Genomic DNA, 57,671 nt, shown 5'->3' with positions numbered 1-57,671 from the left:
GGCGATGGTCATACTTGACCTCGTTCGATGATCACACCCACCGCTTTTGCTTGAGGAACCGCACCAGGCTTCGCTAGGTGGATTTTAACCCAAGGAACAGAGAACTGAGTCATAATAAGCTCTGCGACTTCTTCAGCAACACGCTCTACTAGTAGAAAACGGCCATTCGCAATGTGATCAAGTACTGCTGTGCTCACTTTCGAATAATCCAAAGCATCAACCACATCATCACTCTTGCCTGCTGGGCGGTTGTCATGAGCCATTTCAATATCAAGCACCAGTTTCTGTTTGATCTCTTGTTCCCAATCGTAAACACCGATCGTTGTAATTACTTCTAGCTTCTCAATGAAAACTTTATCCAGTGCCATGACTTGTCCTTTTAGAGGTCGGATACCCAAATTTGGGAAAAAAACGTATTATTTGCGTAATTCGAGATATGATATCAATTACTCTTGGATTGAGCATTATTTTCCCATCGTTAGGCGTATAACCGTTAAAGGACAGACATGACCCCATTGGCACTTATCATGATCATTGCTGCCTATTTGCTAGGTTCAATCTCTAGTGCGGTCTTGATATGCCGAGTCTTAAGGCTTCCAGATCCCAGAACGGTGGGCTCCAACAACCCAGGTGCGACCAATGTATTACGTGTCGGTGGCAAAGGCGCAGCAGCAGCAGTATTACTCTGTGACATGTTAAAAGGCACCATTCCAGTCTGGCTTGGTTACTTTCTCGGTATCGACTCAATCATCTTAGGTGTCGTTGCGATTGCAGCTTGCCTTGGCCATATGTACCCGATCTTTTTCCACTTTAAAGGTGGTAAAGGCGTCGCAACGGCACTCGGTGCTATCGCGCCAATTGGATTCGACTTAACCGGAATGATCATGGCAACTTGGCTAGTAGTCGCACTTTTGTTTCGATACTCGTCTCTGGCTGCATTGGTGACCGTGCTGCTTGCCCCTTTCTACGCTTGGTTAGTCAAACCTCAATACACCTTACCCGTGGCCATGCTATGTTGCTTGATCGTGCTGCGCCATCACCAGAACATCCGCCGCCTACTGGACGGCAGTGAACCAAAACTCGGACAAAAAAAATCGGCTTAACCTAAATTTAAAGTTAAGCCGATAGTTTTAACGGGTAGGAAGCCTACAGCAGGTGCTTACCTAAAAACTCTTTCAACATGGTGTTTACAAACTCAGGCTGCTCTAGCGAGCTAATATGTCCTGCGCCAGGGATCACCACTAATTCACTACCCGAAATACAATCATGCATCAGGTAAGATTCAAGTACTGGGCGTGGTTTGTCTTCTTGGCCGACAGCAACCAATACAGGTAGCGCAAAGTTCTCAATCGTTTCAATCATGTCACGACGTCCAAACACCATACGACCAATTCGAGCGACTTGTTCTGCTTGCTCGCCCTGTAATGCCGATAGCTGTTGAGTAAAGCCTTCAACCAAAGCTGGCGTGTTAGTTTGTGCATCATTAGCAAAGAACAGTGGCACAACCGCTTCAACAATCGGTTGAGGAACCATCTTAGTTTGAGAAATGGTGTCTAGCATGCTGAAGTACTTCGCGTGTGCGACTTCTGGCTCTAAGCCAACGAAAGTGTCCATCAGCACCAAAGATTTGATACGTGACGGTGCTAGCTCCGCAAGCTCGGTGCCCCACATACCACCAACCGATAAACCCACCATAGAAAACTCTTCGATGTTTAAATGGTCAAGTAGTGCCAGAACATGTTGAGCGTAGTCTTTTAGGTTGCCCATTGCGCTCGGTGCCGCTTGAGACTCACCATGAGACCAAAGCTCAGGCACAATACAACGGTACTGAGATTTTAATGCTTCAACCTGTGGTTTCCACATCGCACTATCCCAAAGGTAGCTGTGTCCTAGAACAACAACTGGGCCTTCGCCTTCATCTAGGTACGCCATCGATTGATTATCTATAGTGAACTTGTTCATCTTCTTCCCTAATCTCTATCAGCAATAATTTATCGACATATAGTCGGTAAGCTAAGATATAAAAACGGCCGCACTAGGCGACCGTTTATCGAAACATTTTGATGTCTTACGCAATTGGCTCTAATTGGTCAATCGGCCAACGCGGTGTGGCTTGAACTGAAAGGTCTGCAGTCTCACCATTTTTCAGGCGCTGCATACCGGCATAAGCGATCATCGCACCGTTATCAGTACAGAACTCAGTGCGCGGGTAGTAAACCTCGCCGCCAATTTTCTTAGCAAGTGCTTCAAGTTCAACACGCAGTTGTTTGTTTGCACTTACGCCACCAGCAATCACTATACGTTTCATGCCCGTCTGTTCCAAGGCACGCTTACACTTGATTACCAAGGTACCACAAACCGCCTCTTGGAATGCATACGCGATGTCGGCACGAGTTTGTTCGCTATCGTCGTTGTCACGAATCGTGTTCGCAGCAAAGGTTTTTAGACCAGAAAAGCTCATATCCAAGCCCGGACGATCCGTCATTGGACGCGGAAACTTAAAGCGGCCAGGCGTGCCTTTTTCTGCCAATCGAGATAGCAACGGACCACCAGGGTAATCTAAGCCCATTAGCTTCGCCGTTTTATCAAACGCTTCACCCGCCGCATCATCAATCGACTCACCAAGGATCTTGTATTCACCTATGCCTTTCACTTCTACCATCATGGTGTGACCACCAGAAACAAGCAGAGCGACAAATGGGAATGGAGGCGGGTTGTCTTCTAGCATTGGAGCAAGAAGGTGACCTTCCATGTGGTGAACTGGCACAGCTGGCACGCCCCAAGCGTAAGCAATGCTGCGACCAATCGTTGCACCAACAAGCAGCGCACCAACAAGGCCAGGGCCAGCAGTGTAAGCGACACCATCGATGTCTTTAGAGGTTAGGTTTGCCTCTTTAAGAGCCGCTTTGATTAGCGGAATTGTTTTCTTCACGTGATCACGTGATGCCAGCTCAGGTACTACACCACCATAATCGGCGTGCAGCTTTACTTGGCTGTATAATTGATGAGAAAGCAGGCCCTGCTCATCATCATAAATTGCGATTCCTGTTTCATCACAAGAGGTTTCAATACCAATAATGCGCATAATTTTCTCGGCACGCTTTCGTCTAAAATGGGAAATTAGCGCAATATTACCCTGCCTAAGCTCTTCAAACAAATATTGTACAGACTATAATCGACAAAGTGCTTTACAAAGCCACTCTGATCGGATTAAAATTCCGCACCATTTTTGATCAAGCTGGTTAGAGACCACACTTAATCGAAAGTTGTCTACGGATAATTTTTCTGATTTGGTCATCAGTAGCCAGCGATAATGAATAACCCCTGAGGTGAAAGGCATATGCCAATAGTTAAAGTACGTGAAAACGAACCGTTCGACGTTGCACTACGTCGTTTCAAGCGCTCTTGTGAAAAAGCAGGTATCCTTTCTGAAGTTCGCCGTCGCGAGCACTACGAAAAACCAACTACAGTTCGCAAACGCGCTAAAGCAGCAGCTCAAAAGCGTCACGCTAAGAAGCTAGCTCGCGAAAACGCACGTCGCGTTCGCCTGTACTAATAACTTAATCCATAAGGACTGAGTTATGGCTCTTATTGAACAACTCAAAGAAGAGCAAAAATTAGCGATGAAAGCCAAGGACAAACCGCGCCTTGGCACTATCCGTTTAGCTCTTGCTGCTGTAAAGCAACGTGAAGTCGACGAACAGATTACTCTGAGCGATGACGACATTCTTGCTGTACTAGTAAAAATGGTTAAACAACGTCGCGATTCTGTTGCTCAATATGAATCAGCTGGTCGTCAAGACCTTGCTGAGGTGGAACAAGCAGAAATTGCTGTACTTGAAGGCTTTATGCCTCAACCGCTTACTGAAGAAGAAGTAATCGCACTACTTGATAGCGCAATTGCAGAAGCTCAACCTGCGGGCATGCAAGACATGGGTAAAGTAATGGCTATCTTGAAACCACAAATTCAAGGGCGTGCAGATATGGGTAAAGTTAGTGGTTTAGTTCGTTCTAAACTCGCTTAATCCCAAATCAAATTGCAACAAGCCGTGCAATCCTTCGGAACGCACGGCTTGTTTGTATCTGTAACCCATTCAAACTATTATTATCCACACTATCAGTTAGTGCATTTTTCTAAGGTTTTATGGCAGGACACATCCCGCGTAGTTTCATCGATGATCTCCTAGCGCGTCTCGACATTGTCGACATCATAGACGCACGCGTGAAACTTAAGAAAAAAGGCAAAAACTACGGCGCTTGTTGTCCGTTTCATAACGAAAAGACTCCCTCTTTTAGCGTAAGCCAAGAGAAACAGTTTTATCACTGTTTTGGTTGTGGCGTACACGGCAATGCCATCGACTTCATTATGGAGTTCGAACGTCTTGAATTCGTTGAAGCTATTGAAGAGCTCGCCTCTTTCTTAGGGCTCGATGTTCCAAGAGAACAACGTAGCGGTGAGATCTCTACCGCACCAAGAGCCAACACTGAACAAAAACGTAACCTCTATGATTTGATGGGCGGCATTAGCCAGTTCTATCGTTCTCAGCTAAAAATAGCAGCCAATAAACCTGCGATTGAGTACCTTAAAAATCGTGGTCTATCGGGCGAAATCGTCCAGAAGTTTGGCATTGGTTACGTGGCAGATGAGTGGGACTTAGTTCGTAAGAACTTTGGCCAACAAAAAGAAGCCCAAGACATGCTCGTGACCGGCGGCATGTTGATCGAGAATGATAAAGGCAACCGATACGACCGATTCCGTGGCCGTGTCATGTTCCCGATTCGTGATCGTCGTGGTCGTGTAATTGGTTTTGGTGGTCGTGTCTTAGAAGACGGCACACCAAAATACCTCAACTCACCAGAGACGCCTATCTTCCATAAAGGTAAAGAACTGTATGGCCTTTATGAAGTATTGCAGGCATACCGTGAACCGCCTCAAGTCCTTGTGGTTGAAGGTTACATGGATGTCGTAGCGCTTGCGCAATATGGTGTAGATTACTCGGTGGCTTCACTAGGCACCTCAACAACCGGTGACCACATCCAGATGCTGTTTAGACAAACCAGCACTGTGGTTTGTTGTTACGATGGTGACCGAGCTGGTAAAGAGGCCGCATGGCGCGCTCTAGAAAACGCACTTGAGTACCTGAAAACAGGTAACACACTCAAGTTTCTGTTCTTGCCCGATGGTGAAGACCCAGATAGCTATATTAGAGAACATGGTAAGGCCGCTTTTGAGCAGCTCGTCCAAAATGCAACGCCACTGTCGACCTATTTGTTCGACAACCTGATAGAAATACACAAACTTAACTTGGGAACAACCGAAGGAAAATCGGCACTGCGTGCTCACGCAAGCGCCTTAATTAATAAAATTCCTGACAGTTATTTCCAAGAATTGCTCGAAAAGTTATTGGATGAACGAACTGGATTTGATAACCAACTGAGGCGTGCTCGTGTTCATACACAGAACCCGACACCTCAACCGCATAAAGAGCTCAAGCGAACTCCAATGCGTGAAGTTATCGCTTTGCTTATCCAAAATCCGAGCTATGCTGATATGGTACCGGATTTATCAAGTGTCAAAGGCTTACCATTGCCAGGACTAAGTTTATTCGTCGAAGTACTTGATAAATGCCACGCGCATCCCCATATCAACACCGGCCAGTTATTAGAGCACTGGCGAGATAATAAACATGAGGCTCTTCTGTCTCGTCTCGCGAGCTGGGAAATCCCCCTCGACGAAGACAATCAAGAAGACATATTTTTAGACTCATTGGACAAAATACTTGCCCAGTGCGTTGAAAAACAAATTGAAAACCTGCAGGCCAAAGCAAGAAGTGTCGGTTTATCAGCCGAAGAAAAAAGGGAGCTACTAGCTTTAATGCTAGATCTAAAAGCGTAACCCTGTTTGATTAGTCAGCATTTAATTAATTTGTTAACATAATTGGTTTGCATTTGAGAATGCAACGTCCTTCACCAGACCTGAAGTTGGATATCATCTATGGATCAAAATCCGCAGTCACAGCTTAAATTACTTGTTATTAAAGGCAAGGAACAAGGCTATCTGACCTACGCCGAAGTAAACGACCACCTACCTGCAGAAATCGTGGATTCTGAACAGGTAGAAGACATCATTCAAATGATTAACGACATGGGCATCAAAGTAGTTGAAACTGCACCTGATGCTGATGATCTAGCGCTTAATGATGACGATGCCAATATAGATGAAGACGCTGCCGAAGCTGCAGCTGCTGCGCTTTCAAGCGTAGAAAGCGAGATTGGCCGTACTACTGACCCAGTTCGCATGTACATGCGTGAAATGGGTACAGTTGAACTACTGACTCGTGAAGGCGAAATCGACATTGCGAAGCGCATTGAAGATGGTATCAATACCGTTCAACTTTCTGTTGCTGAGTACCCAGGTACTATTCCATACATCTTGGAACAGTTTGACCGTGTACAAGCAGAAGAGATTCGCTTAACAGACCTAATCAACGGCTTCGTTGACCCAGATGACGATGGCACCGCTGCACCAACAGCAACTCACATCGGTTCAGAACTTGCTGAAACTGATCTGGATGACGAAGACGCAGAAGACGTTGATGATGAAGCTGAAGAGGAAGAAGAAGATACAGGTATCGACCCTGAGCTTGCTCTTGAGAAGTTCACAGCGCTTCGTACTAGCTACCAAAACCGTCAGCTAGCGATCAACGAATACGGTCATGAAAGCCCGAAAGCAATGCTTGCAACAACAATGATGCAAGACGTATTCAAAGAGTTCCGCCTAACACCAAAACAGTTTGATTACCTAGTAAACGAACTGCGTAACTCTATGGATCGTGTACGTACTCAAGAACGCCTAATCATGCGTCAAACGGTTGAGTACGGCAAAATGCCGAAGAAATCTTTCATTGCTCTATTTACTGGCAACGAATCAAGCGAAGCATGGTTAGATGAAGTTCTTGCTTCTGATAAGCCATACGCAGAAAAGATCAAACGTCACGAAGGTGATATTCGTCGTTCAATCCAGAAACTGGACATGATCGAGAAAGAGACCTCTCTGACAGTTCAAAGCATCAAAGACATCAGCCGTCGTATGTCTATCGGTGAAGCGAAAGCTCGTCGTGCGAAGAAAGAGATGGTTGAAGCGAACTTGCGTCTAGTAATCTCGATTGCTAAGAAGTACACAAACCGTGGTCTACAATTCCTGGATCTAATCCAAGAAGGTAACATCGGTCTGATGAAAGCGGTTGATAAGTTTGAATACCGTCGTGGTTACAAGTTCTCGACTTACGCTACATGGTGGATCCGTCAAGCAATCACTCGTTCGATTGCCGACCAAGCTCGTACTATCCGTATTCCGGTTCACATGATCGAAACGATCAACAAACTAAACCGTATCTCTCGTCAAATGCTACAAGAGATGGGTCGTGAGCCACTTCCGGAAGAGCTAGCTGAGCGCATGCAAATGCCTGAAGACAAGATCCGTAAAGTACTGAAAATTGCTAAAGAGCCAATCTCTATGGAGACACCAATCGGTGACGACGAAGATTCGCATCTAGGTGATTTCATCGAGGATACAACGTTAGAACTACCTCTAGACTCTGCAACGGCAACTAGCCTACGCGGTGCAACTAAAGACGTTCTTGCTGGCCTAACACCTCGTGAAGCTAAAGTACTGCGTATGCGTTTCGGTATCGACATGAACACTGACCATACTCTTGAAGAAGTTGGTAAGCAGTTCGACGTAACTCGTGAACGTATCCGTCAGATCGAAGCAAAAGCACTACGTAAACTTCGTCACCCAAGCCGTTCAGAAACTCTGCGCAGCTTCCTAGACGAGTAATCACACACATTGATGTGATTAGATTTTAAGCATAATTAAGAAAAGGTGAGCTATGGCTCACCTTTTTTGTACCTGTGTGATTTAAGTGGCTAAGATGTAAGCGGAATTGTCCCTCATAGTGTCTAGACACCACTGAATGCTTCCCCTATAATCTATGCCCTACGGCCCCTTAGCTCAGTGGTTAGAGCGCACGACTCATAATCGTTCGGTCCCCAGTTCAAATCTGGGAGGGGCCACCAAATTAGAAAAGCCAGAACAGTTCACGCTGCTCTGGCTTTTTGCTTTTTTAAGCTCGCTATTCTTTATGCCCTACTCATTTCAATATATCCCTGAATAAGTGAACTCCACAGTTCACAATGCCAATTGCCTCTCTGTGACTAAGCTTACTTTTCTTTTATAAAAAAATCGGCAATATGGTTGTACATAAATCGCTCAATCATTCAGGGAAGAAACATGAAAGACGAAACACTCTCGATCCACTTCGGCTACGAAACCGATCCAACCACGAAATCCGTTGCTACCCCTATCTACCAAACTGTCGCCTATGAATTTGATGATGCTCAGCATGGCGCAGATCTGTTCAACCTAGAAGTACCAGGTAATATCTACACCCGCATTATGAACCCAACCAACGATGTGTTGGAAAAACGTATGGCTGCGCTAGAAGGCGGTATCGCAGGCTTGGTTGTCAGTGCGGGCAGCGCGGCAATCAACTACGCGATTCAGACATTGGCACAAATCGGTGACAACATCGTCTCAACACCTCAGCTTTACGGTGGTACTTACACCTTGTTTGCTCACATGCTGCCAAACCAAGGGGTTGAAGTTCGTTTTGCCAAAGACGACAAGCCAGAAAGCCTAGCCGAGTTAATCGATGAAAAAACCAAAGCGGTTTACTGTGAGAGTATCGGTAACCCTGCGGGTAATATCATCGATATAGAGCGTGTCGCCGAACTTGCCCACGCACAAGGTGTCCCTGTGATCGTCGATAATACCGTCGCGACTCCAGTGCTGTGTAAGCCTATTGAGTTTGGTGCTGATATCGTGGTTCACTCACTAACCAAGTACGTGGGTGGTCACGGTACAACCTTGGGTGGTGTGATTGTCGATTCAGGCAAGTTCCCTTGGGCTGAGCACAAAGACCGCTTCCCGGTATTTAATCAACCTGAGCCCTCTTATCACGGTGTGGTGTATACCGAAGCCTTTGGTGAGGCAGCGTTCATTGGTCGTGCCCGAACAGTGCCATTACGGAATACTGGTGCGGCCTTGTCACCAATGAATGCCTTCATGCTAATGCAAGGCTTGGAGACGCTATCGCTACGTATGGAGCGCCACACGGAGAACGCGTTGAAAGTAGCTGAATACTTAAGCCAACATGAGAAAGTCAGCTGGGTAAGCTACGCAGGTCTACCAAGTTCAGAATTTTACCCACTTGCTGAAAAATACATGCAGGGTAAGCCATCGGCGATTTTATCTTTTGGCCTAAAAGATGGTTATGAAGCAGGTGTTCGCTTCTATGACGCACTACAAATCTTCAAGCGCTTGGTAAACATTGGCGATGCAAAATCTCTGGCTTGTCACCCAGCTTCGACAACGCACCGTCAGCTAAGCGAAGCTGAACAGAAACAAGCTGGAGTATCACCAGAGATGATTCGCCTATCAGTAGGGATTGAACACATCGAAGATATCCTTGCAGACCTAGAGCAAGCTCTTAACGCTTGAGACTTATAGCGACACCAGAAGACAAGTGTGCAAGGTAACAGCTACAAAAAAGCCCATCACATAAGATGGGCTTTATTCTTATCTAACTTTTGTAGACTGCCAGAGAGTTACTCAACCGTTACCGCTTTCGCTAGGTTACGAGGTTGGTCAACGTCGGTACCTTTGATTAGCGCGACATGGTAAGAAAGCAACTGCATTGGAACCGTGTAGTAAATAGGTGCCGTTACTTCACTCACGTGAGGCATCTTGATGATCTTCATGTTCTCATCGCTCTCAAAACCTGCGTCTTCGTCTGCGAATACGTACAGTAGACCACCGCGCGCACGTACTTCTTCTACGTTCGATTTCAGCTTCTCTAACAGGTCGTTACTTGGTGCAATAACCACTACTGGCATATCTGCATCAATCAGAGCTAGAGGACCGTGCTTAAGCTCACCTGCAGCGTATGCTTCAGCGTGGATGTAAGAGATCTCTTTCAGTTTTAGAGATGCTTCCATTGCGATTGGGTAGTACTCGCCACGGCCTAGGAATAGTGTGTGGTGCTTATCAGCAAAGTCAGTCGCTAGTGCTTCGATCTCTTTATCAAATGCCAGTGCTTTCTCGATGTCTGTTGGCAGTTGGTGAAGTGCTTGAACGATTTCCGTCTCTTTCGCTTCATCGATACGACCTTGTAGGCGACCAATAGACGTTACCATCATCAGCATTGCTGCAAGCTGCGTAGTAAACGCTTTTGTTGAAGCAACACCGATCTCTGTACCCGCGCGAGTCATGAACGCAAAATCAGATTCACGAACCAATGAAGAGCCCGCTACGTTACAGATTGTCATCGCTGACATGTAACCTTTCTCTTTAGCAAGGCGAAGGGCTGCTAGCGTATCTGCCGTCTCACCAGATTGAGATAACGTAACAAGCAGGCTGTTTGGACGAACCACAAAGTCACGGTAACGGAACTCAGAAGCGATCTCTACGTCACAGCTTACGCCAGCTAGCGATTCAAACCAGTAGCGTGCCGCCATACCTGAGTTGTATGAAGTACCACATGCGATGATCTGAACGTGTTCAACTTTGCTTAGGATCTCTTCCGCTTTAACGCCGATTGCATTGGTGATCACAGACGTATCTGAGATACGACCTTCCATTGTATTGATCAGTGCAGTTGGTTGTTCAAAGATCTCTTTCTGCATGAAGTGACGGTATTTACCTTTGTCACCCGCATCGTGCTCTGCGTTAGATTCAACGATTTCACGTTCAATACGCTCACCGTTTGCATCGAATACGTTAACTTCACGACGAGTCACTTCTGCAACATCGCCCTCTTCTAGGTACATAAAGCGACGTGTCACACTAAGTAGCGCTAGTTGGTCAGATGCTAGGAAGTTTTCACCAACACCAAAGCCGATTACGATTGGGCTACCAGAACGAGCAACAACAATACGTGAAGGATCTTTACGATCAACCGCTACTGTACCGTATGCGCCATCCAGCTGTTTTGCTGTTTTCTGCAGTGCTTCAACTAGAGAGTCTGAAGTACGAAGCTCCCACTCAACCAAGTGTGCGATAACTTCAGTATCTGTTTGTGAAGTAAACTCGTAGCCGCGCTCTTTTAGCATAGTACGCAGTGCTTCGTGGTTTTCGATAATACCATTGTGTACTACCGCGATATCACCAGACATGTGTGGGTGTGCATTCGCTTCAGATGGCTCACCGTGTGTTGCCCAACGAGTATGCGCAATACCAGTACCACCAACAACTTGTTGCTGTTCTACCGCGTCAGCTAGCTCTTGTACTTTGCCTAAGCGACGTACACGAGTCAGATTTGATTCGGTATCAACCACAGCGACACCCGCTGAGTCGTAGCCACGGTATTCTAGACGGCGAAGGCCTTCTACTAAAATCTCTGCTACATCACGCTGTGCTACTGCACCAACAATTCCACACATAGTTTGACTCCATCAATTTCGTTTATTCCTATTGGCAGCAAGCAAAGGCCATATCTTTAATAAGATTAATTATAGGAAGTTAAATGCATAATAGTTAAAAATTAGTTTTACGCTGGATCCGTTAAGATCACTCGAACATCGTGCGACTCGATAATTGCCTGAGATTCTTTGCTCAAGTCTGTATCTGTAATGAGGATGTCGACGTGATCCCATGCCAGCTCTAGATTAGGGATCTTTCGTCCCACTTTTTCAGACTCAACCATCACGATCACTTCTCGTGATACTTCAGCCATCACTTTACTTAGACCAACCAATTCATTGAACGTGGTTGTGCCTCTGTCGAGGTCGATACCATCAGCCCCAATAAACAGTTGATCAAAATCGTATGCGCGAAGTACTGATTCTGCGACTTTGCCTTGGAAGGAATCTGAGTGGGTATCCCAAGTGCCGCCGGTCATTAGTAACGTCGGCTCACTTTCAAGCTCATTAAGTGCGTTAGCCACGTGCAATGAGTTGGTCATAACAACCAAACCACGCTTAGTATTGAGCTGCTGAATTAGGGCGCCCGTTGTGCTGCCACTATCAATCACGATGCGGTTATGATCGCGAATTAAATCTGCAGCAGCTTTGGCCAAAGAAACCTTTCGAGTCGAAACTTTTTGACCCAATTCTTCGTTAACCACCTCTTTCGGTAGCGAAATCGCACCACCATAACGGCGTAAAAGCTGACCGTTTTTCTCTAAAGACGCTAAGTCCTTTCTAATAGTGACCTCTGAGGTTTCGAACTTAGCGGACAATTCATCAACACTAACCTCCCCTTTTTCGTTCACTAGGTTAGAAATTGCATGTCTTCTGAGCTGAGTGTTTCGTTTCGACATTTAAAAAAAGACCAGTAAGTTTCGATATGAAACATATTATAGTTACAACGAAACTATTTAGTCCATTTATTTTGATCCAAAAAATTAATAAATAGCGATAAAACCTTGTCCTAAGACAATTGTTAAGCAGTGATATTGAATTGATTAGGTGGTAGAATCCGCACCCGAAAAGAAAAAAAATTACAAAACTGACCGTTATTTTTTTGCAACTTTCACCTGATATATTGGTGTAAGTCACAGAAACCCGATGTTGAATCAAAATCTTTTGGTCATAAAATGACTAAAATTGATGAAAGACTTACAACTCTGAAGGGCATATTGGAAGTCTCGCGATTTTACTCAGCAGGCACAAAATGTTGATGTAGCGGACCAATCTTCAGAACTTAAATAAATTTCAAATTGTAACAATACTTACCGGAGAGTACCTTCCATGAAAAAGACCAAAATCGTTTGTACGATTGGCCCTAAAACTGAATCTGTAGAGAAGCTAACTGAGCTAGTAAACGCAGGCATGAACGTTATGCGTCTTAACTTCTCTCACGGTGACTACCAAGAGCACGGCACTCGTATTGCGAACTTCCGCGAAGTAATGGACAAAGTAGGTAAGCAACTGGCTATCCTTCTTGATACTAAAGGTCCAGAGATCCGTACTATCAAGCTAGAAGGCGGCAACGACGTAGATCTAGTAGCTGGTCAAGAATTCACTTTCACAACTGACACTTCAGTTGTAGGTAACAAAGAGACTGTAGCGGTAACTTACGCTGGTTTCGCAGCTGACCTAAACGTTGGTAACACTATCCTAGTAGATGACGGCCTAATCGAAATGGAAGTTATCTCTACTACTGAAACTGAAGTTAAGTGTAAAGTTCTTAACAACGGTGCACTAGGCGAAAACAAAGGTGTTAACCTTCCTGGCGTTTCTGTTCAACTTCCAGCTCTATCTGAAAAAGATAAGAACGACCTTAAGTTTGGTTGTGAGCAAGGCGTTGACTTCGTAGCAGCTTCTTTCATCCGTAAAGCATCTGACGTTAAAGAGATCCGTGAGATCCTAGACGCGAACGGCGGCAGCGACATCCACATCATCTCTAAAATTGAGAACCAAGAAGGTGTAGATAACTTCGACGAAATCCTAGAGCTTTCTGACGGTATCATGGTTGCTCGTGGTGACCTAGGTGTTGAAATCCCAGCTGAAGAAGTAATCTTCGCTCAGAAGATGATGATCGAGAAGTGTAACCGTGCACGTAAGATGGTTATCACAGCAACTCAAATGCTTGATTCTATGATCAACAACCCACGTCCAACTCGTGCAGAAGCGGGTGACGTTGCGAACGCAATCATGGATGGTACTGACGCAGTAATGCTTTCTGGCGAAACTGCTAAAGGTAAGTACCCAGTTGAGGCTGTTACTATCATGGCTCAAATCGCGAACCGTACAGATTCAGCTCTTAAAGCAGAGCTAGGTTCTCGTCTAGACAGCCCACGTCTACGCATCACTGAAGCAGTATGTAAAGGCGCAGTAGACACAGCTGAGAAGCTAGCTGCTCCTCTAATCATCGTTGCTACTGAAGGCGGTAAGTCTGCACGTTCAGTACGTAAGTACTTCCCAACTGCAAACATCATTGCACTAACAACGAACCAAAAGACAGCTGCTCAGCTTGTTCTTACTAAAGGTGTCCGTCCAGTTCTTGTTGATTCTATCGACAGCACTGACGCATTCTACCAAATGGGTAAAGAGTACGCTCTTAACGCTGAATTCGGTAGCAAAGGCGACATCGTTGTTATGGTTTCAGGTGCTCTAGTAGCTTCTGGTACAACAAACACGGCATCTGTTCACGTTCTATAAGAATGAACCGATTCGCATAAAATATAAAAGAGGGCTTCGGCCCTCTTTTTTTATGAAACAAAATCTTGCCTAACTTTTCAGTACGCTGTATTATCAAACTCAATAGAACCACGTACTGTTAAATTCCAATGGACTCTTTCTAAGAGACGGATAAGCAGACTAGAAATCAAATATACATGAGGTTTGTAATGTCTAGTCCTACTCTCACTGACAAAGTATCAAAGATGATTCGCCAGGATATTCTCAATGGTGAGTTAGCCCCGGGCCAAAAGCTCGTTGTTGCTGATCTAAAGAACAGATACAACGTTGGCGCATCTCCAATTCGCGAAGCTCTAGTGCAGTTATCTTGGAGCAAATACGTAAAGCTCGAGCCACAAAAGGGCTGTTGGGTAGCACCAGTATCAAAGAAAGAACTGAATGATCTTTATGAGAGCTTACGTTTCGTTTCATCAGTACTGTTGAAAAAAGCGATTTCTGCAGGTGATGAAACCTGGGAACTGGATGTACTGACCTCTTATCACAAGCTGTCTCGAGTACAGCATGTGTCTGAAGAGTTTGACTGTGTGGAATGGGAAGAGCGTCACCAACAGTTCCACGTTGCGCTACTTGAAGGCGCTGACTCAGAGAACATGTTTGGCTTCTTTGAAGATTTGATCAACCAATTAAAGCGTTACCGCTTCTTAGCGATGTCAGCACAGAGTGCGTCAGAAGAGCTGTTCAACATTGATGAGCACGAAATGATCATGAAGCTAGTACTGTCGAAGAACGTAGAGCAAGCAACTGAATTGCTTGATCAACACCTGCTAGGTTCAATGAAACGAATTGAAGAAGTTATCGAAGCGGCATAAAGCAGCGATAGGTTTCAAACCAAAAAAAAACGGAGCTATAGCTCCGTTTTTTTGTTTTCAGCATCAAGGCTGGACTACCACCCAAAAAACTCTTTGTGATGAGTATTGAGTAGCAAGACCATAGGTAAGAAATACAAAGCACTCAGTTTAAAACCAAGAATGACCAATGTACCTATGGTTAATCTCACTAAAAAATCGACAAACATACCACGCCTCTTTTAACCAGACTGTATGATCCCCAAACTCTTGCTCCTGCTAACCTAATTCTACTGCTGCCTTTCAACTCATTGAAAAGGCTAGCTAACCAGCTGAATTAAGTTAACGGTGTCATCCCTTTACTATCTGGTAAACACTCTATTTATTACACCGCTTAACATGATGTAATCTGAAGCAACGTAGTTTACTTATTGTTCATTTTAGCTCAAATTTTCACCATCATTAGACTTTAGTCTAACTGTACAAAAATTGTGACATAGCTCGCTCAAAAGTGAGATTCCTAAAATCTACATTGAAAATACTTAACCACTCTCTCAAGTGAAAGGCACCTAAAGAAATACAGTTGCGGTAAACAAAAAGAACTAGGAATAAAGAAAGGTATAAAGCTACGCGACATCCGCATAGCTAGGACAGATAGAAACGGTATTACGCCCAGATGATTTCGACTCATAAAGCCCGACATCTGCACATTTGTATGAACGGGTGCTGTTGCTCGTCAAGTCTGTGAAACCGACACTGACAGTTACCTTGGTGCCTGCAGACAGTTCAATCTCAATGCGTAGTCGGTCCAATACACGCTTCGCTTCTGGCAAAGAAGTGTGTGGCATTAACAGTGCGAACTCTTCACCACCAACACGCGCCACAAAATCGCTACTTCGAAGGCTGTCTTGTAGAAGCTTGGCCACTCTGGCAATCACACGGTCACCCTCATCATGACCAAGCTCATCATTAATTCGTTTAAAGTTATCGATATCGACTAAAGCTAAACAAGTCGTCGCTTCATTTGGGTAACGCTCAACCAAGCGAGAATAGTAAGCTAACTGCTCTTCAAACTTTCGACGATTCCAGAGATTGCTCAAAGCATCTCGCTCACTCAAAAAGCGCAGACGCACCTCGAGCTCTTTCCTTACTGATATATCCACCAGCGAGGTAATGTAGTAGCTCACTTTACCTGAGTTACTCTTGACCGCATGGACACGCATGATGGCAGTAAAAGGAATACGCAGCTTGTTCTTACACAATACCTCGCCTTCCCACACTTCTTCATTATCTAAGTGTCGCCAGATGGATTCACTGGTGATCTGCTGATCTGTATTTTCCAGCAGAAGCTGCAGTGCATTATGACCGATAACCTGCGGTTCGCTGTATCCGGTCATATTTTCAAACTCATTGTTGATCATCATGGTGCGATGCTGTTTGTCCGTGATCATCACAGCCGACATACCATTCAAGGCTGCACGCGCAAGTTTACTCTCTAAACTACGACGTCGGTAATGTGTCACGAGATACGCAAACGGAAAAGCAAAAAGTAATACCGTGAAAAGTACGATGATCTCTTCGTGGGCAAGATCGTTAAGGTCTCGTTCAGCTCGAGCAAGAAGTTGCTTCTCATTAAGCTGAATCACAAAGTACATTTTTTGATTATTGGCTAGCAGAACGGTGTTAAACGCAAACAAGTTGCCATCTTCAAACACCGTCCCCTTTTGTTGCTGAGAGAGCGCTTTCCATGTTTGAGGAGCTATGTTTTTGAGGTTAAAACCTTTTCTTTCAGGAACAGAGTCGCCAAACAATTTGCTGTTGTTTGGGCTAGCGATGTAATAGCCCTCACCATTAACAACTTCCGATCTAAAATCATAATCCGGAGAAAAGTTAAGACGCGAAGAGAGCCCCCAGACATCGAGGTTGATCACCAGATAACCGACACGCTTCTCAGGAGTTTCAACAGGGGTGAACACTCGAAAGACAGGCTTATAAGGGTATGCTAACTCACCATGCTCAGTTTCAAGCTCTATCCCCCAACCACCGATATCTTCGTGTTCTAGACTCTGTGCAAACTGATAATAGTTAGAGTCAGATTTATCTTGTAATTGCTGAGGCAGCGTCACGGATCCTGTTAAAGACGAGTAGTTCACACGAACCAGCTCTTTACCCGCAACGTCGATTAAGTGAATTTGTGTGTACCACTTTTGGTTCACTAATACTGACTGCCACACTTCTTCTAGAAGGCTTTTCGTCTGCTCAGAGGGGGAAGATGCGAAGTTAACTAAGCTTTGGCTATGACTCAGTAGCCTCATAACCGAAACCAACTGAGCTTTTAAGAGGTTGTAGTCTCTCTCAGCGTAAACTAGCTGATGAAGGGCTTGCTTCGCAGAGTCATCAAAGCTTTGTTGTTTGACTTCTTTGTAGCGCTGTAAATAGTAAAGTCCCACTGCCGAAGACAGTGCTATCGAAATAATCAGCAATGTAATTATCGATTTACTATTTCTCATTACTAACTCAAATGAAAGTAGAAGGAAGCGCAGAATTATAGCACTCTATAAAATTAACAAAATAAAAGCCGCTTAAAAAAGCGGCTTTATAGCTATCTTTTAAACACTTAACGTTTAAGCTTTCAGCGCGCGCTCACCACGAGCGATGCCGACCACGCCACTGCGTGCCACTTCAAGTACTTCTGTCACTTCAGACATAGCTTGAATGAACGCATCCAGTTTCTCGCTCGTGCCCGCCATTTGTACCGTGTATTGAGAAGCCGTCACATCAACAATTTGACCACGGAAAATATCCGCCGTGCGCTTCACTTCGGCACGAGCAAAGCCACTCGCACGAACTTTTACCATCAATAGTTCACGCTCGATGTGCTCAAGCTCAGAGACTTCCTGAACTTTAAGAACATCAATCAGCTTATGCAGTTGCTTCTGGATCTGTTCAAGCTGCATTTCGCTCGAGTTAGTTGTCACGTTCAAACGAGAAAGCGTTGGATCATCTGTTGGAGATACGTTCAACGACTCGATGTTGTAGCCACGTTGAGAAAACAAGCCAACCACACGAGAAAGCGCACCCGGTTGGTTTTCCATTAGTAGTGAAATAATGTGTCTCATATTATGTTCTCTCCGTTTTGCTTAGCCACATATTATCCATACCCTCGCCTTTGATCTGCATTGGGTATACGTGCTCGGTGTCATCTACACTGATATCGACAAATACCAAACGGTCTTTCATCGCCAGTGCTTTTTCCAAACCTGATTCAAGCTCATCCGGAGATGAAATGCGCATACCTACGTGACCATAAGCCTCCGCAATAGCCGCAAAATCAGGAACAGAGTCCATATATGAGTTTGAGTGACGACCTTGATAAACAATGTCTTGCCACTGTTTTACCATTCCTAAGAAACGGTTGTTTAGGTTAATAATCTTAACTGGGATATTGTACTGCAGTGCCGTCGACAGCTCTTGGATATTCATCTGAATACTCCCGTCACCGGTTACTACCACAACTTCTTCATCTGGTTTAGCGAACTTAACACCCATGCCCGCAGGTAGACCAAAACCCATGGTGCCTAGGCCACCAGAGTTAATCCAACGGCGTGGTTTGTTAAATGGGTAATATAACGCTGCGAACATTTGGTGTTGGCCAACATCAGAAGCAACGTAAGCACCACCATTGGTTACTTTGTGCAGAGCTTCAATAACTTGCTGCGGCTTAATGCACTCAGAAGATTTTTCATATGCTAAGCAGTTACGATCTTGCCACTGCTTGATTTCACTCCACCAGCTCTCAAGAGCTTCAGCATCGTTAGTGCCGCCCTGCTCAATCAGCAGGTTAACCATGCTCTCAAGTACTTTTTCCGCAGAACCTACGATAGGCAGATCCACTTTCACGTTTTTAGAGATCGACGATGGGTCGATATCAATGTGCATGATCTTCGCGTTCGGGCAGTACTTATCTAGATTGTTGGTTGTGCGATCATCAAAACGTACACCGACACCAAAAATAAGATCGGCATTATGCATCGCCATATTGGCTTCGTACAAACCGTGCATGCCTAACATGCCTAGAGAATTCTTGTGAGTACCAGGGAAAGCACCTAAGCCCATTAGTGTGCTTACTACGGGTAGATTCAGTGCTTCAGCCAATTTGATCAGCTGTTGATCGGCTTCAGAGATAACCGCACCGCCACCGACATAAAGTACTGGCTTCTTCGCTTCAAGAAGTGCCTTTAGTGCCTTCTTGATCTGACCTTTATGACCCGTAACCGTTGGGTTGTACGAACGCATTTTGATCGTTTCTGGGTATTCATAAGGAAGCTTGATTTGCGGGTTTAATACATCTTTTGGCAGATCGATAACCACAGGACCAGGACGTCCTGTCGTTGAAATATAGAATGCTTTTTTTAGAACTTCAGGGATATCTTCCGCTTTCTTAACTAGGAAGCTGTGTTTAACTATCGGGCGAGATACACCCACGATGTCACACTCTTGGAAGGCATCATTACCAATGAGATTGTTTGGTACGTTACCTGAGATAACGATCATTGGAATCGAGTCCATGTACGCCGTTGCGATACCTGTTACGGTATTGGTTGCGCCAGGACCAGAACATACCAGTACTACACCAGGCTTGCCGGTAGAACGAGTATAACCATCTGCCATATGGGTAGCGGCTTGTTCGTGTCGTACTAATACGTGTTTGATTTCATCAGTTTTCGCATGCAGCGCATCATAGATATCAAGTACAGAACCACCTGGGTAACCAAAGATTTGTTCTACACCCTCTTCAATAAGAGACTGCACCACCATCTCAGCGCCGGATAACATTGCTGTTTCAGGTTTTGTTGTCATATTGCTCTCCTCACCAGTTTCCAATCACATTTGGTGAACGTGTTGGGCTGGTTTTTCATAGTCTAGGGCTTATTCGTAGCCTAATTCGAAATACTTCCACTTTTTCGGCTATGGCTGTCTGTCGTGATAACAACAAACAGTAATACGAAACAACTTTAACGCTTTATTATCATCTGGTCTAACACCCGTTATCCGGCGATCATGTTAAAAAACCAACCATCAGCTTAAAACATCAAACAAACACTACCCCAAGCTAAGCAAACAGTCATAAAAACCAAATTCACACTTAAAAAAAGCACTTAATATTTATATAAACCACTATTTATCGATGAATTACGCGCTTTTCTGTGTGCGCATTCGCACATTCTGCCAAGTCTTGAGCCATAAAAAATCCCCCTAAAAATGCAATCACATTCGTAGGGGGATTTTTAAACAACTGAAAATTTATCTATCCTAAAAACTACTTATCTTTAGGCTTTTCAGTGTACATTTCTTCGATTTCGTCTTGATACTTGTCGTTAATAACTTTACGACGCAGTTTCTGAGTTGGCGTTAATTCGCCATCATCCATTGAAAACGCTTTTGGTAACAACTTGAATTTCTTCACTTGCTCAAATTTAGCAAGCTCTTGCTGCAAGTCATTCACACGCTTCTCAAGCATCTCAACGATTTGGTGGTGTTTAATCAGTTCTACTCGATCGTGATACTTGATATTCAACTCTTTAGCGTACTCTTCTAATGAGTCGTAACACGGAACAATCAGTGCAGAAACGAATTTACGTGTATCAGCAATAACAGCAATCTGCTCGATGAAGTGGTCTTTACCGATCGCGCCTTCTACTACTTGCGGTGCAATGTACTTGCCGCCTGAAGTTTTCATCAGCTCTTTAATACGGTCGGTAATAAACAGGTTACCATTTTCATCAAAATGGCCTGCATCACCGGTCTTCAAGAAGCCGTGCTCATCGAATGTTTTCGCTGTCTCTTCTGGCATTTTGTAGTAGCCACGCATCACCATTGGACCACGAACAAGAATCTCATTCTGAGCACCAATTTTTACTTCAGCGCCCGGCATAGCCATACCAATTGAATCAGGGTTAAAGCAGCGGTCATCCCAGCACGACACTGTTGCTGTGGTTTCTGTCATGCCATAGCCAAGTTTTACGTTAATGCCGATAGCATGGAAGAAACGACCAATGGTTTCATCAAGCTTCGCGCCACCACATGGCATGAAATTGATGTTACCGCCAAGCAGCGCTCGTAGCTTAGATAACACAAGCTTATCGGCTAGCGCATGGCTCTTCTTCAACATCAGTGATGGTGTACGACCTTCTTGGTGACAAACCGAGAGCTTCGCGCCCATGTTTACCGCCCAAGTAAATAGCACTTTACGGATAAACGGCGCTTTAGATACTTTCTCGTGAATCGCAGAGAAGATCTTTTCATAGAAGCGTGGAACCGCACACATTACGGTAGGTTTCACGTCGCTCAGTGCATCACGTACCTGCATTGTGTCTTGCAGATAGCAGTTAGTTGCGCCTTTGTAGAGCACGTAGAAAGTCCAAGCACGCTCAAATACATGTGATAAAGGTAGGAAACACAACGAGACATCGTCTTTCGTTAGGCTCAAGCGCTCATCGTGTCCTTCTAGCTGGTAGCCAACATTGGTGTAATCAAGCATTACGCCCTTAGGCTGACCTGTTGTACCAGAGGTATAGATAAGGGTCAGTAAGTCATCCATGTTTGCATCAGCAAGACGAGCGTCGAATTCAGCCTGTTGTGACTCGACACCACGTGCCATGAAATCATTCCAAGATACCGCAAAGCTGTGACCCTGAAGATCGATACCGTCCGACATCGCCACAACTACTTCTAGCTGTTCGCACTCTTCAAATAAGCTAACGGCAGCATCGAATTGAACTTGCTCACCAACGAACAAGATCTTCACATCTGCATTTTGGATAATGTAAGAAGACTGCGCGGCGGTATTAGTTGGATAAATCGGCACAGTAACAAGACGAGCTTGCAAAGCAGCGAAATCTGCCACCGTCCATTGAGGCATGTTGTTTGAATAGATACCGATCTTATCTTGAACTCTCAATCCTTGAGCCAATAGCGCTAATGAAAGCGTATCGATTTGTTGCCCAAACTGCTGCCAGCTAATGCCTTGCCATACATTACCTACTTTGTGTTTCAAAGCTGTACGGTTGCCGCCTTGGGCAATTTGGTCACGAAGTCTTTTTACGATATGAAAATCTAAATTGGCCATCTCTTTACCTTTGGCTTACACCTGTAAGCTTTTTTGAGCGCACAAGTGTACCTCTGATTATGGAAAAGGCAACTGATGGAGCTCAAAGTTATAAGTAATAGTACGCCTCTCGCTAGGTTTTCTATCAGCAAAGATAGCAAGCACAAAAAAGCCCTAAGCCAGACTCCCAGCTTAGGGCTTATAAACCATAGAGTTTAGTGCTTAGTTAAACGCCACTACTTCGCCACAGATCATCATTAGCTGATCTCGTAACCAAATGTGCCCCTTATCTTTCTCACTTGATTCGTGCCAGCTTAGGTAGCCAGAGATTGCCGCATTATCGAATGGGAAATCTAGGATCTGCAGATTATCTTTGTTTGCTGCGTGCTCTACCATCCAGCGCGGTGCAATCGTTACTAACTCAGATTGACCAACAACGTAAAGTACGTTGCTTAGGCTCGTGCCTTCGTAGAAAGGTGTGCAGTCTAGGTCACGGTAAGCTTGCTCAGAGAAGCTACGTTGGCCGTGAATGCGAGACAGTTTCGCGTGCTTCTCATTCAATAGCTCTTCAGCTGTCACTTCACCGTTAATGCGTGGGTGAGAAGAAGAAGCAACCACAACCAATTCGTCTTGGAAGATCTCAGTACTTGAGAAACCTTGCTCATCGAAACGAGCGTAATCAATAACGAAGTCGATTTCTTGGTAGCGCATACGCTCAGAAAGTTGACGGTCGAATTCAGCATCCATATGCAGTTTTACGCTAGGTGCTTGCTCATTAATTGTCGACATAATCTTAGGTGCAAAACGCATGTCACAAGGGCTGCAAATCGCAAGCTTGAACAGGCGAGAAGAAGACTCTGGAGAAAACACCGAACTTGGTAATTCGTTGCGTACTAATTGTAGCGCTTGGCGGATAGGACCAAACAACTGACGTGCACGTTGAGTCGGTTGAATACCACGGCCTTGACGCATAAATAGTTCGTCGTTAAACATCACTTTCAAGCGAGCCACAGCGTTACTTACTGCCGGCTGAGACATACCCAAGTTGTGAGCTGCACGTGTAATGTTTTGCTCTTGCATTACTGCATCAAATACAGTCAAAAGGTTTAAGTCCACTCCACGAAGTGTGCTTTCCATTCTATAGCTAGTGATAGCACTCATTGCGTCTTTTTTATCTAACATTCAAGTTGCCTCTTGTCGGTACGACAGCGTTAAGTTTGTAATGGTATGGGAATAGATAACCACTAGTTTTTATATTTACCAGACCGATGCTTTTCGGATTACACTTACTATTAACCAATACATCCCCAGCTACCAACAAGATTGATAAAGAATAACTTAATTTTACCTCAATAATTAATTAAACCATAAAAATCAACAGCTTAAATAGTTATAAAAAAACATAAAATGCGCTAATTTGGAGTTTAATTTCGACTTATTTAGCTACTCTGTCGTTCAGTTACATTTGTTACAATTTATTTGGCTGATGAATTGATTAACCACTCAATACAAAATCACTACTTATGGATTAGGTGAGCGATGCGTAGCTCGGAAAGTCTACCTTGTCCCAAAGCTGTTTTCTTAGGTCATCTTGATTGGCCCAATTCCCGGCTAAAACCCACTCAACAAGCGCACTAGCGACATCTGGATAAGAGACAACTTCAGCTTGTTTTTCGTTGAGCCAACTACGCAAAATCGCCGGATCAAGAAAGCTCATGGTTTGAGCTAATCCAAGCGCCTCAAGTGTGGCCACATTGCTCTGCTGTTCAAACTGCCCATCAAGTGGTTTAAGCAATAACTTCTTGCCCAGAGTCAGCGCTTCAGATGGCAGTTCAAACCCACCATTAGCCACCACACCAGAGCACTGATTTAGGTCGAATTGGAAACCCGCATGACTGAGTGGTTTGAAGGTAATATTTTCAACTTGGCTATGCTCAATCACATTTGGGTGATAACAGACAAAACTGTGCGAAATAAACTTCATTAGTAGCTCTGAAATTGCTTCAAGATCCTCAAACGGCAAATAGACCAATGTGAAATCCTGTGGTACTTGAGCCTGCTCGTGGTGAGCTAAGGTGTGAACGATAGGCGGCAATATTGGTTGCTCGAAATGATACCAGTGCAAACCGATAGAATGCTCTGTCGGCGCAAAGTGTTGAATCACAGAATGCTCAATCCAGTTTCCTCCCTCTTTGGGTACATCATAACGAAATGCATTTTGGTGGCTGATACCGATACAAGGAACGCCCTGCCTTTTGGCCGCCCAAGCCGTCACAGGTTCAAAGTCATTGAGCACCAAGTCATAGGGCGTAAGATCCAGCTGTTTAACCTCATTAAGAAAGCGCCAGACATTATTCTTTATGAATGTCTTTCCATATTTGACCTGCCCCTGCTCACTATAAAAAGTTAAGCCGTTACGTACTTGGTAGTTGCCAAACTCTTCCATCGAGAAGTACTTGCTCGCTTCTCGGCCTGAAAAGAGAAAATCAACATCAATATTCTGCTGACGAAACGCGACGGCCATTGCCCTTGCTCGTGCAATGTGACCATTTCCAGTACCTTGTACGCCGTATAATATTTTCATGAGACTTCCTTTCGATTCGCTACTTAAGCGCTTAGTAGTGATGACTGATCAATGATTAAAGAACGAGGCTGATAGCGAGACTGGTACATGCCATCCCCAAAGCTGCACCAATGAGTACATCCGTTAAGAAGTGCACACCGAGTAGTATTCGAGAGACGGCAATCGCTGTGGCCCAAATCAAACTAAATAGATACAAGCTCGGATAGAAATGTCCGATTAATGTCGCCATAACAAAAGCAGCAGCGGCATGCCCAGATGGCAGGCTGTACTTATCTGATGGGACAATATGAGAGTAAAGTAGAGAAGAGAATTCCGCGGGCCTGCGACGCTTGAGGGTATTTTTCGCAAACCAGTAAATCGGCAATTCAATAGCGAATGCGGTTAAGCCCACTATCAGAAAATCACTGCCTGTTTTGCTATCGGCGAGCAATGCAATCAAAGCAATCAATATATAGAGGTGACCATCCCCCGTATGAGAGACCGCCTTACTCAACGTCGCATGTTGGCCACTAAGCCGGTTCTTTAAACAGAAAACAGAAAATGCCACATCCCAGCGGACAATAGGTTCGATAGTACGCATACGTTCTCCTTAACAATACTTATTCAGTTAAGGGTCAAGTTATGCCCAACAAATGACAGTTAAGTGACGTTTTGAATGAACTAAAATGAAATTTTCCACGGTTGAGAAGCCGATGATTCACCGTATCAGAGGCTTATTCACCTCATATAAAAATAAAGCGACCCTAGGCCGCTTTATTATTCATTTCTAATTTCTGACTTAAAACTCTATAGCGAAAGGGGCTCGTGCTTTTTCACTAAACCGAAGTCAGCCAAGATTGCGTAAGCAGCAGGGATCATAAACAGCACTAGCAAGGTTGAAGCAAAGATGCCAAATACGATCGAGATAACCAAAGGCTGAATAACCTGAGCTTGCAAGCTGGTTTCGGTGAGTAGAGGCAACAAACCAGCTGCCGTCGTCATCGAGGTCAAGAACACGGCACGGAAACGCTCGCGACTCGCTTTCACTACCGAGTCATGCACGCTATCTCCTTCATCAACGTGATGACGAATGTATTGAACGAGTAAGATAGAATCGTTAACTACAATCCCGGCGAGCGACACAAAGCCCATCATACTCGGCATACTTAACGAGTGACCAAGCACCCAGTGACCCACCACCACCCCAATAAAGGCTAATGGAATCGCGAGCATCACAACCACAGGCTCTAAATAGCTTCTGAATTGATAACTCAGGATAGCAAACACACCAAATAGACCGAGCAAGAAGCCTTTACCCATCGAGGCACCCGTCTTGGCTGCATCCTTCGCTTCCCCTTCAAAGTCAAAACGTAAGCCTGGGTACTTCTGAATGAGTTTAGGCGCTTCATCTTTTTGAAACTGAGCCAAGATCGCTGAAGAACTCGCTTTCTTATTATCAATATCACCAAAGATACTAATGGTTCTCAGCCCGTCAATACGTTGGATACGTACGTAATTACGCTGGAAATCGAGCGTCGCCAGCGTAGCTAACGGAATTTGGCTGCCGTCCGCGGTAATGATCGGGAAGTTAGCAAGCTGTTGAATGTCACCCGCTTGCTCTTTATCAAGACGCACCTCTATTGAGATATTCTCAACACCGATTTGAATCTCGTCCGCTGTCTGGCCAAAGAAGGCAGCACGCAGTTGAGATGCAATCATCTGCCCGTTCACATTATAGGTTTCAGCACCTGGGCGAAGCTTAACCAAGATCTCTTCTTTACCCATGCGCATGTCATCAAGCACGCCATGAACACCATCAAACTCATTAAGATAAGCCTGAATATCCAGAGATGCGGCTTTCAGTGCATTGAGGTCATCATGCTTGGCACGGATTTCTATCGCTCGCCCACCCGGCCCCATGGTTGGTTGCTTGAAAACCAATGAAATTGGGTCTGCGAGTTCACCGATATCCTCTCGCCATGCATTTATGAAATCATCAATCACCGTGTTGCGGCTCTCTGCCCCACGAAGATCTAAGCGCACGGTAGCCAAGTGCGGGCCTGATTCGTTGGCATCGGCATTGGCATTGAACTGGCTGGTGATATGTTCGACGAGCGTGTTGCCCTCTTCAACCTCTTCGCTCCACTGCTCATTCAAACGTTCTGCAGAAGCCACAATCTTATCGACCACTCTCTCGGTTTGAGACAATGATGCACCAGGAGGAAGGATAATACGCGCCTCAGCAATATCACCATCCAACTCTGGGAATGGCTGAAATTTGACAATACCACCTGCAATCAAAGCGATAGACAGAAGCAATAAGGTCAACACTCCGCCCATAAAGGCATAGCGGAAAGTCACCACTTTCTCGACCATATTCATCAAGGTGGTATTGCGGAAGTTCTCAAACTTCTCTAGTAACACGGTTTTGAAGCGCAGCGCTGGCTTATCGTTTTTCTCTTTGTGTAGCGAATGCGACAAGTGATTCGGCAGAATTAAGAAAGCTTCGATCAAGCTCAACGACAGCACCAAAATCAGCACCTGAGGAACGGCCTTGAGTACCGCGCCCATTTCCCCATCGAGAAATAACAAGCTACCGAAGATACACACCGTCGTTAAAAAGGAAGACAACACGCCGGGAAGTACTTTCTTAACGCCGTTATACACCGCGTCATCAACGTTTTGCCCTCGGTCTAGGTGGGAGGCTATCGATTCTGCGATCACAATGGCGTCATCCATCATAATACCGATCGCCATCAACAAACCGACCAGTGACATAATGTTAATCGACAGTCCTAAATTGGCCATTAAGAACAATCCGCCAAGAAAAGCCACCGGCAGGCCTGCTGCAACCCAAAATGAATAACGTAAGCTGAAGAACAGCCACATGGTTGCGAATACCAGCACAATACCTTGCCAGCCATTGCGCACCATCATGGTCAAGCGATCCCACAATACAGAGGAGAGATCGTTGGTCATTTGCAGAGTCACGCCACCAGGTGCAATTGCACGCTGGTCCTCAACAAACTGAGTGACACGCTCTTTAATTCTCAGTGCATCATCTTCTTTGTTCTTGCTAATTTTAAGCAGCGCAGAAGGTTTGCCATCAAATAGCACCTTCTGTTCATCAAGCTCAAAACGGTCGGTGATCTTGGCAATATCTCGTAAACGGATCACAGAGCCATTTGGCGCTGAACCCACAACAATACTTTCCAATTCCACGGGTGTAATACGCCTTTCATCGAAGCGAATCAGGAAGTTTTTGTCTGGCGTTTCAACGTTACCACTCGGCAGTTTCACATTCTGGCGGCCAATCTGATCGGCAATATCACCGACACTCAAACCGAGTTGACGAATCGCTTGATTATCCAGTTCAACACGATATTGGTGATCAGAAAATCCGCTGACATCAACCAGTGAAACATCGTAATCGAGCTTCATTGTGCGTTTCAGATCTTCAGCGTATGCCTTCAGTTCAGGCCATGAGGTGTACGCAGTGATCGCGATATCAACGACTGGCTCATTCCAATCCAGCTCTTGTACAACCGGTGATTCAATCTCGGTAGGAAAATCGTTGATCGAGTTGATCTGAGTTTGCACATCCACCAGCATTCGGCCGATATTCGCTTTCTCATTGAGCTTGAGAATTAGACGTGCACTGCCTTCTATCGCCTCACATTGGGTTTCTTCAATGTTCGCTAAGCCATCGACCGCGTCTTCCATTCGCACACACAGGCTCTCTTCGACCTCCTGTGGTGAAGCACCCGGATAAACAATCGCTGCCATGATGTAAGGCGGATCGTAAGCAGGAAAAGTTTCACGTTTGATGGTAGATAACGAACTCAAACCCAATATCAACAAACCAAGCATCAACAAGTTGGCTGCGGTTGGGTGTCTTGAGAAGAACTTGATCATGAAGCGCGCTCCTCACTGTCAGCGGAAAGCTCATCACCATTTGAACCAGACTCTTTCAGCAGCATGCCTTCAATAGCGGGCAGAACGTCGTTAAGAACCAGTTTGTCTCCGGTCTTAAATTCACCACGGATAACTACTTGGTTATCTCGGCGGTAAAGTACTTCGACATTCACAACCTTCAAACGCTGGTTCTCATCCATCAAATAAACCTTATCGCCATGTAAGGCACGTTCAGGCACAACCCAGCTTGGATTTGCTAATCCTTCAATCTCCGCTTTAACAAACATACCATTCACTAAAGGCGTAGCGCTGTTTGGCTGAAGCGCAGAATAATCTTGATTGATTTCAAGGATGATGCCCGCTGTCGCTTGGTTTTCATCCACAGTTTCACTGATTCGTGCAACCTTGGCTGGCCAAGTCAGATTTAGGCTGCCACTGTTTAGCTGAATGCTTGCCTTAGCTGGCGTTTGATATGGATTTGGTATGCCAGCTGAATCGCGAGGGAATTGAGTAAAGCTTGAGGCTAAAGTTTGCATATCGTGAATAGAGAGCTGTGCCTCAACCTCCATAACGTCAATCCCATGAGCAATGAACATCTCTTGCTGCAGATTAACCACTTGATTCTGTTCAATATCGACTTGAGCGATTCGCATTGGTCTAGGCAAGGTGATGGTGGTTTTATCTAAAGAGCGTTGCGCTTCTTTTACTTTAGAGACATTGACCTTAATCACCGCTTGTGCGACACGCTTTTCATCTGGCATTAAGGCGATTTGGTTCTGTATATCTAACACCAGCTTCTGTTGGGAAAGTGCGCTCTGCTGTTGAAGGTCGACATCGGACTGAGAGGTCAGCCCTTTCTTACGCAGATCTTGTTTACGTTGTAGCTCTTTATTACTGATCACTAAACGATTTTTTTCGATCTTCAGTGTCTGTTTCAGGTTCTCTTCTTCTTGATTCAGTTTCTCTAGTGAGGTCTGGCTCGATTTAAGATCCGCCTCGGCTTGCACCAACTTCAACTCGTAATCCAAAGGATCGATCTTAAGCACCTCAGTTCCTGCAGGGATCACTTGCCCTTTCTCAAGATCGGGGTGTCGATAAACGATCTGTCCTGTTACTTCGGCAATCGCTTTCCATTCAACCTTAGGTACCACTTTGCCAAAACCAACCGCCAACGGTGCGATCATCTGCTTCTCTAAACTGACAGTTTCAACCAAGCGTGCCCTGTCGCCGGCGGGCTTAGTTGGTAAATCTGGCTTCAAGTTAATCGCCACCACTAGACCAATCACACCAACAGCTAGGGCTGGGAAGAAAAGGAGCTTTTTATTTATTCTCATTATTTGGGTTCCTGCAAAGATGAAGGGCTTGGTGCATTGATAAAGCCTTCCGTCATCAGTTGAATGTTGTGTTCGATTAATCGATTCAGAAAAGCTTCATTAAGCTCGATGCCATGAATAGCCAGCAAGGGCGGCGGTGCTATAAACGGAAACACCATCAAGCTTATATACGACACGCGGCAGAGCTTAGGATCCATATCCTTCCGCAAAACGCCTTGTGCCATCAGCTTTTCAAAAATGACATCTTGAGCAGGTTTAGTGACATCGAGAAAGACCTTCTCTAGCAGCTCTCTCTGCACCTCTGAAGGTGGCATATTCATCACTTGAGCAATTAAGCGAGGAAACTTAGGAACCTTGACCATCTCTTTGTAGTAAGTGCGCATTAAATCGAGAAAGTTCTCGTGGCTGCTCTCATCTACCAGCTTATGCATCTGGAGTTGCATTGGTCGCAACGTTTCACGCAGCATTGCTTCAAACAACCCTGCTTTGTTACCAAAGTAATATCGAATCATCGCGATATTCACTCCGGCTCGTTCAGCAATTAAACGAGTGGATACCTTGTCATATGGTTGAACGACGAACAGATCACGAGCATGCTCAATAAGCAACTGCCTGACATCGAGATTCTGCTGCGGTCGTCCTGCTTTGCGCCCTGCCATCACTAAAACCTACCAACCTAATTAATCACACGATTAATTATAGGGATAAATCAACACGCTGGCAGAAGATTAATTACTCACTATTTAATCAATTGATTAATTAATTTAAACGCGCTTGTGATTTTTTTGGTGAATCGTTCCATTAAAAAGATTTACTACAAAGTTTTAACCTACACATAAACCAAACGATAAACTAACCGCCCAACCACAAAACCCCAAGCAGATGATAAAACCAATAATCGCAAGATTATTAGCACAAACCAAAACAAAACGCCGCTAATGTATGCTGATATTGGATTTTCTTGTTTGACGCTCAGAATAAATTACGGTAAATATGGTGTTAACAGTTTATTTACGGATATTTGTGTAATGATTTTTTCTTCTTCTCGACTGCTGAAACTTCTCCTTATCGTGAACCAATCGCGTGGGTAAGTTGTGGGTCAAGAACTACACAAATATTAAACCCGCGCTGAGCGGGTTTTTTTGTAACTGGCACTTTTAAAAGAACATCATTCTCAATAATAATTTGGATAGCAATCGATACAATGTCGATATAAGGAAGCACCCATGAACGATCAAGTGATAATTTTTGATACGACTTTACGTGACGGCGAGCAGGCTCTAGCTGCAAGCCTGACAGTAAAAGAGAAGTTACAAATTGCTTATGCACTTGAAAGACTGGGTGTGGACGTAATCGAAGCTGGCTTCCCTGTATCATCGCCAGGTGATTTTGAGTCGGTACAAACCATCGCAAAGAACATTAAAGACAGCCGAATCTGTGCGCTTTCTCGTGCGGTAGCGAAAGATATCGATGCAGCTGCTGAAGCGTTAAAAGTGGCTGAGCAGTTCCGTATTCATACCTTTATTTCTACGTCGACAGTACACGTACAAGACAAGCTTCGTCGCAGCTACGATGACGTGGTAGAGATGGCAGTCAAAGCCGTTAAACACGCACGTAACTACACAGACGATGTTGAATTCTCTTGTGAAGATGCAGGTCGTACGCCTATCGATAATCTATGTCGCATGGTTGAAGCTGCCATCAACGCAGGCGCAAAAACCATCAATATTCCAGATACAGTGGGCTACACAGTGCCTAACGAGTTTGGCGGTATTATCAAAACGCTATTTGACCGTGTACCAAACATCGATCAAGCGATCATCTCTGTTCACTGTCACGATGATTTAGGCATGTCGGTTGCTAACTCAATCGCAGCGGTACAAGCGGGTGCTAGACAAGTTGAAGGTACCATTAACGGCATTGGTGAGCGTGCGGGTAACTGTTCTTTAGAAGAGATCGCAATGATCATCAAAACTCGCCAAGAGTTGCTAGGCGTTCACACTGGCCTAGATCACCAAGAGATCCACCGCACCAGTAAGTTGGTGAGCCAGCTTTGCCACATGCCTATCCAAGATAATAAAGCGATCGTTGGCGCTAACGCATTCAGCCACTCTTCAGGTATCCACCAAGATGGCATGTTAAAGAACAAAAACACTTACGAGATCATGACTCCTGAGTCTATTGGCTTGAAAAACAAAGCATTGAACCTAACAAGCCGTAGTGGTCGTGCTGCTGTTAAGAGCCACATGGACGCGATGGGTTACAAAGACAACGAATACAGCCTAGATTCATTGTACGAAGACTTCTTGAAGCTTGCTGACCGTAAAGGCCAAGTCTTCGATTACGACTTAGAAGCATTAATGCACTTCGCAAATCTACGTGACGAAGATGACTTCTACAAACTTAACTACCTAAGCGTACAATCTGGTAGTGTAATGTCTACAACCAGCATCAAGCTGCAATGTGGTGACGAAGAGAAGTGCGAAGCGGCTGTTGGTAACGGTCCAGTTGACGCACTATACCAATGTATCTACCGCTTAACTGGCTACGAAATCGTACTAGACAAGTTCGACCTAACCGCGAAAGGTGAAGGTGAAGACGGTTTAGGCCAAGCTGACATCATTGCGAACTATAAAGGTCGTAAGTACCACGGCACAGGCGTATCAACCGATATCGTTGAAGCTTCTGGTCAGGCGCTATTGCACGTTATCAACAGCATTCAACGTGCAGACACCATTGCTGAAATGAAGCAGCAAAAAATCGCGACAGTTTAAGAACCCAATAACAGAGCCCTAGAGTCGATGTTATTGGCTTTAGGGACAAAATTTAAAACGAGCCAAATAGCTCAGTAACAAGAATTAAAGGATTAACATGACTGATAAATCATACAAAATTGCCGTACTACCCGGTGATGGCATTGGCCCAGAAGTAATGCAGCAAGCACATAAGGTGCTAGACGCGATCGAAAAGAAGCATGCAATTAGCTTCTCTCGCGAAGAGTATGATGTTGGTGGTATTGCAATTGATAACCACGGTTGCCCACTACCAGAGTCTACCGTGAAAGGTTGTGAAGAGTCTGACGCAGTGCTTTTCGGCTCAGTTGGTGGTCCTAAGTGGGAACACCTTCCACCAAATGACCAACCTGAACGTGGTGCCCTACTTCCTCTACGTAAACACTTCCAACTGTTCTGTAACCTTCGCCCTGCACAAATTCACAAGGGTTTAGAGTCTTTCTCTCCACTTCGTGCTGATATCTCTGAGCGCGGTTTTGACATCGTGGTAGTGCGCGAACTAACTGGCGGTATCTACTTCGGTCAACCTAAAGGTCGTGAAGGCGAAGGCGCAACTGAAAAAGCTTTTGATACTGAGGTTTACCACCGCTACGAAATCGAACGTATCGCAAAGATTGCTTTTGAATCTGCACGCCTACGTAACAAAAACGTTTACTCAATCGATAAAGCGAACGTTCTACAAAGCTCTATCCTATGGCGTGAAGTCGTTGAAGAAATCGCAAAAGATTACCCAGATGTGACGCTAAACCACATGTACATCGACAACGCGACCATGCAGCTAATCAAAGATCCTTCTCAGTTTGACGTAATGCTATGTTCAAATATCTTCGGCGACATCATTTCTGATGAGTGCGCAATGATTACTGGTTCTATGGGTATGCTTCCTTCTGCAAGCTTGAACGAAAGTAACTTTGGTCTATACGAGCCAGCGGGCGGCAGTGCTCCTGATATCGCAGGCAAGAACATCGCAAACCCAGTCGCACAGATTCTTTCTGCAGCGCTAATGCTTCGTTACAGCCTAGGCGAAGAAGCAGCAGCACAAGACATCGAAACAGCGGTATCTAAAGCACTTTCAGCAGGCGAGCTAACGGCTGACCTTGCAGGCGACAAACAAGCGCTAACCACCTCTGAAATGGGTGACAAAATTGCAGAGTACATCTTAGCTTCATAAGCGTAACGCTCTAAGCAAGTACATAAGAATAATATCAAGCCAAGTCATCCAAAGTGCGTGACTTAGCTAGAAACAAACACTGGGACTGATGCTCCCAAGGAAGAAAAGCTATGTCGACAAACCAGCAAGCCAAAACCTTATACGAAAAAGTTTATGACGCGCACGTTGCAGTAGCAGCGGAAGGCGAAAACCCGATTCTTTACATCGACCGTCACCTAGTCCACGAAGTAACGTCACCTCAAGCCTTTGATGGCCTGCGTGAAAAGGGACGTAAAGTTCGCCAAGTAGGCAAGACTTTCGCGACCATGGATCACAACGTTTCGACTCAAACCAAAGATATTAATGCTTCTGGCGAGATGGCTCGTATCCAAATGGAAACGCTATCAAAAAACTGTGAAGAGTTTGGTGTAACGCTTTACGACTTAAACCACAAATACCAAGGTATTGTGCATGTAATGGGCCCAGAGCTAGGCATTACCCTACCGGGCATGACCATCGTTTGTGGTGACTCGCACACTGCAACACACGGTGCATTTGGTTCATTAGCATTCGGTATCGGTACTTCAGAAGTTGAGCACGTGCTAGCGACTCAAACGCTAAAACAGGCTCGCGCTAAAACCATGAAGATCGAAGTAAAAGGCAAGGTTGCTCCAGGCATCACTGCCAAAGACATCGTGTTGGCGATCATCGGTAAAACAACAGCGGCTGGCGGTACTGGCTACGTGGTTGAATTCTGTGGTGAGGCGATTACCGACCTGACAATGGAAGGCCGTATGACGGTATGTAACATGGCTATCGAGTTGGGCGCTAAAGCAGGCCTAATTGCACCGGATGAAACCACCTACGAGTACATCAAAGGTCGTAAATTCTCTCCAGAAGGTGAAGAATTTGACGCAGCCGTTGAATACTGGAACACACTAAAAACCGATGCTGACGCTGAATTTGATGCTGTAGTCACTCTAGAAGCCGCAGACATCAAACCACAAGTGACTTGGGGCACTAACCCTGGTCAGGTAATCTCTGTTGATGCACCTATCCCAGCACCAGAAAGCTTCGCAGATCCTGTTGAAAAAGCATCAGCTGAAAAAGCATTGGCATATATGGGCTTAGAAGCGGGTAAATCTCTATCAGATTACAACGTAGATAAAGTATTTGTTGGCTCTTGTACTAACTCTCGCATCGAAGACATGCGTGCAGCTGCTGCAGTAGCGAAAGGTCGCCAAGTAGCAAAACATGTGCAAGCGCTTATCGTTCCGGGTTCTGAGCAAGTAAAAGCTCAAGCTGAAGCAGAGGGCCTGGATGTTATCTTCAAAGAAGCCGGTTTTGAGTGGCGCCTACCGGGTTGTTCTATGTGTCTTGCAATGAACAACGACCGTCTTGGTCCACAAGAGCGCTGCGCGTCTACATCAAACCGTAACTTTGAAGGTCGCCAAGGCCGTGATGGTCGTACGCACCTAGTTAGCCCTGCAATGGCTGCAGCCGCAGCGATCGCTGGTCACTTTGTCGATATTCGTGAACTTTAATTAGAGGATTTAACATGTCAGGTTTTCAACAACACACCGGATTAGTCGTTCCTCTAGATACGGCCAACATCGATACTGATGCGATCATTCCAAAGCAGTTCCTACAGAAAGTGAACCGCATTGGTTTTGGTAAACACTTATTCCATGACTGGCGCTTCCTAGACGATGCGGGCGAACAACCAAACCCAGAATTCGTGATGAACGCTCCTCGCTACCAAGGCGCTTCAATCCTACTTGCTCGTGAAAACTTTGGTTGTGGCTCATCTCGTGAACACGCACCTTGGGCACTTGCTGATTACGGCATCCAAGTGATGATTGCGCCAAGCTTTGCAGACATCTTCTACGGTAACTCAATCAACAACCAAATGGTTCCTGTTCGCCTAACAGATCAGGAAGTGGATGAGATCTTCCAATTCGTAGAAGCGAACGAAGGCGCAGAAGTTACCGTTGATCTAGAAGCAATGAAAGTAAGCGCAAATGGTAAAGAGTACTCGTTTGAAATTGATGAGTTCCGTCGTCACTGCCTACTGAACGGTTTAGACAATATCGGTCTAACGCTGCAGCACGCTGATAAGATTTCTGCGTATGAAGAGAAGATTCCAAGCTTCCTAAAATAAAGAAGCCTTGCAATAGAAAAGCAGTATCAAAGGTCGAAAAGGTTGGCTTAACGCCAACCTTTTTTATTTGGTTCAGCCTCAGCTTAAAGTGTCTACCAAACTCTGATCTGTTATTTAACTGACGAGCTATGAAAGAAAACCTTAAAGCATAAGGTCTTAGTAGTCAGCTATCAGGAGAATGCCATGAAACAACTACTCGTTATTATCAGCCTACTTTTTTCAACCTTAGCTTGGTCGGCACCAAAATCTGAACTATGGCCGTACTGGAATCAAAGCAATGAGGCCAACTCAGAACAGGTTTCTCATCAAAGCTGGCAGCAATTCCTCGATAGCTATTTGGTTAAACAGGGGCAAAATACTCTAGTTCGTTATCAAGCAGTGACCAACACAGATAAAACAAAGCTAAAGCAATACATCAAGCAGTTAGAGCAGGTAAACCCACTCGAATACTCAAAAGCAGAGCAGTACGCTTACTGGATCAACCTATACAATGCAGTGACTGTTGATTTGATTCTCGATGCCTACCCAGTTAAATCTATCACTAAGCTCGGCGGCCTATTCAGTTTTGGGCCATGGGGAGATGATGTCGTATCCATAAGTGGTAAGTCACTGACACTCAACGATATTGAGCACCGTATCCTAAGACCTATATGGCAAGATCCACGTACACATTACGCCGTAAACTGTGCCAGCTTAGGGTGTCCAAACCTTCAGCCTCAAGCTTTTACAGCTGACAACACTGAAACTCTACTGGAACAAGCAGCCTCTGAGTTTGTTAATAGTGATAAAGGCGTACTAATTAAAAACAATAAGCTTCAACTATCATCGATTTATGAGTGGTTCGCAGTGGATTTTGGTAACAGAGAACAGCTCATTAAACATCTAAACCAATATCGAACTCAGCCTGTAAAGAATACCGACAAAATCAGCTATGACTACGACTGGTCACTCAACCAAGCAAAATAGCTTGCTACCAGTTGCCCACAACTAAAACAAAAAAGAGGCTAATGGTTTATTAACCCCTAGCCTCTCTTCATCTTTTTGAGTGTGTTCTAGAGCTAGAAACTTGAACCAGGCTGCTGCAAGAATTCAACTTCTTCAGGCGTTGATGCTCTTCCTAACACTTCATTACGATGCGGATAACGACCAAAACGCTCAATGATAACCTTGTGCTTAAACTCAAAATCAAGATTATTTTCTAAGCCCGTTTGAGAAAACAAACCAACCGCCTGCTCATGAATTAACAGTGACTCGCTATGCATGTAAGGCATGTATAGAAAGCTTTTTTCTTGTTGGCTGAGTTGATGGTCAAAACCACCAGCTACCGCTTCCTGCGCCAATGCTAGCGTCATAGGGTCAGCTGCAAATGCAGCAGAGCTATTTCTCCCGATGTTTCTTGAAAACTGGTCCAGTACAATAATCTCAGCTAAGCGCCCTTGTGCCGTTTGGCGCCATTCAAACAGCTCTCCCTGAATCGCGGCTTGATGTAAATCTGAGAATCGCTCTTTAATCAAAGCATCAATGTATTCACCGCCAGTAAACCAGTCCTTTGGTGTTAACTCGTCAAACCAAAAGTCTAGAACGTCTCGATAACTGATAGTCATATTTATTCCTTTAAATAACAAAGCCGAGTAATCTCTTATCATTACTCGGCTTTGTATCCGATTACTTAAATCCTTTGACCTTCTTAATGAGGTCGTAAGCATTCTGAATTTCTTGTGATTTCTCTTTCGCAACGTTCATCATTTCTGGCGGTAGACCTTTCGCCATCAGTTTATCTGGGTGGTGCTCATTCATCAGCTTACGGTAGGCCTTTTTGACTTCTTTGCCTTCCGCGTTCTCGCTAACACCTAACACTTTAAACGCGTCGGCCAACTGGTTCTGTTGTGATGCTTGTTGCCAACCTGACGACTGCCCTTGATGATGACCACCACCGAAACTTCCACCCTGTTGCTGGAAACGGAATGCCGCCTCTTGCATCTGTAAACGGCGCTCAAGTTGCTCTGCAGAAAAGCCAAGACCTTGAGCAATCTTATGAAGAACCTGACGTTCACTTGGGTGCAGGCTTCCATCAGCGAATGCAGCTGATACTTGCAGCTCTAGAAAGAACTGAAGAAGGTCAAAACGTCCACCCGATGAGATTTTGACTCGTTCAAGGACATCATTTAACGGGAAGTCGCTCTCTTTCCCTTTGCGGAATGCATCTTGCGCCGCTCTGCGTTGTTCACCATGAAGATTCATACGCTCCATCATAGTAGAAGCCAGTTGAATCTCTTCGCGAGTTACTTGGCCTTTCGCTTTAGCAACATGTCCCATAACCGCAAATGCAGATTTGAAAAACTCATTTTGTCTTTCAGCTTGGTTGGGCCCACGCCCAAAACCAGAGGTATTAAACCCAGATTGGTTCAATCGGCGAGCTTTATCGAATTGGTGTCCTAAAAATAGGCCAAAAACTAAACCAAGTGGCCCTCCAAACAGAAAGCCAAAGAAAGCGCCCAAAATTTTGCCAAATATTTGCATTATGTGTTCTCTATCTATGAATTTTATCTGAGTAATGCTGTCTGATGATGCTGAATGCTAATATTTCCTTTATCATAAGGAAAATGCTTTATTTATTGGATTGATACTAGATCAACCCTTCATCTAGTGACACAGGATAGTTCAACTTCATGCAATCTTTTTCCCGCACCTTGTTAGCCGCGTCTATAAGTACGGCGTTATACGTGTCGACAACTCAAGCTGAAACAATAACCGATAGTAGTGTGCAGGAAATGCCCTCTATAGATCAATGCTTGATCGAGCCCGCTGCAGAAAACGAGACTCAACTACCCGCTCATGTTGAGTCCGATCGCTTAGAGGCTATCAATGGTGACAAGGCAATATATTCAGGTGACGTAAAAGTTACGCAAGGAAACAAGACCATCCTTGCTGATAACGTAACTCTGCACCAGCAAGAAAACATCGTTGTAGCTGAAGGCAACGTTAACTTTAGTGATGGTCAAATTAAATCAATATCGGACAGAGCAACTAATAATCTGACTACTGATGAAATGACGCTAGAAAACACCGACTACGAATTTCTTTGTGAACCAGGCCGTGGTGAGGCCGTTTATATCGCAAAAACAGGCAAAGCGGTTTATGAAATCGAAGACGGCTCGATCACCTCTTGTCCTATTGGTGATAACGCTTGGCGTCTGAGGGCATCGAGTATCGATGTTGACCAAAATGAAGAACAAGCCACTTTTTATAACCCTCGCTTTGAAATTCAAAGTGTCCCTGTATTTTACCTACCTTACCTAACCGTCCCTATTGGTGATACTCGTAAGACAGGTTTCCTGTACCCAACCGTGTCGTACGGTTCAAAAGATGGTTTTGAAACTGAGATCCCAGTGTATTGGAACTTGGCACCAAACTACGATTTAGAAACAACTTTGAAGTACATGGAAAAGCGCGGCACACAACTAAACAGTAAGTTCCGTTACCTAAGCGATTTAGGCTCAGGCAACATAAAGTCAGAGTACCTGCCCGACGATAAGAAATTTAGAGATAAAAGTGACCGCTGGGGAACACAATGGCAGCACACAGGCATCTTCAAAGAAGCATGGTTATTTGAGACAGACTACTCAAAAGTCAGTGACAATGATTACTTCACCGATCTTAGCTCAAGTAGCATTGGTAAACGTGAAGACGGTCAATTACTACAAGAAGGTAAAGCAACCTACCGTTCTCAAAACTGGAACGCATCTGTACTCGTGCGAGATTTTCAAGTTTTATCTGACTACAACCAGCCCTACCGACTAATGCCACAAGTTGAGTATGATTACTATGCCCCAAAGGTTATGGAATACTTGGACTTTGACATGATCAGTCATGTTTCACTATTTGACACTGACGCAAAAGGCAAACCATCTGCGACTCGTGTCCATGTTGAACCAGGGTTTACCATACCGATAGGAAATACTTGGGGGACTTGGACAACAGAAGCAAGGCTTCTTGGCACTTACTACCAGCAAGATCTTCATGGCGTTGATACAACAATTGACGAATACAAAGATTTAGAAGAATCGGTAAGTCGAGTTATCCCTGAGTTTCGAAGTCATGCTGGTATCGTTCTTGAACGTGGTACCACTATTGTTGGTAACTACACTCAAACACTCGAGCCACAGGTTCAGTATTTATATGTCCCAGATAAAGACCAAAACAATATTGGCCTATACGACACGACACTATTACAAACCGACTATTACGGCTTATTTAGAAGTCGAAAATACAGTGGTGTAGACCGTATTGCTGCAGCAAATCAAGTAAGCTATGGCGCCTCATCTCGTTTCTTTGATGATGAATATAAGGAACGTCTCAATATTTCTTTCGGCCAGATTTTTTATATCGATAAAGAGACCAAGCAAAAATTACACATCAATGAGCCTGATAAAGACTCAAACTACTCATCTTGGGCAATAGAGGCAGACTTTAACTATGATGACTACCTATTCTACCATGGTGGTGTGCAGTACGATGTTGACACATCAGCAATGCAACTCGCCAATAGCACCATTGAATACCGTTTTGCCGATGGCTACATTCAGACTAACTACCGCTATGTAACTAAAGAGTACATTGAGGATACTGTTGACTTTGATGTTGGTTCCATGACTAAAGATGGTATTTCTCAAGCAGGCTTACTCGGTGCTTACCAGATTTCGCCTAAATGGAATGCAAGTGCCCAATACTTTTATGATTTAACCACAAAAGAAGAGCTGGAGTGGTTAGCTCGACTCAATTACAAATCGGATTGTTGGTACATCGGCTTTACCTACAGCAATCAACTAAATGGTTGGAAAGGCGATTACATAAACACATCAAATGCGACACCTGTCTATGAAAATAACTTCGCCGTGAACTTTGGCATTATTGGCTTCGGTACCAATCTTGGCTCAGACTCTGGGGCTATTGGAGAAAGCAGTTCTGATAACTCTTTGAGCTACGGACGCCCATTCTTTTTAAATAACTAATTTTCTTTATTGATAACACATCAGTAAATTTAAAGGATTACACATGACATTGTGGAAACACACATTAATCGCTATCGCAGCAGCTTGCACTGCATCAACAAGCTTTGCTGCGCCAGTTGAGCTCGATAGCGTAAGAGTGATCGTAAATGAAGGCGTGATCTTGCAGAGCGACATCGACACGTCGATGAAAACTCTACGAGCAAACGCGAAGAAAAGCGGTCAGACATTACCCTCTCAAGACGTGCTTGATGAGCAAGTACTTGAAAAGCTGATTATCGATACCATCCAAACTCAAGAAGCAGAGCGTATCGGTGTTCGTATTGATGATGCTCGACTTGATCAAGCGATTGAAGGCATCGCCAAAGACAACAACCAGACCGTAGATCAACTCACCGCATCGGTTGCAGAAGAAGGTCTGAGCTACAACGCGTTTCGCGAGCAAGTAAGAAAAGAGATCGCGGCAAGTGAAGCTCGTAACGCGCTTGTTCGTCGTCGTATCAATATTCTTCCAGCAGAAGTAGATAACCTAGCGGATATTCTTGCTCAAGAGACGAATGCGACAGTTCAATACAAGATTGGGCACATTCAACTTCGTTTCAACGATGACCAAACCAAAGAAGAGCTAGAAGCTCAAGCAAAAGAACTTGTAGAAGAGCTTAACTCAGGTAAAGACTTCAGCACCATGGCTTATACTTACTCTAAAGGCCCTAAAGCCCTACAAGGTGGTGATTGGGGTTGGATGCGTAAAGAAGAGATGCCAACTATCTTTGCAGACCAAATAAAAATGCAAAATAAAGGCAGCATCATTGGTCCTTTCCGCAGTGGTGTCGGCTTCCACATTCTAAAAATTGAAGATGTGAAAGGCTTGGAAACCGTAGCCGTTACTGAAGTGAATGCTCGTCATATCTTGATAAAACCAACCGTAATCTTAAGCGATGACGGTGCTAAAGAACAGCTTGAAGAGATCACGCGTCGTGTAAACGCCGGTGAAGCAAGCTTTGATGACCTGGCTCAGCAATACAGCCAAGACCCTGGCTCAGCCGTTCAAGGTGGCGAACTGGGCTATCAAACACCTGACTTATATGTTCCTGAGTTCAAACACCAAGTAGAAACACTGCCGGAAGGTAAAATCAGTGCGCCATTTAAAACCGTTCATGGCTGGCACATTGTCGAAGTACTGGACCGTCGTGAAGTCGACCGCACAGATTCCGCTTTGAAAAACAAAGCTTACCAAATTTTATTTAATCGTAAGTTCAACGAAGAAGCAGGAGCTTGGCTCCAAGAAATAAGAGCGAGTGCCTTTGTTGAAATGGTTGAGGATGACCAAGATGACAACTAAACGTATTGTCATTACTGCAGGTGAACCGGCCGGGATAGGCCCAGATTTGACGCTGGCTCTATCCCAAGAAAGCTGGCCTCACCAACTTGTGGTTTGTGCAGATAAAAACCTACTGGCGGAACGTGCTGAACTGCTGGGTATTGAAGTAGAGTTGTTAGATTACGACGCAGCTGCACCAAAGCAGCCACAACGCTCTGGCACACTGGTTGTGAAACACATTCCACTTGCTCAAAGCGCTGTTGCAGGCCAACTTAACGAAGCTAATGGTCATTACGTATTAAATACTTTAGAAACCGCAGCAATTGGCTGTATGAATGATGAATTTGATGCTATTGTCACCGGCCCTGTTCACAAGGGTGTAATTAACCGAGCTGGCGTTGCTTTTAGCGGCCATACCGAGTTCTTTGCAGAGAAGTCCAATACGCCACTTGTGGTAATGATGTTGGCAACAGAAGGGCTGCGTGTTGCATTAGTAACAACACATATCCCACTAGCTGATGTATCTCAAGCAGTGACTGAAGACAGATTAGAGCAAATCATTGCGATTCTGAATAAAGATTTGGTCGAAAAATTTGCGATTGAGAAACCAACTATCTACGTATGTGGTTTGAATCCACATGCCGGTGAAGATGGTTGTTTAGGGCGTGAAGAGATCGAAACTATCACCCCGACGCTAGAAAAAATTCGTCAAAAAGATGGGATTAATTTGGTTGGCCCTTTGCCAGCAGATACCATCTTTAATGAAAAATATTTGCAAGATGCAGATGCTGTTTTAGGTATGTATCACGACCAAGTACTCCCGGTATTGAAATACAAAGGGTTTGGTCGCTCAGTGAACATCACGCTTGGCTTGCCGTTTATTCGTACATCAGTCGACCACGGTACCGCCTTAGACTTGGCCGGGAAAGGCCAAGCCGATACAGGGAGCTTTAGAACAGCGCTCACGCACGCCATTGAATTAGTAGAGAAAAAGCAATGAGAAATGATGTCCACTTAGGACACAAAGCGCGTAAACGTTTTGGTCAAAACTTCCTTAACGATCCATACATTATTGATGGCATCGTATCGAGCATTAACCCACTACCAGGTCAAAACCTAGTAGAAATCGGTCCAGGCCTTGGCGCAATTACTGAGCCGGTAGGTAAGCTTGTCGATAAATTTACTGTTATCGAATTGGATAGAGACCTTGCCGAACGTCTTCGTAACCACCCGGATCTAGCTGATAAGCTGACGATCCACGAAGGTGATGCGATGAAGTTCGACTTCGAGCAACTTGTTAAACCAAACAACAAGCTTCGCATCTTTGGTAACTTGCCTTACAACATCTCGACGCCGCTGATGTTCCACCTTTTTGAATTCCATAAAGACATTAAAGATATGCACTTTATGCTACAAAAAGAAGTGGTGAACCGCCTAGCTGCAGGTCCTGGTAGCAAAGCATACGGTCGTCTGACGGTAATGGCTCAATATTACTGTAAAGTCACACCAGTACTAGAAGTACCACCAACGGCTTTCGTTCCGCCACCGAAGGTAGACTCTGCCGTTGTGCGTCTTCAGCCATACGAAGTGCTGCCTTACCCGGCTAAAGACCTAAAATGGCTAGATCGTGTATGTCGTGAAGGTTTTAACCAACGTCGCAAAACAGTTCGCAACTGCTACAAGAGTCTGATTGATAAGGACGTATTAGAAGAGCTTGGCATCAACCCAAGCATGCGTCCTGAGAACCTAACGCTCGAACAGTTTGTCGATATGGCGAACTGGTTGCACGACAACCACAACGCTGACAAATAAAATAAAAAGGCTCCTACACTTCGGTTAGGAGCCTTTTTTATGTAATACTTTAATTACATTAAGTATATCAACAACAAAAGGTGCGAATATGGATATATCTACGCCTTGTATCAAATGCCAGGTTCACTCTAAGTACATAGAGGAGCAGTCTGAACCTACGAAGAATCGTTATGTCTTCGCCTATATCATTACTATCAAAAACCTAAGTAAAAGTACGGTTCAACTCATGTCACGTCGCTGGTTAATAACCGACTCTAACGGCAAGCAACTTACGATTGAAGGCGATGGTGTGGTTGGTCAGCAACCGATTATCGAATCCAACGACGAATACACTTACACCAGTGGTACGGTTATCGAAACACCTGTGGGCGTCATGCAGGGTCACTATGTCATGACCGATCATAAGGGCATCGATTTTATTGCCGAAGTCGACCCATTCAGACTCGCTATCCCTAACATCCTTAACTAACTACCTTTGCAGCCATAGGAAAATACTGTGTCTAATTATATTGTCGGAGACATCCAAGGATGCTTCGACGAACTTCAGTTATTGCTCGAAACCATCAACTTTAATCAACAACACGATACCTTGTGGGTCGCTGGTGACTTAGTTGCCCGAGGCCCTAAGTCTCTAGAAACACTTCGCTTTATTCGTGGTTTAGGTGGCTCGGCAAAGGTGGTATTGGGCAATCACGACCTACACCTGCTCGCGGTATATCTAGGATTGTTTCCAGCAAAGCCTAAAGATAAGACGCAAGCTATCCTAGATGCCGAAGACCGTGATTCGCTACTCGAATGGTTAAGGCAGCAGCCGTTAATTCAAGAACATCCTGAGTTCATAATGTCTCATGCGGGTATTTCGCCACAGTGGAACCTTGAAAGAGCTCGCATAGAGAATCAAGAAGTCGTCGCCCTATTACAATCGGACAACTGGCAGTGGCTCATCAAGAATATGTATAGCAATACACCCGATCTATGGGATGTGAATTTGCAAGATATTGAACGTTACCGCTATACGATCAACAGCCTTACCCGAATGCGTTTCTGCTTTACCGATGCTCGGCTTGATATGGCATGTAAACTACCACCAAGCGAAATTACCAATGAACCACTAGTACCATGGTTTGACCTACCACAACGTATTAAGCTCGATAAAACGGTTGTTTTTGGCCACTGGGCTGCACTTGAGGGCTATCAAGGTAAAGATGCCATAGGACTAGATACTGGATGTGTTTGGGGAGGGGAGCTGACTGCACTTCGCTGGGAAGACAAACAGTTTTTTACTCAAAAAGCGCTATAAAAAGAAATACGAGAAGCTTGCGCTACTGATTTCGCAGCGCAAGCGTTTTTAAACTATGGACCTTAACGTTCTAGGATCACAAACTCCATATTGTGTTTGTTTTTCTCATCCGCTTGATACGTATCGCTAAAGCTCTGCTTCCAACCTTCTCCCCAATCTGGGAATTGAGTATCACCATCAACGTCAAAATCGATATAAGTCAGGTATAGCTTGTCAGCTTTAGGCAGGCAGCTTTCATAGATTGAGCCACCACCGATGATCATCACCTCTTCAACATCGCTGACTAGATCCAGAGCTTTTTCAATCGAAGTAACAGTTGTCACGCCTTCAATTTCCAAGTTCGCATCACGGCTAATCACAATGTTTAATCGACCAGGTAAAGGACGACCGATCGAATCATAGGTTTTACGGCCCATGACTACAGGTTTACCCATCGTTGAGCGTTTGAACCATGCGAAGTCCGCAGGCAAGTGCCAAGGCATCTGATTATCTTTACCTATTACACGGTTATTGGCCATTGCTGCAATCATACTGATGATCATAAATCGAAAGTCCTGTCCTTAACTGAGAGAAAGTTGATGCTAGACGATAGGTCTGCGTCGGTAGAATAACAGCCCAGGTACAGCTAAGCCAACCGCTAGCCCAGCGATAATGAACATCGATTTCAAAAAATTCTCCATCAACATCGCTAGAAGTTCGGGACTATAGCCTGCCCTATTAATCTCAACCATGGCAATCATTGCCTTGAAGGCAAATACACCCGGCACCATAGGAATCAGAGCCGCGACTGTAAATACCTTGGGATGAGCCAACAGCTTATGAGACCAATGCACACCTATGAGACCAACCACTGTTGCGGCGAAGAAGGTTGCCCATTCAATTGGAATCCCAAAGTGCATCATCAAATAACGGCTACCGTGACCGATAGAGCCGCCGAGTGCACAATAAATTAAAGCGCGTTGCGGAACGTTAAACACCAATGCGAATCCAACAGCCGGAATCGCTGCGAAAAACATATCGTTGAGTAAGCCTAAAAACAGTTCGAGGATACTCATTAGCTCGCCCACCCCCAAACACCAGATAGACTCATCGCAGCAACAATGCCTAAGCTAGTCGCCAAAGTAAGTAAGCTTGCCATGGTAAAGCGAGCCAACCCCATATTGATGTGACCTTTGAGCATGTCTGCAACTGAATTAATCAGTGGGAAACCAGGTACGAGCATCAATACCGATGAAGCCATTGCGATGGTTGGCTGGCCACCAATATTATAGAGGACGGCTTGGGCAGAGATAGTCGTGGTAACAAAAGCTGTGATCGCAAAGTTTAACAGTGGATTAAAATGGCGATGACCAATCTCTTGCCTGACGATCATGCCACAGGCAGAAGCAATAAAGGTCATCATGAACACCTGCCAATCACCGCCAGCAAGCCGACTAAAAGAAGCACAAGATAGGCCGATCATCACAACGACTAACCAACGGTTGTAGCGCTCAGGACTGATGTTTTGGATCTTTTTATACGCCAGACCATAATCGAGGATCCCTTTCTCCATCATGATACACACTCGCTGAATATCGGTAATCACTTGCATGTTGATACCACGATCTGTACAGCTTCGAGTGGTCGTAATACAGTGATCATTCATTACTGTCGTTACAACAAACGCATTGGCAGACAGCGCAACTTCGACCTCGTCGACTCCACAAGCAATACCAATACGGCGCATGATATCGCCAACTAAAGTGCTTTCCGCGCCGTGCGCTAATAACATTTGCCCTGACTGAGCAACGAGCCTCGAGATCGCTCTTTGTTTTGATGCCATGATTTCCTTCCCATTGGCGTTAATACTTAAGAGGTAAATTTTGCCTTAACAATAAGGCTCTGTTCATGATTTAGATACAAAAAAACCGCAATATTAATTGCGGTTTTTATCTAATTGGCTCAATTAGTCACGAACGTAGATAACATGACCGTCATCTTCTTCGTCGTCCCAATCATCCCAATCGTCATCATCTTCAGTAACGACATTTTTGCCGCTCATCGCATCTTTATGGTAGTCATCCCACATAAAGTCGACTTTTTCTTCTTCTGCAACTTCTTCCACTTCACGTGGTAGGTTCTCCATGAACTCACCAAGCTTGAAGCAAAGCTCTTTAGTGCCTAGCTTATTCACTGCAGAGATCTTGAAGTACTCGTCTTCCCAACCTAAAGCATCGATGATTTCTTGAATCTTTTCGTCTGCTTCTTCTTCTGGCATTAGGTCAACTTTATTGAACACTAACCAACGAGGTTTTTGTGCCACTTTTTCACTGTACTGCTCAAGCTCATCAATGATCGTTAGTGCATTCTGAATAGGATCAGAACCGTCTATCGGCATGATATCGATCATGTGTAGAAGAACACGACAACGCTCAAGGTGTTTCAAGAAGCGGATACCAAGACCAGCGCCATCAGCAGCGCCTTCGATCAGACCCGGAATATCGGCAACAACAAAGCTCTTCTCAGGAACCACGCTCACCACACCCAAGCTTGGGATCAAGGTTGTGAACGGGTAATCAGCTACTTTTGGTTTCGCTGCAGAAACAGAGCGAATAAAGGTCGATTTACCTGCATTTGGTAGGCCAAGCATACCAACGTCAGCAAGTAGAAGAAGCTCTAAACGCAGTTCACGAACTTCACCTTTAGTACCCATTGTCTTTTGACGAGGAGCGCGGTTAACAGACGATTTAAAACGCGTGTTACCCAGACCGTGCCAACCACCTTTACCAACCATTACCTTCTTGCCGTGCTCAGCAACTTCAGCAACGATTTCATTAGTATGGATATCAACAGCACGAGTACCTACAGGCACTTTTAACGTGATGTCTTTGCCACGTTTACCCGTACAGTTACCGCCGCGACCGTTTTCACCACGCTCTGCGCTGTAAAAACGTTGGAAACGGTAATCGATCAGTGTATTTAAGTTTTCATCAGCTTGGATGTAAACATCACCGCCGTCACCGCCGTCACCGCCATCAGGACCACCTTTAGCGACGAACTTTTCGCGCCAAAAGCTCACTGTACCATTACCGCCATCACCGGCTTCTATTTTTACTACCGCTTCATCAACGAATTTCATTTTTTAACTCCGCACTTACGTTGCGTTACCACTCACCAAGGAGTGATATAAATTCTAGCAGATCCGAGTTTAGATCGATCACCTAAGATCTAGGCCGACCTGCAACCAAGGAACAAATAAGGAGAGGTTCTTTGCTTGGAACTTGTTAAAGCTTAAACAAGAGCGTCTACTTTTTTATTCTCGTTATAAATAAAAAACCCTGCCGAATCGGCAGGGCTTTTGAATTCAGCTTTAAAGCTATAAATATAATCTAATTAAAGATTAAATTACTCAGCTTCGATGCTTACGAACTTACGGTTTTTAGGACCTTTAACAGCAAATTTCACTTTACCTTCAGTAAGAGCGAAAAGAGTGTGGTCTTTACCGATGCCAACGTTTGTGCCAGCGTGGAACTTAGTACCACGTTGACGTACGATGATGTTACCTGCAAGAACAGATTCGCCACCGAAACGCTTAACACCAAGACGTTTGCTTTCTGAATCGCGGCCGTTATTAGTAGAACCGCCAGCTTTTTTATGTGCCATTGTTAAACTCTCCTAATACTTAAGCGTTAATGCCAGTGATTTTCACTTCTGTGAACCACTGACGGTGACCAGCTTGCTTACGAGAGTGCTTACGACGACGGAACTTAACGATTTTTACTTTATCGCCACGACCGTGTTGTACTACTTCCGCAGTAACCTTACCACCTTCAACAAGAGGTGCACCAACAGCGATTTCTTCGCCGTTAGCAACAAGAAGAACTTTATCAAATTCTACAGTTGCACCAGTTTCAACGTCTAATTTCTCTAAACGAAGAGTTTGACCTTCGCTTACTCGGTGTTGTTTGCCACCAGATTGGAAAACAGCGTACATATTTTACTCCGCTTTTTCCGCACAGCCTATGGTTGTTATTTGTACAACTCGGGTGTGCGCTAAACTAATCAATAGGGCGCAGATTCTACGGGAATCATGGCGCTATGACAAGCCATATTTTTAAAAAATTGGCGAAAACCTGTTCGCCAAAGAAAAGTGCGGCAATCATGCCCTTAAGCGATGTATTAATCAACGTTTTTTAGTGTATTATTCAACAATTAATACAACGTATAAACCTTACAGGGTCTAACTTCAGCCGGATGAACAATGGATTTTAAAGCTATCCAAACGCTTACTGCCAATGATATGGCAAAAGTGAATGAAACAATTCAAGCCCAACTTAATTCTGACGTAAGTTTAATCAACCAGCTTGGTTTTTATATCGTTAGCGGCGGTGGTAAACGCCTACGCCCGTTGCTTGCTCTTTTATCTGCTCGTGCTCTTGGTTACCAAGGCGAAGCACATATTACTTCTGCAGCCTTTATTGAGTTTATTCATACTGCGACTCTGCTTCATGACGATGTTGTCGACGAATCAGACATGAGACGTGGTAAAGCAACCGCCAACGCAGCCTTTGGTAATGCTGCCAGTGTTTTGGTGGGTGACTTTATTTACACACGCTCATTCCAAATGATGACTACGTTAGGATCTTTAAAGATCCTCGAGTTAATGAGTGAAGCGGTAAACGTGATTGCTGAGGGTGAAGTTCAACAGTTAATGAACTGCAACAACCCAGACACCACTGAAGAAAGCTACATGCAGGTTATCTACTCTAAGACAGCTCGCTTGTTTGAAGCCGCAACTCAAATTGGCGCAATTCTAACTGAGTCGTCACCAGAGATCGAAACGGCAATGCAAAACTATGGTAAATACCTAGGTACTGCATTCCAGCTGATTGATGATGTGATGGATTACACAGCAGATGGCAAAGAGATGGGTAAGAACGTTGGTGACGACCTAGCAGAAGGCAAACCGACCTTGCCGCTTCTATATGCAATGCACAATGGCTCTCCTGAGCAAGCAAGCATGATTCATGAGGCAATTGAAAAAGCCAACGGTATGGATAAGCTCAACGAGATTCTAGCCGCTATGGAAGAGACAGGCTCGTTAGATTACACCACCAAAAAAGCATACGAAGAAGCTGACAAAGCGATTGCTGAGCTTTCAGTACTGCCAGACTCGGAATATAAGCAAGCTCTGACGACTCTTGCGCATCTTGCCGTGAAGCGAACTAGCTAAGGCTGAATACAAAGACCCTAGAGTAAAAAGGAAGAGCTGAGCTCTTCCTTTTTGTTATCTATTGGTCGATAGCTGCGTGGATGCATGTTCAACCTAATAGTACTGCTCACAACTTCCGTGTAGTTGAGGGTTATCTTCGATCTCATCAAAGCTTACCGCTAATTGCTCTTCCGAGCCCTGCTTAGCCAACAACACCGTTTCGGCTTCTTGGTCAACTACCAAGATCGTTCCTACCCCTTGCTGACACTCTACTACTAGACCTTTACGGATTCGATTTGCTTCCATCATCTTTTCCTTCACAAAGTGAATTTACACTGACTCTAATACGCAGATTGAGATGAAAAGATCAAAAAAGCCGACCTATAAGGTCGGCTTTTATTATATCTATTTGGCTAAATGAGTCGTGTCTCGCTTACTTAGCGAATTCAACACCAATCTCGATATCGCCATTTAGCGTTTCAAGCATACTGTCTAGAGCATTACGTTCGAAATCGCTCAGCTCACCGTAGCTAAGGATAGCTTCTGCACCCTCTTTACCCAGCTTAACTGGTTGAGCGAAGAATGGTGCGTGCTCGCCTTCACCTTCAACGTACGCACACTCGATAACGTTCTCTTCACCTTGCAGAGCTTTCACTAGAGCAAGGCCGAAACGACAAGCTGCTTGGCCCATAGATAGTGTTGCACTGCCGCCGCCAGCTTTAGCTTCTACAACTTCAGTACCTGCATTTTGGATACGAGTCGTTAGTGCTGCGATTTCTTCATCAGTGAACTCTACGCCTTCAACTTGAGAAAGAAGAGGAAGAATAGTCACACCAGAGTGGCCACCGATAACAGGAACGCGAATGTCGCCTGGATCTTTGTCTTTTAGCTCAGCAACAAAAGTTTCAGAACGAATAACATCCAGAGTAGTAACACCGAATAGACGACGCTTGTCGTATACGCCCGCTTTCTTAAGAACTTCAGCAGCGATTGGCACTGTTGTGTTTACCGGGTTTGTAATGATACCAACACAAGCTTTTGGACATACAACCGCAATCTTCTCAGCAAGAGACTTAACAATGCCAGCATTCACATTGAAAAGATCCGCACGATCCATACCAGGCTTACGAGCAACACCCGCAGAGATAAGTACAACATCCGCACCTTCTAGTGCAGGTGTTGGATCTTCACCCGCATAACCTTTGATCGAAACAGGTGTTGGGATATGGCTAAGATCGGCAGCAACACCCGGAGTTACCGGTGCGATGTCGTAAAGCGCAAGATCTGAACCAGCAGGTAGGCGATTCTTAAGTAGTAGGGCTAGGGCTTGACCGATGCCACCAGCGGCACCAATAACAGCTACTTTCATTGTTATTCTCCTTGAGAGCTTTCTCTTATAAATTCTTGGTAGGGTAATTCTTGAGCTAGTTTAAAGTTAAAAAACTATATTAATCACAAAGTGATTACAATCAATTAACGCCAGCTTTGCGACTTCGCGCAAGTCAGTAAAACCGTGCTACACAGCAAGTTCGCATTATGGCGATAATCGACTGAAATAACAAAATAAGTCGTCGCAAATAACACATTATTCTATTAAATATTTACAGTGATATGACTAACAAATTACCGGGTTGTTTTGGCTAAAATTGAATATGTATGCGAGACTATGCAAACATCTTTGTTAATGAATAAGAATGACATATGCGCAATACAGAAAAACAAGACAACTTGGTTCGTGCTTTTAAAGCGCTACTAAAAGAAGAACGTTTTGGTTCACAAGGCGAAATTGTTGATGCCTTGAAGCATGAAGGCTTTGAAAGCATCAACCAGTCTAAAGTCTCGCGTATGTTAACTAAATTTGGCGCGGTTCGAACTCGTAACGCAAAAATGGAGATGGTTTACTGTCTTCCTGCTGAACTGGGCGTTCCAACGGTTTCGAGCTCTTTAAGAGAGCTTGTCCTAGATATTGACCACAACAATGCGTTAGTTGTTATACACACAGGCCCTGGTGCAGCACAACTGATTGCTCGCTTACTGGACTCGTTAGGTAAGTCGGAAGGCATACTGGGCGTAGTCGCAGGTGATGATACGATCTTCATTACTCCTACGTTATCTGTTACGACAAAACAGCTGTTTGACTCAGTCTGTGAGCTGTTTGAATACGCAGGATAATTGCTCATAGTTTCATAATTATCAACCTCATAAATGGATCGCGAATATCTATTTGCTTCGTGATCCAAATCACATCCTAGAATATCTCCCCCCACTCCCACATAGCAACACTAAATCATTGATTTTAAAAAACTCAGTAGCGAATTAAACACAAGATCTAGGCATCATTTGTTAGATTTTTTAGCTATATCTTTTAACATTCGAGTAATTTTCTGCCAATTTTTGATATTATTCAGACACTTTTTCATCACATGGATTGAAAAAGGTGCCGTTTCCAAATAGGAAACTCCAGAAACAACTACACTTGTTTCAGGGTTAATAATGAATAAAGGAAGGGAAATTCATGGCATTTACCAAACTTATCAAAGTTGGTGCTATTGCAGCTGCTGTAATGGGCGCTGGCGCTGTTAACGCTCAAGAGTTCATCACAATTGGTACTGGTTCAGTAACGGGGGTTTACTACCCAACTGGTGGTGCGATTTGTAAACTAGTGAACAAGGGCCGAAAAGACCACAACATTCGTTGTTCTGTAGAGTCTACTGGTGGTTCAATCTACAACGTTAACACCATCCGTGCTGGTGAACTAGATTTCGGTGTTGTTCAGTCTGACTGGCAATACCATGGCTACAACGGTACAAGTAAGTTCAAGGATCAGGGCGAATACAAGAAACTTCGCGCGATGTTCTCTCTACACACAGAACCGTTCAACATCATCGCTCGTACCGATTCTGGCATCAACAACGTTGCTGACCTAGCTGGTAAGCGTGTAAACATTGGTAACCCAGGTTCAGGTGACCGTGCAACTATGGGCGTTGTAATGGACGCTATGGGTTGGACTAATGACAGCTTCAAGCTAGCTTCTGAGCTTAAAGGTTCTGAGCGTTCACAAGCACTTTGTGATAACAAGATTGACGCATTCATCTACATGGTTGGTCACCCGAACGGATCAATCAAAGAAGCAACAACATCTTGTGATGCAAAACTGGTTTCAGCAACAGGTCCACAGATCGACAAAATCGTAGCTGAAAACCCATACTACGCATACAGCACAGTTCCTGCAGGCATGTACCGTGGTACAGATGCTGATGTAAACAGCTTCGGTGTTGCAGCAACTATGGTAACAACTTCTGACGTTTCTGATGAAGTAGCATACAACGTTGCTAAGGCAGTATTTGAAAACTTTGACACTTTCAAACGCCTACACCCAGCATTTGCTAACCTGAAGAAAGAAGACATGGTGAAAGCGGGTATCTCTATCCCTCTACACCCAGGTGCAGAAAAATACTACAAAGAAGTAGGCCTTCTAAAGTAATTCTACTTTAAGCCTACTACACCAATAAGGAGGCCAGCCCTCCTTATTGGCTTTTCACGTTTTATAAAAATAACTTAAGTGAAAAGAGCAAACCTTTAAGTTTCTCCAATTTGGCGAACTTACCTTCGTATCAAGCCTAAGACAAAGACGAACAAAAAACGCATTTCCCTATCCATTCACTACACTAGATAGGAGAGAAATAACGTCTCGTTGTTCGTAACAAAGGCAGACCATCAATAATAAGGATAAAGTACATGACGCAGACAACATCACCGTCTCCAGATGTGCAAGAAATGGTGGCACAATCAGACACTGGTGCGCGTAGCCCTCGCGGTATTCAAGGCCGTATTTTATGGTTTGTGCCTCTATGTTGGTCACTGTTCCAACTTTGGTATGCATCTCCGCTGCCGTTCATTTTTAACTTCGGAATTCTAAACGACACCGAAGCTCGAGCAATTCACCTTACTTTTGCTATTTTCCTAGCTTTTACCGCTTATCCGGCAATGAAAAACTCGCCACGGGACTACATCCCAGCAGTCGACTGGATATTAGCGCTTGCAGGTAGTTTTTCAGCTTCTTATATCTATATTTTCTACACAGAACTTGCTGGCCGTTCAGGTGCGCCAACAACATTCGATATTGTTGCCGCTGTATTTGGTATGGTTCTACTGCTTGAAGCAACACGACGCGCTTTAGGTCCACCTCTTATGGTTGTGGCAGCAGTATTCCTACTTTACACCTTTGGTGGCCCACACATGCCAGACGTTATCGCCCACAAAGGTGCGAGCCTGAACAAAGCAATGTCTCACTTGTGGCTAACAACAGAAGGTGTATTCGGCGTTGCGCTGGGTGTTTCAACGTCATTCGTATTCTTGTTTGTACTGTTTGGTGCAATGCTTGAACGTGCGGGTGCAGGCGCTTACTTCATCAAAGTCGCATTCTCACTGCTTGGCCACATGAAAGGTGGCCCTGCGAAAGCTGCCGTTGTAGCATCTGGCTTATCTGGACTTGTTTCTGGCTCTTCGATTGCTAACGTAGTAACCACTGGTACCTTCACCATTCCACTAATGAAGCGTGTTGGTTTCCCTGGTACAAAAGCAGGTGCGGTAGAGGTTGCGGCTTCAACCAATGGTCAACTTACACCACCAATCATGGGTGCTGCGGCATTCCTAATGGTGGAATATGTAGGTATCTCATATGTAGAAGTAATCAAAGCTGCTCTATTGCCAGCCCTGATCTCTTACGTCGCTCTGATTTACATTGTTCACCTAGAAGCATGTAAAGCAGGCATGACTGGCCTACCTCGTCGTCACACACCAACTATTGTACAAAGCCTACTCTCTTTCACAGGGACCATTTTAGGCCTATGTGTTATCAGTGCCGCGGTTTACTACGGTGTGGGTTGGACGAAAGATGTGTTTGGCGAAGCTGCGACACCAATCGTTACTGTGGCTCTGTTGATTGCTTATGTCGCTCTTGTTCGCGTATCTGCAAAATACGCAGCTGAAGGTGGCATGGAAATCGATGCGGATCTAAAAGAAGTTCCGGATCCAGGCCCAACGATTAAATCAGGTTTACACTTCCTACTGCCTATCGTAGTGCTAGTTTGGTGTCTGACGGTTGAACGTTTCTCACCTGGCTTATCTGCATTCTGGGCAACAGTGTTCATGATCTTCATCTTGATCACCCAGCGTCCTTTGATGACTCTGATGAACAAATCAGACGATCTTGCAGAACAAACCAAAGCTGGTTTCGTTGATCTGGCTGAAAGCTTGGTGTCAGGTGCACGTAACATGATCGGCATCGGTGTGGCGACAGCGGCTGCTGGTACTGTTGTAGGCGTGGTGACGCTAACGGGTATCGGTCTTGTAATGACTGACTTCGTTGAGTTTATCTCAGGCGGTAGCATCATCCTTATGCTGCTATTTACTGCGGTAATCAGCTTGATCCTGGGTATGGGCTTACCAACCACAGCAAACTACATCGTTGTATCGACACTGATGGCACCAGTAATTGTGACTCTAGGTGCTGCACACGGCCTTATCATCCCACTGATTGCGGTGCACTTATTCGTGTTCTACTTCGGTATTCTTGCGGATGATACACCTCCTGTAGGTCTTGCGGCCTTTGCTGCAGCGGCAATTGCGAAATCAGACCCGATTCGCACTGGTATCCAAGGCTTCACCTACGATATCCGTACCGCAATCTTGCCGTTCATGTTCATCTTCAACACTCAGCTACTGCTGATGGGCATTGATTCTTGGTGGCACTTAGCACTGACTATCTTCTCATCTGTAACTGCGGTACTTATCTTCGCAGCTGCAACACAAGGTTGGTGGTTCACTAAGAACAAGTGGTGGGAAACGGTGCTGCTTATTGCATTAACCTTCACTTTCTTCCGCCCTGGCTTCTGGTGGGACATGATTTACCCAGAGAAAGTTCTTTCACCTGGAGTTGAGATTGCTCAAATCACGGAAAAGCTGGATGTGGGACAATCACTTGAACTTAGAGTGGGTGGCGAAAACTTAGAAGGTGACTATTCTGAAAAGACAGTTCGCCTACCGTTTGAAGATTCTGCGACCTCAAGTGAAGATCGTATTGCCTCTATGGGTCTAATGCTGACTGAATCAGAAGGCAAGATGATTGTTGATATGGTGGAGTTCGGTAGCCCAGCAGAAGCGGCTGGTATTGATTTCGATTGGGAAATCAAATCCGTTATCCAAGATGCAGATCGACCAATGAAAGAGTGGGTATTCTTACCAGCTCTGATCATTTTGATTGGTTTAGCGATGAACCAAAGAAGACGTGCTCGTAAGGATGAGATTAGCGCGTAATGGATAAGGCTGAGTAGTGCTTAGCGTTATTTGGCTTTATTACATGGAAAGGATAATTACAGTGCTAAGTGAAAGCTTAGCGCTGATTAAAAAGAGACGAATACATGTATAAACAAATCCTTGTTCCTGTTGATCTTAATGACAAAGGCTTTTCGGATAAAGCAGTCGAACTGGCGGTATGGCACGCAAAACACAGCAATGCTGAAATCCACATTCTGAACGTACTACCTGGCATTCACATGTCGATGGTAGCGTCTTACTTCCCGAAAGATGCAGCGAACCAAATGAAGCTAGATGTTAAAAATCAGCTGAAAGAGTTCGCTGACAAACACATCGACGATGAAGTGGTTTACAAGGTTCATGTTGCTGAGGGTAAAACCTACGCGACGATTCTTGATTACGCAGAAAAGCTTGGCGCCGACCTTATCGTGATGCCTAGCCATAAGCGTTCGAAAATCGACAAAGTGGTACTGGGCTCGGTTGCAAGCAAAGTAGTACAGAACTCACCAATCAATGTATTGGTGGTTAAACCGCAAGGTTAAGTCATTTAATCGACACACGATCTAAAAAGGTTGGCCTACAAGCCAACCTTTTTTGTTTTTAACTCATGCTACATAGCTTTAGAGTTAATTCACTATGTTTTGCGGGCG

Annotated in this window: 51 protein-coding genes and 1 tRNA gene (2 of these 52 running past the window's edge); 25 read left to right on the top strand and 27 right to left on the bottom strand. The window is 44.7% G+C overall.

Going from position 1 to position 57,671, the window contains the following annotated elements; all coding sequences use genetic code 11:
• Window positions 1-12 carry the start of a 2-amino-4-hydroxy-6-hydroxymethyldihydropteridine diphosphokinase gene (folK, locus tag BTO10_RS08680; RefSeq protein ID WP_004740782.1) on the bottom strand. The gene continues 471 nt to the left of window position 1, outside the view, so 12 of the gene's 483 nt are visible here — the first part of the coding sequence; its start codon is at window positions 10-12; the stop codon falls past the left edge of the window.
• Window positions 9-368, bottom strand: coding sequence for a dihydroneopterin aldolase (gene folB / locus BTO10_RS08675; RefSeq protein WP_004740783.1), 360 nt, complete (start codon window positions 366-368; stop codon window positions 9-11). Before folB ends, folK begins: the two co-directional genes overlap by 4 nt.
• A 138-nt stretch (window positions 369-506) precedes the next feature.
• On the opposite strand from folB, the gene plsY reads away from it, so the two are divergent.
• Window positions 507-1,103, top strand: a complete 597-nt coding sequence (gene plsY / locus BTO10_RS08670; protein ID WP_004740784.1) for a glycerol-3-phosphate 1-O-acyltransferase PlsY — start codon at window positions 507-509, stop codon at window positions 1,101-1,103.
• Window positions 1,104-1,146: 43 nt separating this feature from the next.
• Here the strand turns inward: plsY and BTO10_RS08665 are convergent, their stop codons facing one another.
• Entirely contained in the window at window positions 1,147-1,962 is an 816-nt protein-coding gene (locus BTO10_RS08665) for an alpha/beta fold hydrolase (RefSeq protein WP_004740785.1), read from the bottom strand.
• Window positions 1,963-2,068: 106 nt separating this feature from the next.
• Window positions 2,069-3,085 (bottom strand): tRNA (adenosine(37)-N6)-threonylcarbamoyltransferase complex transferase subunit TsaD, encoded by a 1,017-nt coding sequence (tsaD, locus tag BTO10_RS08660; protein ID WP_004740786.1) that lies wholly within the window; start codon window positions 3,083-3,085, stop codon window positions 2,069-2,071.
• Window positions 3,086-3,340: 255 nt separating this feature from the next.
• Here tsaD and rpsU point away from each other — a divergent pair, with 255 nt between their 5' ends.
• The 6 genes from rpsU (at window position 3,341) to BTO10_RS08630 (ending at window position 9,562) form a co-directional block, all read left to right on the top strand.
• Window positions 3,341-3,556 carry a 30S ribosomal protein S21 gene (gene rpsU / locus BTO10_RS08655; RefSeq protein ID WP_004396009.1) on the top strand — a complete coding sequence of 72 codons (216 nt, stop codon included), beginning with the start codon at window positions 3,341-3,343 and terminating at the stop codon, window positions 3,554-3,556.
• Between the two features lie 25 nt (window positions 3,557-3,581).
• Complete coding sequence (locus BTO10_RS08650) at window positions 3,582-4,025, top strand: GatB/YqeY domain-containing protein (protein ID WP_004740787.1); 444 nt, start codon at window positions 3,582-3,584, stop codon at window positions 4,023-4,025.
• A 119-nt stretch (window positions 4,026-4,144) separates the two neighbouring features.
• Window positions 4,145-5,896, top strand: coding sequence for a DNA primase (dnaG, locus tag BTO10_RS08645; RefSeq protein WP_004740788.1), 1,752 nt, complete (start codon window positions 4,145-4,147; stop codon window positions 5,894-5,896).
• 99 nt (window positions 5,897-5,995) lie between these two features.
• Window positions 5,996-7,840, top strand: a complete 1,845-nt coding sequence (gene rpoD, locus BTO10_RS08640) for an RNA polymerase sigma factor RpoD (protein WP_004740789.1) — start codon at window positions 5,996-5,998, stop codon at window positions 7,838-7,840.
• A gap of 163 nt (window positions 7,841-8,003) precedes the next feature.
• Window positions 8,004-8,079 (top strand) — tRNA-Ile (locus BTO10_RS08635).
• Window positions 8,080-8,293: 214 nt separating this feature from the next.
• Window positions 8,294-9,562, top strand: a complete 1,269-nt coding sequence (locus tag BTO10_RS08630; protein WP_105024313.1) for an O-acetylhomoserine aminocarboxypropyltransferase/cysteine synthase family protein — start codon at window positions 8,294-8,296, stop codon at window positions 9,560-9,562.
• 107 nt (window positions 9,563-9,669) lie between these two features.
• On the opposite strand, the gene glmS is transcribed toward BTO10_RS08630, so the two are convergent.
• Both glmS and BTO10_RS08620 read right to left on the bottom strand, forming a co-directional pair.
• A complete protein-coding gene (glmS, locus tag BTO10_RS08625) occupies window positions 9,670-11,502 on the bottom strand; it encodes a glutamine--fructose-6-phosphate transaminase (isomerizing) (RefSeq protein ID WP_105024312.1) in 1,833 nt (610 codons plus the stop codon).
• Between the two features lie 107 nt (window positions 11,503-11,609).
• The gene (locus BTO10_RS08620; protein WP_105024311.1) at window positions 11,610-12,380 is read right to left on the bottom strand and encodes a DeoR/GlpR family DNA-binding transcription regulator; all 771 of its coding nucleotides are present in this window, start codon (window positions 12,378-12,380) and stop codon (window positions 11,610-11,612) included.
• 430 nt (window positions 12,381-12,810) lie between these two features.
• Here BTO10_RS08620 and pykF point away from each other — a divergent pair, with 430 nt between their 5' ends.
• Together pykF and BTO10_RS08610 are read left to right on the top strand one after the other, a co-directional pair.
• On the top strand, window positions 12,811-14,223 hold the full coding sequence (pykF, locus tag BTO10_RS08615; protein ID WP_105024310.1) for a pyruvate kinase PykF: 1,413 nt from the start codon (window positions 12,811-12,813) through the stop codon (window positions 14,221-14,223).
• 176 nt (window positions 14,224-14,399) lie between these two features.
• Window positions 14,400-15,071, top strand: a complete 672-nt coding sequence (locus tag BTO10_RS08610; RefSeq protein ID WP_105024309.1) for a GntR family transcriptional regulator — start codon at window positions 14,400-14,402, stop codon at window positions 15,069-15,071.
• 602 nt (window positions 15,072-15,673) lie between these two features.
• On the opposite strand, the gene BTO10_RS08600 is transcribed toward BTO10_RS08610, so the two are convergent.
• From BTO10_RS08600 to BTO10_RS08555, 10 genes are all read right to left on the bottom strand, one after another.
• Window positions 15,674-17,557 carry a sensor domain-containing diguanylate cyclase gene (locus tag BTO10_RS08600; protein ID WP_105024308.1) on the bottom strand — a complete coding sequence of 628 codons (1,884 nt, stop codon included), beginning with the start codon at window positions 17,555-17,557 and terminating at the stop codon, window positions 15,674-15,676.
• A gap of 114 nt (window positions 17,558-17,671) precedes the next feature.
• Complete coding sequence (ilvN, locus tag BTO10_RS08595) at window positions 17,672-18,166, bottom strand: acetolactate synthase small subunit (protein WP_105024307.1); 495 nt, start codon at window positions 18,164-18,166, stop codon at window positions 17,672-17,674.
• A gap of 1 nt (window position 18,167) precedes the next feature.
• A complete protein-coding gene (locus tag BTO10_RS08590; RefSeq protein ID WP_105024306.1) occupies window positions 18,168-19,907 on the bottom strand; it encodes an acetolactate synthase 3 large subunit in 1,740 nt (579 codons plus the stop codon).
• A gap of 460 nt (window positions 19,908-20,367) precedes the next feature.
• Window positions 20,368-22,176 carry an AMP-dependent synthetase/ligase gene (locus BTO10_RS08585; protein WP_105024305.1) on the bottom strand — a complete coding sequence of 603 codons (1,809 nt, stop codon included), beginning with the start codon at window positions 22,174-22,176 and terminating at the stop codon, window positions 20,368-20,370.
• Window positions 22,177-22,377: 201 nt separating this feature from the next.
• Window positions 22,378-23,337 (bottom strand): transcriptional regulator LeuO, encoded by a 960-nt coding sequence (gene leuO, locus BTO10_RS08580; RefSeq protein ID WP_004740800.1) that lies wholly within the window; start codon window positions 23,335-23,337, stop codon window positions 22,378-22,380.
• A 346-nt stretch (window positions 23,338-23,683) separates the two neighbouring features.
• Entirely contained in the window at window positions 23,684-24,739 is a 1,056-nt protein-coding gene (locus tag BTO10_RS08575) for an MJ1255/VC2487 family glycosyltransferase (RefSeq protein WP_105024304.1), read from the bottom strand.
• Between the two features lie 55 nt (window positions 24,740-24,794).
• Entirely contained in the window at window positions 24,795-25,319 is a 525-nt protein-coding gene (locus tag BTO10_RS08570; protein ID WP_105024303.1) for a phosphatase PAP2 family protein, read from the bottom strand.
• Window positions 25,320-25,525: 206 nt separating this feature from the next.
• Entirely contained in the window at window positions 25,526-28,633 is a 3,108-nt protein-coding gene (locus BTO10_RS08565) for an efflux RND transporter permease subunit (RefSeq protein ID WP_105024302.1), read from the bottom strand.
• Window positions 28,630-29,967: an efflux RND transporter periplasmic adaptor subunit gene (locus BTO10_RS08560; RefSeq protein WP_105024301.1), complete on the bottom strand. Its 1,338-nt coding sequence runs from the start codon at window positions 29,965-29,967 to the stop codon at window positions 28,630-28,632. Before BTO10_RS08560 ends, BTO10_RS08565 begins: the two co-directional genes overlap by 4 nt.
• Entirely contained in the window at window positions 29,967-30,626 is a 660-nt protein-coding gene (locus tag BTO10_RS08555; protein WP_105024300.1) for a TetR/AcrR family transcriptional regulator, read from the bottom strand. The genes BTO10_RS08560 and BTO10_RS08555 overlap by 1 nt, the downstream gene beginning before the upstream one ends.
• Window positions 30,627-31,193: 567 nt before the next feature.
• On the opposite strand from BTO10_RS08555, the gene leuA reads away from it, so the two are divergent.
• The 5 genes from leuA (at window position 31,194) to BTO10_RS08530 (ending at window position 37,036) form a co-directional block, all read left to right on the top strand.
• Window positions 31,194-32,741 carry a 2-isopropylmalate synthase gene (gene leuA, locus BTO10_RS08550; protein ID WP_008219998.1) on the top strand — a complete coding sequence of 516 codons (1,548 nt, stop codon included), beginning with the start codon at window positions 31,194-31,196 and terminating at the stop codon, window positions 32,739-32,741.
• 97 nt (window positions 32,742-32,838) lie between these two features.
• Window positions 32,839-33,930: a 3-isopropylmalate dehydrogenase gene (leuB, locus tag BTO10_RS08545; protein WP_004740807.1), complete on the top strand. Its 1,092-nt coding sequence runs from the start codon at window positions 32,839-32,841 to the stop codon at window positions 33,928-33,930.
• A 110-nt stretch (window positions 33,931-34,040) separates the two neighbouring features.
• Entirely contained in the window at window positions 34,041-35,453 is a 1,413-nt protein-coding gene (leuC, locus tag BTO10_RS08540) for a 3-isopropylmalate dehydratase large subunit (protein WP_004740808.1), read from the top strand.
• A 14-nt stretch (window positions 35,454-35,467) separates the two neighbouring features.
• Window positions 35,468-36,070 (top strand): 3-isopropylmalate dehydratase small subunit, encoded by a 603-nt coding sequence (gene leuD / locus BTO10_RS08535; RefSeq protein ID WP_004740809.1) that lies wholly within the window; start codon window positions 35,468-35,470, stop codon window positions 36,068-36,070.
• Window positions 36,071-36,253: 183 nt separating this feature from the next.
• On the top strand, window positions 36,254-37,036 hold the full coding sequence (locus BTO10_RS08530) for a DUF547 domain-containing protein (protein WP_004740810.1): 783 nt from the start codon (window positions 36,254-36,256) through the stop codon (window positions 37,034-37,036).
• 92 nt (window positions 37,037-37,128) lie between these two features.
• Here BTO10_RS08530 and BTO10_RS08525 read toward each other — a convergent pair whose 3' ends face one another.
• Entirely contained in the window at window positions 37,129-37,674 is a 546-nt protein-coding gene (locus BTO10_RS08525; RefSeq protein WP_105024299.1) for a DUF924 family protein, read from the bottom strand.
• Window positions 37,675-37,735: 61 nt separating this feature from the next.
• Complete coding sequence (gene djlA / locus BTO10_RS08520) at window positions 37,736-38,590, bottom strand: co-chaperone DjlA (protein ID WP_004740812.1); 855 nt, start codon at window positions 38,588-38,590, stop codon at window positions 37,736-37,738.
• A gap of 149 nt (window positions 38,591-38,739) precedes the next feature.
• Here djlA and lptD point away from each other — a divergent pair, with 149 nt between their 5' ends.
• The 6 genes from lptD to BTO10_RS08490 all read left to right on the top strand — a co-directional run bounded on the left by lptD (window position 38,740) and on the right by BTO10_RS08490 (window position 45,512).
• Window positions 38,740-41,082, top strand: a complete 2,343-nt coding sequence (lptD, locus tag BTO10_RS08515; RefSeq protein WP_105024298.1) for an LPS assembly protein LptD — start codon at window positions 38,740-38,742, stop codon at window positions 41,080-41,082.
• A 43-nt stretch (window positions 41,083-41,125) separates the two neighbouring features.
• Window positions 41,126-42,421: a peptidylprolyl isomerase SurA gene (gene surA / locus BTO10_RS08510; RefSeq protein ID WP_105024297.1), complete on the top strand. Its 1,296-nt coding sequence runs from the start codon at window positions 41,126-41,128 to the stop codon at window positions 42,419-42,421.
• A complete protein-coding gene (gene pdxA, locus BTO10_RS08505) occupies window positions 42,411-43,400 on the top strand; it encodes a 4-hydroxythreonine-4-phosphate dehydrogenase PdxA (protein WP_181143969.1) in 990 nt (329 codons plus the stop codon). The genes surA and pdxA overlap by 11 nt, the downstream gene beginning before the upstream one ends.
• Entirely contained in the window at window positions 43,397-44,212 is an 816-nt protein-coding gene (gene rsmA / locus BTO10_RS08500) for a 16S rRNA (adenine(1518)-N(6)/adenine(1519)-N(6))-dimethyltransferase RsmA (RefSeq protein ID WP_063523468.1), read from the top strand. Before pdxA ends, rsmA begins: the two co-directional genes overlap by 4 nt.
• Window positions 44,213-44,300: 88 nt before the next feature.
• Window positions 44,301-44,681, top strand: a complete 381-nt coding sequence (gene apaG / locus BTO10_RS08495) for a Co2+/Mg2+ efflux protein ApaG (RefSeq protein WP_004740817.1) — start codon at window positions 44,301-44,303, stop codon at window positions 44,679-44,681.
• Between the two features lie 27 nt (window positions 44,682-44,708).
• Entirely contained in the window at window positions 44,709-45,512 is an 804-nt protein-coding gene (locus BTO10_RS08490; RefSeq protein ID WP_105024295.1) for a symmetrical bis(5'-nucleosyl)-tetraphosphatase, read from the top strand.
• 62 nt (window positions 45,513-45,574) lie between these two features.
• On the opposite strand, the gene folA is transcribed toward BTO10_RS08490, so the two are convergent.
• From folA to rplU, 6 genes are all read right to left on the bottom strand, one after another.
• Window positions 45,575-46,054, bottom strand: a complete 480-nt coding sequence (gene folA / locus BTO10_RS08485; protein WP_105024294.1) for a type 3 dihydrofolate reductase — start codon at window positions 46,052-46,054, stop codon at window positions 45,575-45,577.
• 39 nt (window positions 46,055-46,093) lie between these two features.
• Entirely contained in the window at window positions 46,094-46,567 is a 474-nt protein-coding gene (locus BTO10_RS08480; RefSeq protein ID WP_181143968.1) for a threonine/serine exporter family protein, read from the bottom strand.
• Window positions 46,567-47,334: a threonine/serine exporter family protein gene (locus BTO10_RS08475; protein WP_105024292.1), complete on the bottom strand. Its 768-nt coding sequence runs from the start codon at window positions 47,332-47,334 to the stop codon at window positions 46,567-46,569. Before BTO10_RS08475 ends, BTO10_RS08480 begins: the two co-directional genes overlap by 1 nt.
• Window positions 47,335-47,457: 123 nt before the next feature.
• On the bottom strand, window positions 47,458-48,630 hold the full coding sequence (gene cgtA / locus BTO10_RS08470) for an Obg family GTPase CgtA (RefSeq protein WP_102424975.1): 1,173 nt from the start codon (window positions 48,628-48,630) through the stop codon (window positions 47,458-47,460).
• Window positions 48,631-48,896: 266 nt separating this feature from the next.
• Complete coding sequence (gene rpmA, locus BTO10_RS08465) at window positions 48,897-49,154, bottom strand: 50S ribosomal protein L27 (RefSeq protein ID WP_004735905.1); 258 nt, start codon at window positions 49,152-49,154, stop codon at window positions 48,897-48,899.
• 19 nt (window positions 49,155-49,173) lie between these two features.
• Window positions 49,174-49,485 (bottom strand): 50S ribosomal protein L21, encoded by a 312-nt coding sequence (gene rplU / locus BTO10_RS08460; protein ID WP_004740823.1) that lies wholly within the window; start codon window positions 49,483-49,485, stop codon window positions 49,174-49,176.
• Between the two features lie 267 nt (window positions 49,486-49,752).
• Here rplU and ispB point away from each other — a divergent pair, with 267 nt between their 5' ends.
• Complete coding sequence (gene ispB, locus BTO10_RS08455; RefSeq protein WP_105024291.1) at window positions 49,753-50,724, top strand: octaprenyl diphosphate synthase; 972 nt, start codon at window positions 49,753-49,755, stop codon at window positions 50,722-50,724.
• Between the two features lie 93 nt (window positions 50,725-50,817).
• Here ispB and BTO10_RS08450 read toward each other — a convergent pair whose 3' ends face one another.
• Window positions 50,818-51,009, bottom strand: coding sequence for a hypothetical protein (locus BTO10_RS08450; RefSeq protein ID WP_004740825.1), 192 nt, complete (start codon window positions 51,007-51,009; stop codon window positions 50,818-50,820).
• 127 nt (window positions 51,010-51,136) lie between these two features.
• Entirely contained in the window at window positions 51,137-52,072 is a 936-nt protein-coding gene (mdh, locus tag BTO10_RS08445; protein ID WP_004740826.1) for a malate dehydrogenase, read from the bottom strand.
• Window positions 52,073-52,404: 332 nt separating this feature from the next.
• Between mdh and argR the strand changes: the two genes are divergently transcribed.
• From argR to BTO10_RS08425, 4 genes are all read left to right on the top strand, one after another.
• On the top strand, window positions 52,405-52,875 hold the full coding sequence (argR, locus tag BTO10_RS08440; RefSeq protein WP_004740827.1) for a transcriptional regulator ArgR: 471 nt from the start codon (window positions 52,405-52,407) through the stop codon (window positions 52,873-52,875).
• Between the two features lie 343 nt (window positions 52,876-53,218).
• Window positions 53,219-54,187, top strand: a complete 969-nt coding sequence (locus BTO10_RS08435) for a TAXI family TRAP transporter solute-binding subunit (RefSeq protein WP_004740828.1) — start codon at window positions 53,219-53,221, stop codon at window positions 54,185-54,187.
• Window positions 54,188-54,441: 254 nt separating this feature from the next.
• Window positions 54,442-57,021, top strand: coding sequence for a TRAP transporter permease (locus BTO10_RS08430; RefSeq protein ID WP_105024290.1), 2,580 nt, complete (start codon window positions 54,442-54,444; stop codon window positions 57,019-57,021).
• Window positions 57,022-57,125: 104 nt separating this feature from the next.
• Window positions 57,126-57,563 (top strand): universal stress protein, encoded by a 438-nt coding sequence (locus BTO10_RS08425; RefSeq protein ID WP_004740830.1) that lies wholly within the window; start codon window positions 57,126-57,128, stop codon window positions 57,561-57,563.
• Window positions 57,564-57,647: 84 nt separating this feature from the next.
• On the opposite strand, the gene BTO10_RS08420 is transcribed toward BTO10_RS08425, so the two are convergent.
• Window positions 57,648-57,671, bottom strand: partial view of a D-2-hydroxyacid dehydrogenase gene (locus BTO10_RS08420; RefSeq protein WP_105024289.1) — the 3' portion only. The gene runs 939 nt beyond the window's last position; 24 of the gene's 963 nt are visible here — the last part of the coding sequence; the start codon falls outside the window, past its right edge; the stop codon is at window positions 57,648-57,650.

The organism is Vibrio chagasii (genome assembly GCF_002954585.1).
GTDB lineage: Bacteria > Pseudomonadota > Gammaproteobacteria > Enterobacterales > Vibrionaceae > Vibrio > Vibrio chagasii_A.
Note: the sequence above shows the minus strand (reverse complement) of the source record. Positions and strands in the feature narration are given on the sequence as shown.

Coding starts and splice junctions, on each gene's coding strand:
- rsmA (WP_063523468.1), top strand. CDS start 43,397: ATGAGAAATGATGTCCACTTAGGACACAAAGCGCGTAAACGTTTTGGT.
- folA (WP_105024294.1), bottom strand. CDS start 46,054: ATGATCATCAGTATGATTGCAGCAATGGCCAATAACCGTGTAATAGGT.
- cgtA (WP_102424975.1), bottom strand. CDS start 48,630: ATGAAATTCGTTGATGAAGCGGTAGTAAAAATAGAAGCCGGTGATGGC.
- BTO10_RS08620 (WP_105024311.1), bottom strand. CDS start 12,380: ATGTCGAAACGAAACACTCAGCTCAGAAGACATGCAATTTCTAACCTA.
- BTO10_RS08425 (WP_004740830.1), top strand. CDS start 57,126: ATGTATAAACAAATCCTTGTTCCTGTTGATCTTAATGACAAAGGCTTT.
- BTO10_RS08575 (WP_105024304.1), bottom strand. CDS start 24,739: ATGAAAATATTATACGGCGTACAAGGTACTGGAAATGGTCACATTGCA.
- leuO (WP_004740800.1), bottom strand. CDS start 23,337: ATGTTAGATAAAAAAGACGCAATGAGTGCTATCACTAGCTATAGAATG.
- BTO10_RS08610 (WP_105024309.1), top strand. CDS start 14,400: ATGAGGTTTGTAATGTCTAGTCCTACTCTCACTGACAAAGTATCAAAG.
- rplU (WP_004740823.1), bottom strand. CDS start 49,485: ATGTACGCTGTTTTCCAATCTGGTGGCAAACAACACCGAGTAAGCGAA.
- lptD (WP_105024298.1), top strand. CDS start 38,740: ATGCAATCTTTTTCCCGCACCTTGTTAGCCGCGTCTATAAGTACGGCG.
- leuD (WP_004740809.1), top strand. CDS start 35,468: ATGTCAGGTTTTCAACAACACACCGGATTAGTCGTTCCTCTAGATACG.
- BTO10_RS08430 (WP_105024290.1), top strand. CDS start 54,442: ATGACGCAGACAACATCACCGTCTCCAGATGTGCAAGAAATGGTGGCA.
- rpoD (WP_004740789.1), top strand. CDS start 5,996: ATGGATCAAAATCCGCAGTCACAGCTTAAATTACTTGTTATTAAAGGC.
- BTO10_RS08530 (WP_004740810.1), top strand. CDS start 36,254: ATGAAACAACTACTCGTTATTATCAGCCTACTTTTTTCAACCTTAGCT.
- leuC (WP_004740808.1), top strand. CDS start 34,041: ATGTCGACAAACCAGCAAGCCAAAACCTTATACGAAAAAGTTTATGAC.
- pykF (WP_105024310.1), top strand. CDS start 12,811: ATGAAAAAGACCAAAATCGTTTGTACGATTGGCCCTAAAACTGAATCT.
- BTO10_RS08585 (WP_105024305.1), bottom strand. CDS start 22,176: ATGGCCAATTTAGATTTTCATATCGTAAAAAGACTTCGTGACCAAATT.
- BTO10_RS08560 (WP_105024301.1), bottom strand. CDS start 29,967: ATGAGAATAAATAAAAAGCTCCTTTTCTTCCCAGCCCTAGCTGTTGGT.
- folB (WP_004740783.1), bottom strand. CDS start 368: ATGGCACTGGATAAAGTTTTCATTGAGAAGCTAGAAGTAATTACAACG.
- leuB (WP_004740807.1), top strand. CDS start 32,839: ATGACTGATAAATCATACAAAATTGCCGTACTACCCGGTGATGGCATT.
- BTO10_RS08665 (WP_004740785.1), bottom strand. CDS start 1,962: ATGAACAAGTTCACTATAGATAATCAATCGATGGCGTACCTAGATGAA.
- BTO10_RS08630 (WP_105024313.1), top strand. CDS start 8,294: ATGAAAGACGAAACACTCTCGATCCACTTCGGCTACGAAACCGATCCA.
- mdh (WP_004740826.1), bottom strand. CDS start 52,072: ATGAAAGTAGCTGTTATTGGTGCCGCTGGTGGCATCGGTCAAGCCCTA.
- djlA (WP_004740812.1), bottom strand. CDS start 38,590: ATGCAAATATTTGGCAAAATTTTGGGCGCTTTCTTTGGCTTTCTGTTT.
- BTO10_RS08565 (WP_105024302.1), bottom strand. CDS start 28,633: ATGATCAAGTTCTTCTCAAGACACCCAACCGCAGCCAACTTGTTGATG.
- BTO10_RS08590 (WP_105024306.1), bottom strand. CDS start 19,907: ATGACAACAAAACCTGAAACAGCAATGTTATCCGGCGCTGAGATGGTG.
- BTO10_RS08570 (WP_105024303.1), bottom strand. CDS start 25,319: ATGCGTACTATCGAACCTATTGTCCGCTGGGATGTGGCATTTTCTGTT.
- BTO10_RS08450 (WP_004740825.1), bottom strand. CDS start 51,009: ATGGAAGCAAATCGAATCCGTAAAGGTCTAGTAGTAGAGTGTCAGCAA.
- glmS (WP_105024312.1), bottom strand. CDS start 11,502: ATGTGTGGAATTGTTGGTGCAGTAGCACAGCGTGATGTAGCAGAGATT.
- pdxA (WP_181143969.1), top strand. CDS start 42,411: ATGACAACTAAACGTATTGTCATTACTGCAGGTGAACCGGCCGGGATA.
- surA (WP_105024297.1), top strand. CDS start 41,126: ATGACATTGTGGAAACACACATTAATCGCTATCGCAGCAGCTTGCACT.
- rpmA (WP_004735905.1), bottom strand. CDS start 49,154: ATGGCACATAAAAAAGCTGGCGGTTCTACTAATAACGGCCGCGATTCA.
- ilvN (WP_105024307.1), bottom strand. CDS start 18,166: ATGAGACACATTATTTCACTACTAATGGAAAACCAACCGGGTGCGCTT.
- BTO10_RS08480 (WP_181143968.1), bottom strand. CDS start 46,567: ATGAGTATCCTCGAACTGTTTTTAGGCTTACTCAACGATATGTTTTTC.
- BTO10_RS08525 (WP_105024299.1), bottom strand. CDS start 37,674: ATGACTATCAGTTATCGAGACGTTCTAGACTTTTGGTTTGACGAGTTA.
- tsaD (WP_004740786.1), bottom strand. CDS start 3,085: ATGCGCATTATTGGTATTGAAACCTCTTGTGATGAAACAGGAATCGCA.
- leuA (WP_008219998.1), top strand. CDS start 31,194: ATGAACGATCAAGTGATAATTTTTGATACGACTTTACGTGACGGCGAG.
- BTO10_RS08475 (WP_105024292.1), bottom strand. CDS start 47,334: ATGGCATCAAAACAAAGAGCGATCTCGAGGCTCGTTGCTCAGTCAGGG.
- BTO10_RS08650 (WP_004740787.1), top strand. CDS start 3,582: ATGGCTCTTATTGAACAACTCAAAGAAGAGCAAAAATTAGCGATGAAA.
- dnaG (WP_004740788.1), top strand. CDS start 4,145: ATGGCAGGACACATCCCGCGTAGTTTCATCGATGATCTCCTAGCGCGT.
- argR (WP_004740827.1), top strand. CDS start 52,405: ATGCGCAATACAGAAAAACAAGACAACTTGGTTCGTGCTTTTAAAGCG.
- ispB (WP_105024291.1), top strand. CDS start 49,753: ATGGATTTTAAAGCTATCCAAACGCTTACTGCCAATGATATGGCAAAA.
- BTO10_RS08555 (WP_105024300.1), bottom strand. CDS start 30,626: ATGGCAGGGCGCAAAGCAGGACGACCGCAGCAGAATCTCGATGTCAGG.
- BTO10_RS08600 (WP_105024308.1), bottom strand. CDS start 17,557: ATGAGAAATAGTAAATCGATAATTACATTGCTGATTATTTCGATAGCA.
- plsY (WP_004740784.1), top strand. CDS start 507: ATGACCCCATTGGCACTTATCATGATCATTGCTGCCTATTTGCTAGGT.
- apaG (WP_004740817.1), top strand. CDS start 44,301: ATGGATATATCTACGCCTTGTATCAAATGCCAGGTTCACTCTAAGTAC.
- BTO10_RS08435 (WP_004740828.1), top strand. CDS start 53,219: ATGGCATTTACCAAACTTATCAAAGTTGGTGCTATTGCAGCTGCTGTA.
- rpsU (WP_004396009.1), top strand. CDS start 3,341: ATGCCAATAGTTAAAGTACGTGAAAACGAACCGTTCGACGTTGCACTA.